At 65.4% G+C, this 56,765-nt stretch carries 55 protein-coding genes (1 of these 55 running past the window's edge); 40 read left to right on the top strand and 15 right to left on the bottom strand.

Going from position 1 to position 56,765, the window contains the following annotated elements:
- From FHT32_RS33365 to FHT32_RS33325, 9 genes are all read left to right on the top strand, one after another.
- Positions 1-1,162, top strand: the 3' portion of a protein-coding gene (locus tag FHT32_RS33365) for a hypothetical protein (RefSeq protein ID WP_176668822.1). 59 nt of this gene lie to the left of the window's left edge; 1,162 of the gene's 1,221 nt are visible here — the last part of the coding sequence; its start codon lies off the left edge, out of view; the stop codon is at positions 1,160-1,162.
- Complete coding sequence (locus FHT32_RS33360) at positions 1,159-2,280, top strand: hypothetical protein (protein ID WP_176668821.1); 1,122 nt, start codon at positions 1,159-1,161, stop codon at positions 2,278-2,280. Before FHT32_RS33365 ends, FHT32_RS33360 begins: the two co-directional genes overlap by 4 nt.
- The gene (locus FHT32_RS33355) at positions 2,277-3,326 is read left to right on the top strand and encodes a hypothetical protein (RefSeq protein WP_176668820.1); all 1,050 of its coding nucleotides are present in this window, start codon (positions 2,277-2,279) and stop codon (positions 3,324-3,326) included. The genes FHT32_RS33360 and FHT32_RS33355 overlap by 4 nt, the downstream gene beginning before the upstream one ends.
- Positions 3,327-3,357: 31 nt before the next feature.
- On the top strand, positions 3,358-3,984 hold the full coding sequence (locus tag FHT32_RS33350) for a hypothetical protein (RefSeq protein ID WP_218088536.1): 627 nt from the start codon (positions 3,358-3,360) through the stop codon (positions 3,982-3,984).
- Positions 3,981-5,627, top strand: a complete 1,647-nt coding sequence (locus tag FHT32_RS33345; protein WP_176668819.1) for a hypothetical protein — start codon at positions 3,981-3,983, stop codon at positions 5,625-5,627. The genes FHT32_RS33350 and FHT32_RS33345 overlap by 4 nt, the downstream gene beginning before the upstream one ends.
- Positions 5,618-6,403, top strand: a complete 786-nt coding sequence (locus FHT32_RS33340; protein WP_176668818.1) for an HAD-IIA family hydrolase — start codon at positions 5,618-5,620, stop codon at positions 6,401-6,403. The genes FHT32_RS33345 and FHT32_RS33340 overlap by 10 nt, the downstream gene beginning before the upstream one ends.
- Before the next feature lie 46 nt (positions 6,404-6,449).
- Positions 6,450-7,583 carry an alanine racemase gene (locus FHT32_RS33335; RefSeq protein ID WP_176668817.1) on the top strand — a complete coding sequence of 378 codons (1,134 nt, stop codon included), beginning with the start codon at positions 6,450-6,452 and terminating at the stop codon, positions 7,581-7,583.
- Between the two features lie 6 nt (positions 7,584-7,589).
- A complete protein-coding gene (locus FHT32_RS33330) occupies positions 7,590-8,411 on the top strand; it encodes a hypothetical protein (RefSeq protein ID WP_176668816.1) in 822 nt (273 codons plus the stop codon).
- A 224-nt stretch (positions 8,412-8,635) separates the two neighbouring features.
- Complete coding sequence (locus FHT32_RS33325; protein ID WP_176668815.1) at positions 8,636-9,067, top strand: VOC family protein; 432 nt, start codon at positions 8,636-8,638, stop codon at positions 9,065-9,067.
- 125 nt (positions 9,068-9,192) lie between these two features.
- Here the strand turns inward: FHT32_RS33325 and FHT32_RS33320 are convergent, their stop codons facing one another.
- Both FHT32_RS33320 and FHT32_RS33315 read right to left on the bottom strand, forming a co-directional pair.
- On the bottom strand, positions 9,193-10,107 hold the full coding sequence (locus FHT32_RS33320) for a LysR substrate-binding domain-containing protein (RefSeq protein ID WP_176668814.1): 915 nt from the start codon (positions 10,105-10,107) through the stop codon (positions 9,193-9,195).
- A 367-nt stretch (positions 10,108-10,474) separates the two neighbouring features.
- The gene (locus tag FHT32_RS33315) at positions 10,475-11,371 is read right to left on the bottom strand and encodes a LysR family transcriptional regulator (RefSeq protein WP_176668813.1); all 897 of its coding nucleotides are present in this window, start codon (positions 11,369-11,371) and stop codon (positions 10,475-10,477) included.
- A gap of 99 nt (positions 11,372-11,470) precedes the next feature.
- Here FHT32_RS33315 and FHT32_RS33310 point away from each other — a divergent pair, with 99 nt between their 5' ends.
- On the top strand, positions 11,471-12,340 hold the full coding sequence (locus FHT32_RS33310; protein ID WP_176668812.1) for an SDR family oxidoreductase: 870 nt from the start codon (positions 11,471-11,473) through the stop codon (positions 12,338-12,340).
- Between the two features lie 41 nt (positions 12,341-12,381).
- Entirely contained in the window at positions 12,382-12,870 is a 489-nt protein-coding gene (locus FHT32_RS33305) for an AtaL-like protein (RefSeq protein WP_176668811.1), read from the top strand.
- Positions 12,871-13,044: 174 nt separating this feature from the next.
- On the opposite strand, the gene FHT32_RS33300 is transcribed toward FHT32_RS33305, so the two are convergent.
- The 10 genes from FHT32_RS33300 to FHT32_RS33255 all read right to left on the bottom strand — a co-directional run bounded on the left by FHT32_RS33300 (position 13,045) and on the right by FHT32_RS33255 (position 23,277).
- Entirely contained in the window at positions 13,045-13,665 is a 621-nt protein-coding gene (locus tag FHT32_RS33300) for a Crp/Fnr family transcriptional regulator (protein ID WP_256099265.1), read from the bottom strand.
- Positions 13,666-13,927: 262 nt separating this feature from the next.
- Positions 13,928-15,469 (bottom strand): amidase, encoded by a 1,542-nt coding sequence (locus FHT32_RS33295; RefSeq protein WP_176668809.1) that lies wholly within the window; start codon positions 15,467-15,469, stop codon positions 13,928-13,930.
- Positions 15,470-15,535: 66 nt separating this feature from the next.
- A complete protein-coding gene (locus FHT32_RS33290; protein ID WP_176668808.1) occupies positions 15,536-16,228 on the bottom strand; it encodes an ATP-binding cassette domain-containing protein in 693 nt (230 codons plus the stop codon).
- Complete coding sequence (gene urtD / locus FHT32_RS33285) at positions 16,222-16,974, bottom strand: urea ABC transporter ATP-binding protein UrtD (RefSeq protein ID WP_176668807.1); 753 nt, start codon at positions 16,972-16,974, stop codon at positions 16,222-16,224. The genes FHT32_RS33290 and urtD overlap by 7 nt, the downstream gene beginning before the upstream one ends.
- The gene (urtC, locus tag FHT32_RS33280; RefSeq protein WP_176668806.1) at positions 16,971-18,095 is read right to left on the bottom strand and encodes an urea ABC transporter permease subunit UrtC; all 1,125 of its coding nucleotides are present in this window, start codon (positions 18,093-18,095) and stop codon (positions 16,971-16,973) included. The genes urtD and urtC overlap by 4 nt, the downstream gene beginning before the upstream one ends.
- A gap of 5 nt (positions 18,096-18,100) precedes the next feature.
- Positions 18,101-18,994 (bottom strand): urea ABC transporter permease subunit UrtB, encoded by an 894-nt coding sequence (gene urtB / locus FHT32_RS33275; protein ID WP_176668805.1) that lies wholly within the window; start codon positions 18,992-18,994, stop codon positions 18,101-18,103.
- Between the two features lie 63 nt (positions 18,995-19,057).
- Entirely contained in the window at positions 19,058-20,305 is a 1,248-nt protein-coding gene (locus tag FHT32_RS33270) for a transporter substrate-binding domain-containing protein (RefSeq protein ID WP_218088535.1), read from the bottom strand.
- Positions 20,306-20,562: 257 nt separating this feature from the next.
- Positions 20,563-21,162, bottom strand: coding sequence for an ANTAR domain-containing response regulator (locus FHT32_RS33265; protein WP_176668804.1), 600 nt, complete (start codon positions 21,160-21,162; stop codon positions 20,563-20,565).
- A gap of 15 nt (positions 21,163-21,177) precedes the next feature.
- Positions 21,178-22,323 carry a transporter substrate-binding domain-containing protein gene (locus FHT32_RS33260; RefSeq protein WP_176668803.1) on the bottom strand — a complete coding sequence of 382 codons (1,146 nt, stop codon included), beginning with the start codon at positions 22,321-22,323 and terminating at the stop codon, positions 21,178-21,180.
- 288 nt (positions 22,324-22,611) lie between these two features.
- Positions 22,612-23,277 (bottom strand): MarR family winged helix-turn-helix transcriptional regulator, encoded by a 666-nt coding sequence (locus FHT32_RS33255; protein ID WP_176668802.1) that lies wholly within the window; start codon positions 23,275-23,277, stop codon positions 22,612-22,614.
- Positions 23,278-23,436: 159 nt separating this feature from the next.
- On the opposite strand from FHT32_RS33255, the gene FHT32_RS33250 reads away from it, so the two are divergent.
- The 12 genes from FHT32_RS33250 to FHT32_RS33195 all read left to right on the top strand — a co-directional run bounded on the left by FHT32_RS33250 (position 23,437) and on the right by FHT32_RS33195 (position 36,400).
- Positions 23,437-24,462 (top strand): ABC transporter substrate-binding protein, encoded by a 1,026-nt coding sequence (locus FHT32_RS33250; protein WP_176668801.1) that lies wholly within the window; start codon positions 23,437-23,439, stop codon positions 24,460-24,462.
- A 43-nt stretch (positions 24,463-24,505) separates the two neighbouring features.
- Complete coding sequence (locus FHT32_RS33245) at positions 24,506-25,612, top strand: ABC transporter ATP-binding protein (RefSeq protein WP_176668800.1); 1,107 nt, start codon at positions 24,506-24,508, stop codon at positions 25,610-25,612.
- Positions 25,609-26,460 carry an ABC transporter permease gene (locus FHT32_RS33240; protein WP_176668799.1) on the top strand — a complete coding sequence of 284 codons (852 nt, stop codon included), beginning with the start codon at positions 25,609-25,611 and terminating at the stop codon, positions 26,458-26,460. The genes FHT32_RS33245 and FHT32_RS33240 overlap by 4 nt, the downstream gene beginning before the upstream one ends.
- Positions 26,457-27,248: an ABC transporter permease gene (locus FHT32_RS33235; protein ID WP_176668798.1), complete on the top strand. Its 792-nt coding sequence runs from the start codon at positions 26,457-26,459 to the stop codon at positions 27,246-27,248. The genes FHT32_RS33240 and FHT32_RS33235 overlap by 4 nt, the downstream gene beginning before the upstream one ends.
- 82 nt (positions 27,249-27,330) lie before the next feature.
- Complete coding sequence (locus FHT32_RS33230; RefSeq protein WP_176668797.1) at positions 27,331-28,164, top strand: polysaccharide deacetylase; 834 nt, start codon at positions 27,331-27,333, stop codon at positions 28,162-28,164.
- On the top strand, positions 28,161-28,922 hold the full coding sequence (locus FHT32_RS33225) for an SDR family NAD(P)-dependent oxidoreductase (protein WP_176668796.1): 762 nt from the start codon (positions 28,161-28,163) through the stop codon (positions 28,920-28,922). The genes FHT32_RS33230 and FHT32_RS33225 overlap by 4 nt, the downstream gene beginning before the upstream one ends.
- Positions 28,923-28,932: 10 nt before the next feature.
- Positions 28,933-29,685 (top strand): SDR family NAD(P)-dependent oxidoreductase, encoded by a 753-nt coding sequence (locus FHT32_RS33220; protein ID WP_176668795.1) that lies wholly within the window; start codon positions 28,933-28,935, stop codon positions 29,683-29,685.
- A 33-nt stretch (positions 29,686-29,718) separates the two neighbouring features.
- Positions 29,719-31,182 carry an amidase gene (locus FHT32_RS33215; protein ID WP_256099264.1) on the top strand — a complete coding sequence of 488 codons (1,464 nt, stop codon included), beginning with the start codon at positions 29,719-29,721 and terminating at the stop codon, positions 31,180-31,182.
- A 198-nt stretch (positions 31,183-31,380) separates the two neighbouring features.
- Positions 31,381-32,415 carry a tyrosine-type recombinase/integrase gene (locus FHT32_RS33210; protein WP_176668794.1) on the top strand — a complete coding sequence of 345 codons (1,035 nt, stop codon included), beginning with the start codon at positions 31,381-31,383 and terminating at the stop codon, positions 32,413-32,415.
- Positions 32,412-34,838 carry an aminodeoxychorismate synthase component I gene (pabB, locus tag FHT32_RS33205; protein ID WP_218088534.1) on the top strand — a complete coding sequence of 809 codons (2,427 nt, stop codon included), beginning with the start codon at positions 32,412-32,414 and terminating at the stop codon, positions 34,836-34,838. The genes FHT32_RS33210 and pabB overlap by 4 nt, the downstream gene beginning before the upstream one ends.
- A complete protein-coding gene (locus tag FHT32_RS33200; protein ID WP_256099263.1) occupies positions 34,831-35,694 on the top strand; it encodes a DMT family transporter in 864 nt (287 codons plus the stop codon). The genes pabB and FHT32_RS33200 overlap by 8 nt, the downstream gene beginning before the upstream one ends.
- A 109-nt stretch (positions 35,695-35,803) precedes the next feature.
- Positions 35,804-36,400 carry an acyl-homoserine-lactone synthase gene (locus FHT32_RS33195; protein WP_176668792.1) on the top strand — a complete coding sequence of 199 codons (597 nt, stop codon included), beginning with the start codon at positions 35,804-35,806 and terminating at the stop codon, positions 36,398-36,400.
- Between the two features lie 35 nt (positions 36,401-36,435).
- Here the strand turns inward: FHT32_RS33195 and FHT32_RS33190 are convergent, their stop codons facing one another.
- Positions 36,436-37,146, bottom strand: coding sequence for a LuxR family transcriptional regulator (locus FHT32_RS33190; RefSeq protein WP_176668791.1), 711 nt, complete (start codon positions 37,144-37,146; stop codon positions 36,436-36,438).
- Positions 37,147-37,469: 323 nt separating this feature from the next.
- Between FHT32_RS33190 and FHT32_RS33185 the strand changes: the two genes are divergently transcribed.
- Entirely contained in the window at positions 37,470-38,456 is a 987-nt protein-coding gene (locus FHT32_RS33185; protein ID WP_176668790.1) for a helix-turn-helix domain-containing protein, read from the top strand.
- A gap of 13 nt (positions 38,457-38,469) precedes the next feature.
- Here the strand turns inward: FHT32_RS33185 and FHT32_RS33180 are convergent, their stop codons facing one another.
- Both FHT32_RS33180 and FHT32_RS33175 read right to left on the bottom strand, forming a co-directional pair.
- Positions 38,470-39,372: a ParB/RepB/Spo0J family partition protein gene (locus FHT32_RS33180; RefSeq protein ID WP_176668789.1), complete on the bottom strand. Its 903-nt coding sequence runs from the start codon at positions 39,370-39,372 to the stop codon at positions 38,470-38,472.
- Entirely contained in the window at positions 39,369-40,160 is a 792-nt protein-coding gene (locus FHT32_RS33175; protein ID WP_176668788.1) for a ParA family protein, read from the bottom strand. The genes FHT32_RS33180 and FHT32_RS33175 overlap by 4 nt, the downstream gene beginning before the upstream one ends.
- 959 nt (positions 40,161-41,119) lie before the next feature.
- Here FHT32_RS33175 and FHT32_RS33170 point away from each other — a divergent pair.
- From FHT32_RS33170 to FHT32_RS33095, 16 genes are all read left to right on the top strand, one after another.
- Entirely contained in the window at positions 41,120-41,386 is a 267-nt protein-coding gene (locus FHT32_RS33170) for a TrbC/VirB2 family protein (RefSeq protein ID WP_371132311.1), read from the top strand.
- An 11-nt stretch (positions 41,387-41,397) separates the two neighbouring features.
- A complete protein-coding gene (locus FHT32_RS33165; RefSeq protein WP_176668787.1) occupies positions 41,398-41,766 on the top strand; it encodes a type IV secretion system protein VirB3 in 369 nt (122 codons plus the stop codon).
- Between the two features lie 15 nt (positions 41,767-41,781).
- On the top strand, positions 41,782-44,289 hold the full coding sequence (locus tag FHT32_RS33160) for a VirB4 family type IV secretion/conjugal transfer ATPase (protein WP_176668786.1): 2,508 nt from the start codon (positions 41,782-41,784) through the stop codon (positions 44,287-44,289).
- Positions 44,282-45,016 carry a type IV secretion system protein gene (locus FHT32_RS33155; RefSeq protein ID WP_176668785.1) on the top strand — a complete coding sequence of 245 codons (735 nt, stop codon included), beginning with the start codon at positions 44,282-44,284 and terminating at the stop codon, positions 45,014-45,016. The genes FHT32_RS33160 and FHT32_RS33155 overlap by 8 nt, the downstream gene beginning before the upstream one ends.
- Positions 45,017-45,022: 6 nt before the next feature.
- The gene (locus tag FHT32_RS33150; protein WP_176668784.1) at positions 45,023-45,232 is read left to right on the top strand and encodes a hypothetical protein; all 210 of its coding nucleotides are present in this window, start codon (positions 45,023-45,025) and stop codon (positions 45,230-45,232) included.
- A gap of 14 nt (positions 45,233-45,246) precedes the next feature.
- Positions 45,247-46,296 (top strand): type IV secretion system protein, encoded by a 1,050-nt coding sequence (locus tag FHT32_RS33145; RefSeq protein WP_176668783.1) that lies wholly within the window; start codon positions 45,247-45,249, stop codon positions 46,294-46,296.
- A gap of 141 nt (positions 46,297-46,437) precedes the next feature.
- Positions 46,438-47,160 carry a virB8 family protein gene (locus FHT32_RS33140; RefSeq protein WP_176668782.1) on the top strand — a complete coding sequence of 241 codons (723 nt, stop codon included), beginning with the start codon at positions 46,438-46,440 and terminating at the stop codon, positions 47,158-47,160.
- Between the two features lie 11 nt (positions 47,161-47,171).
- Positions 47,172-47,999, top strand: coding sequence for a P-type conjugative transfer protein VirB9 (gene virB9, locus FHT32_RS33135; RefSeq protein WP_256099262.1), 828 nt, complete (start codon positions 47,172-47,174; stop codon positions 47,997-47,999).
- A complete protein-coding gene (virB10, locus tag FHT32_RS33130) occupies positions 47,996-49,333 on the top strand; it encodes a type IV secretion system protein VirB10 (RefSeq protein WP_176668780.1) in 1,338 nt (445 codons plus the stop codon). The genes virB9 and virB10 overlap by 4 nt, the downstream gene beginning before the upstream one ends.
- A complete protein-coding gene (gene virB11 / locus FHT32_RS33125; RefSeq protein WP_176668779.1) occupies positions 49,302-50,450 on the top strand; it encodes a P-type DNA transfer ATPase VirB11 in 1,149 nt (382 codons plus the stop codon). The genes virB10 and virB11 overlap by 32 nt, the downstream gene beginning before the upstream one ends.
- A complete protein-coding gene (locus FHT32_RS33120) occupies positions 50,416-52,344 on the top strand; it encodes a type IV secretory system conjugative DNA transfer family protein (protein WP_176668778.1) in 1,929 nt (642 codons plus the stop codon). Before virB11 ends, FHT32_RS33120 begins: the two co-directional genes overlap by 35 nt.
- A 25-nt stretch (positions 52,345-52,369) precedes the next feature.
- The gene (locus FHT32_RS33115; RefSeq protein ID WP_176668777.1) at positions 52,370-53,566 is read left to right on the top strand and encodes an LPD7 domain-containing protein; all 1,197 of its coding nucleotides are present in this window, start codon (positions 52,370-52,372) and stop codon (positions 53,564-53,566) included.
- A gap of 145 nt (positions 53,567-53,711) precedes the next feature.
- Positions 53,712-54,344 (top strand): TraX family protein, encoded by a 633-nt coding sequence (locus FHT32_RS33110; protein WP_256099261.1) that lies wholly within the window; start codon positions 53,712-53,714, stop codon positions 54,342-54,344.
- Between the two features lie 53 nt (positions 54,345-54,397).
- Positions 54,398-54,601 carry a hypothetical protein gene (locus FHT32_RS33105; RefSeq protein WP_176668775.1) on the top strand — a complete coding sequence of 68 codons (204 nt, stop codon included), beginning with the start codon at positions 54,398-54,400 and terminating at the stop codon, positions 54,599-54,601.
- Between the two features lie 268 nt (positions 54,602-54,869).
- A complete protein-coding gene (locus FHT32_RS33100) occupies positions 54,870-55,124 on the top strand; it encodes a hypothetical protein (RefSeq protein ID WP_176668774.1) in 255 nt (84 codons plus the stop codon).
- 190 nt (positions 55,125-55,314) lie between these two features.
- The gene (locus tag FHT32_RS33095) at positions 55,315-55,587 is read left to right on the top strand and encodes a hypothetical protein (RefSeq protein WP_176662685.1); all 273 of its coding nucleotides are present in this window, start codon (positions 55,315-55,317) and stop codon (positions 55,585-55,587) included.
- Positions 55,588-56,765 lie beyond the last annotated feature (1,178 nt).

Here is a 56,765-nt window from a genome sequence, read left to right as displayed (position 1 = left end):
CCTCCTCGCGTGCACCGGCACCGGCCTGCGCAGGGGTGCCAACAGCTTCTACGTGCGAGGCGGCGACCTGCGGCTGCAGTCCGTCTGGCTGCCCGACGCAAGCCGCCACGCCGCGCCGCCGGACGCGCCGGACTTCGAATACCGCAGCTTCAGCGCGACGCAGCGCGCGGCCAGCCGCCGCTTCTGCGCCTGGCTGTGCGAGCGCCACCCCGAACTCGCGCCCGCGCTCGACGCCGGTGCGGGACTCGCACCGCGCCTCGCGCCGTCCATCGCCGCCATCCGCGAAGGCGATTCGCTCGCCTTCCATCATTTCGTCCAGCAAGGCGAGCTCGGCAGTCTCTTCCTGCGCTACCGCGACGAGGCGGCGCCCGATGCGCCGTTGGCCTGGCGCCACTTCGAGGACCTGGTCGCGAGCCATGCCCCGGTGCTCGCCGCCCTGCGCCCCGCGTTCGGCGACGAATGCTGGTACACCAAGTGGCGGCCCGACCTGGAGATGGAGCGCAAGTTCACGTTCCGGGACATTCCCGACACCTGGCGGCTGCTGATGGCATTCCACGACGCCATCGCCGAGGGCGCGCTGCCCGATTTCGTGCCCGAGATCGACCGCGAGATCCAGGTCTGGGACTACGAGCAGCACATCTTCGAGGTGCTCGGCGCGAATGCGGAGAGCGGTTATGTCGCCTACATCCCGCAGGCGGACGGGCGCATGACGGTCAAGCGCAAGTGGTTCATCGAGAACAGCGAGGTACGCCGCGAATCCCTTTGGGGCAACCTGGCGCTGGGCATGGACGACATCGAGGCACACCTGCGAACGCTGACGTCCGAGGCCACGCGGCGGCTGCCTTCGTACCGGCGCAAGCGCTTCGACGCGCAGTTCGAATCGCTGGCCACCGGCAACATCTTCGGCATCTACATGGACGTGTGCCGCACGCTCGACGATGCGCATGTCTTCTCGCAATGCGAGGTCGAGTATTGCCGCACGCGCAGCTTCGGCGAACTGCGCGCGCTCGAGCAGGACTTCGACGCGATCTCGGGCTTCGTGGGCGCGTCGCTTGCGCGATGGGGGCAGGCGCACCAGCAGGACCTGTACTCCAAGCTCGACTTCGTGCGCGAGGTCGCGGACGCCGGCCGGGATCGACCGGCCGAGCGGAGGGCCGCATGAACCGCACATCGATGATCGTGTTCGGCAGCTGGCGGTTGCGCCACGCGGAGCCTTCCACCGAGGCGGCCCGCCGGCTGCGCGTGCAGCGCGTGCCTGCCCGATGGGGCGCGCGGGCGGCGCAGGCAGACTGCCGCGGCGCGCACGCGCTCGTCGCGCATTGCGTGGATGCGGCATGGCAGCCCGTTTCCGGCGGCGTCGCCGCGGTGCCGAGCCACAACGTCGACCCCGACTGGGTGCCCCTGGCCCGCGTGGAGCTCGACGGCGGGTTGATGCATATCAGGCACCTGGTCGATCGCGCGGACCGCCACGTGGCGCACTTCATCGCGCCGCCGGTGCCCGAGCAGCCTTTCGCGCCGTCGTCGCTCTACGAGCAGCTCTGGCGGTCCTTCCAGGCCAACCACCTGCAGACCAACAACTACGAGTGCCACTACGCCGTGCATGCGCAGCCGCAGGATCTGCATCTGATCCTCGACACGTCAGCGCCGCCAGACGTACTGGCGCTCGGCGACGCCTGGCTCGACGCGCTCGACGCCGACCAAGACTCCCCCTTCGTCGCGCAGATCGGCGACGAGCTGCAGCACAGCGACCACGACAACATCCTGTGCCGCGTCCTGCCTCATCTGGAAGGGCGCAGCGGATGGGCCAACGCCGCGCTCTTCAGCCGCAAGCGCCGGGGGACGGTGCTGGAGCCGCTGGCCGAGTTCAGCGCGGTGCTGCGGCGCGACGCCAATGCGCCGTGGACACACGAGCACCACCCCGACCAGATGCACGGCGCGGCCGTCGAGGTCGACCTGGCCCAGCACTTCGACCTGCCGCTGCGGCCGGTGGCACGCTGGCGCCACACGCGGGCGAGCTCGGGCTGCGAATCCCTCGAAACGGGCAATCTCTTCAGCGTGGCGTTCTCCTGTGCGCAGGCCGCGACGCCGATCCTCCTGTGCACGATCGGCTACCTGCGCACGCGCGGGCACGGCAACGCCGCGCTCGTCGCGCAGGATCAGGCCGCGCTGCACGACCAGCTTCTTCAATTTCTCGGGCGGCTGGGGCTCGACGCCCACCCCGCCGCCGAAGGCCTCGCCCACGTGTACGAACGCATTGCCGAAGGAAGCCCCCGCCCATGACGGACAGCCTGTTGACCAACACCGTGTTCAGCCTGCGCCTGCGTGCGCAGCAGAGCTCGAAACCGCTGGCCACGCGCCTGCGAACCTTCCTCGCGCCCTATCTCTGGGCCGGGGCGGGCGACGGCGAGCCGGACCTATGCGTCGACCTGCACGCGGCCGACGAATTCCTGCCCGAATGGCGTGTCCGCTGCATCACGCCGATGACGATCCGCGAGACCTATGCGGTGGGCTTCACGCTCAAGGTGCTGCGCGGCGCGCTCGACGACGACACCCAGCTCGCGTGGGACGCGCAAACGGGCGTGGGCTACCGCTACAGCGTCTCGCGTCGCGAGGTCGCGTTCTATGGGGACGAAGCGACCGCGTTCATCCACCTGATCGAGCTCGTGCGCTATTTCGGCCTGCTGGTCGAACAGGCCAAGGGGACGGCGATCCTGCACAGCTCGGCCGTGCTCGACGAGAAGACCGGTGGTGTCATCGCCATCGCGGGCATCAAGGGTGCGGGCAAGACCACCACCATGCTGGAACTCGTTCTCGGCCAGGGACTTCGCTATTTCTCGGGCGACAAGCTGCTGCTGGACGTGGTGGACGGCCGGCTGCGCGCACGCGGCTGGCCCGACTACCCGCACATCGGCCTGGGCTCGCTGCGGCAGCACCCGGCCTTGATCGAGCGGCTGGGCAGCCAGGCCGACGCTGCGCTGGACCCCGCGCGCGCAGATTCCGACAAGATCCTGCTCACGCCCGAGGCCTTCGCCGGTGCCGTCGGCCGCAGCCCGGTGGGCAGCGGCTGGCTTGAACGCATCGTGCTGCCCGAGGTCGCGGTGGACCGCGCGCTGAGCACCCGGGCGCTGCGCGGCGAGGACATCGACGACCTGCTGCGCGATCCGCGCATCTTCGAGTGGCCGCACACCTTCATCACGTCCACCTGGCACGGCATGCCGCCGGCCGACCGCGCGATGGAGCGGCGGGTGGCCGCACCCGTGGCCGCCGCGCTGGCCACGCTGCCCTGGATCAGCATGCCGGGCCGGGCAGCACTGGCGCACGCCTGAAGAACACGCGCGAAAGGAAGGACACACAGCCATGCCGAATCCCATCGCCACGCAATCGCCCGAACAGCGCCCGGGACTGTGCCTGTGCCTCGTGGCGCCCAGCGGCTCGGGCAAGAGCACGACCGCGGAGTTGATCCGCGAGTGGCTGCTCGCGCGCGGGCATTCGGTCGAGGTCGTGAAGCTGGCCGAGCCGCTGTACCGCATTCAGGCGATGTTCTATGCCGAAGCCGGCATCGCCCTCACGCCGGAGACACAGGACCAGAAGCTGCTGGAAAGCGTGGCGACGCACCTGCGGGCGATCCATGCGCGCGCGCTGGCCGATGGCTTCCTGCGGCGGCTGGCGACTTCGTGCGCCGACGTGGTGATCAATGACGACCTGCGCGACGACCGCGTCGACTGGCCCGCGCTGCGCGAGGCGGGTTTCGTGGTGGTCAAGGTGGCTGCGCGCGCGGAGGTTCGCGCTCAGCGGCTGGCCGTGCGCAACGATCTCAGCGTCGTGAAGGACAGTCCGCTCGACCTGCAGATGGCACGCATCGAGGCCGACTACGTTCTCACCAACAACGGCAGCCTTGCCGCGCTGCAGGCCCAGGTGGACGGCCTGTGCCGGCTGCTGCTCGCGAGCCGGCGTACCGATGCGACCGCCGAGGCTGCGGCATGAGCCTCGCGAAGGGGCTGCTGTGGCTGCTGGTGGACGGCCTGTCGCACACGCTGTGGCAGCAACTCGCGCCAATGCTGCCGCTGCGCGTGGATTGCGCGCTGCCGCTGGAACCGCTGGCGCCCAACTGCCAGACGCCGCCGTCGCTCTTCAGCATCTGGAGCGGGCTGGACGCCAGTGCGCACGGGCTCACGGGCTACGAGATCCCCGACGCCGGTGCGGCAGACCCGCTGGCCGTGGCCGACGCCTTCTCGCGCTGGCCGCGTGCCACGCAGATGGTATGGGACCGCTGGGCCGCGGCGGGTGGGCGCGTGCGCACCAGCGCCGTGCCTTTCGTGCAGCCGCAGCGGCTCGCGGGTGCGCTGCTGTCGCACACCGAGGTCTATGCACGCCTCGTGAGCCCGCCTGCGGTGCTGGCGCCGGGCGAGGTGCTGTCGGTGCCGGCACTGCAGCTGCATTGCCCGCTGTCGGTATCGAGCGACGACGCGGCCATCGTGGTTCACGGCGTGCCGACGGGCGGGGACCTGCGCGTGCCGTTCGGCGGCACCTGCCACGTCGCGCTGTCTCCGGCCCTGCCGGTGGCGCTTGCCGGCGACACCAACCGCGCGGTCGCGGTGCATGCCCAGCGCGTGGAGGGGCAGCCGCGGCTGTGCTTCCTGGGCTTCCAGCCCGTGTTCGTGCATGGCCGCGACGCCGCACTGCGCCGGCTGGCGTTGCGCCATCGCGCCTGCAGCGTGGGCAACCCGGCGAAGCTGCATGCGAGCGGCGCATTGGGGCGGCATGTTGACCAGGGCGGCGACGGTTCGGCCGAGCTGCTGCTGCTGGACCTTCTCGAGGTGATGCACCGCAGCTTTCTCGACGACATCCTCTGGAACCTGCGCGCGGGCGGCGCGGAGGTGGCGGTGGCCTACTACCCCGTGATCGACCTGCTGTCGCACCAGCTGCTGCGCCACCTGGACCCAGCCGCGGCTGCACCGCAACCTGCACTGGCCAGCGCGATCCGGGCGCGGATGGCGCGCTGGCTCTTCGAGTTGTTCGATGGATGTCAGGCGCTGCTTCCCCCAGGCTGGCGCTTCATCGCGCATTCGGACCACGGCATGCAGCCGCTGAGCCACGACCTGGCACCCAACCGATGCTTCGCCTCGCAGGGCTGGCTCGCGACGCAGGACGACGGACGGATCGATACGCAGCGCTCGATGATGTTCTACCACCCCGCGGAGAACGGCTGGCTAGCCCTGCACCCCCAACGCATGGCGGCGGCGGGCGTGACCACCCCGGCGCTCCTCGATGCGCTGAACGACGCCCTGCCACCCGGGCTCTCGGGCGCCTTCCGGTTGATCGAGGGCCCGGTGCTCGACCTGGGCGATGGATGGACCAGCCCCTGGTACCTGCAGCCGCCGACGGCCGCACGCCTGCTGAAGTCACCGCACCTGCCTTTTGCCGCGGCAAGCCGCAAGGGAGGCGACCACACCTGCTGGTCCGACGCGCCCTGGCTCAAGGGCGTGTTCCTGGAGCCGACCCTGCAGCCCGGTGCGCCGGCATGGCAGGCACCGCTGACCCTGATTCAGCTGGCCCCGGCGCTGATGGCCGGCCTGGCGCAGCCCGCGCCGGCCAGGGCGCTGTCAGAGGCGCATGCATGGCACTGAAGGCGCTGCTCATCGACATCGACGGCACGCTGCTTTTCCGGGGCGAAGCGATCACCGGGGCGAACCGGGTGCTGCAGGAAGCCGCGGACGCAGGGCTCGCGGTGCGGCTGCTGACCAACATCAGCGCCAGGCTGCCACAACACATTGCCGCGGAGCTGCGCGCGGGTGGCATCCACGCGGCCGAGGACGCCATTCAGACCGCAGGCTTGGCCTGCAGCGCCTACCTCCGCGGGCAGGCTGAGGCGTCCTGCCACCTGCTGGTGCCCGATGCGATGGTCGAGCTCTTCGAGGGCATCCGCCAGGACGCCAGCAAGCCCGACTTCGTCGTGATCGGCGATGTGGCCGAACGCTTCGACTATGCACTGCTCAACGGGGTCTTTCGCATGCTGCGCGAGGGCGCCCGTCTGGTGGTGCCGCATCGCAACCTTTACTGGTTCGACGGCGCGGGGCCTGCGCGGCTGGACGCGGGCGCGTTCATCGTGGGGCTGGAGGCCGCGGCGGGCCAGCAGGCCATCGTCACCGGCAAGCCCTCTCCGGTGTTCTTCCAGGCCGCGCTCGATGCGGTCGGCGTGACCGCAGCCGAGGCGCTGGTGGTGGGCGACGACCTGCTCACCGACATCGAAGGCGCGAAGGCCTCGGGCATCGCAAGCGTGCTGGTGCGCACCGGCAAGGGCGAGACACCGCGCGCACCGGGAACAGCCGTCCCCGGTGCGCAGCTGCAGAGCATCGCCGGCCTGATGCCCTACCTGCGCGACACGGGTCTTCTCGCACGCTGAACGAGCGGCCGGAAACACATCACAAGATTCACGAGGGGCAAATACCATGGAGTTCGATACGGCGCTGCGCACGACGGAGTTCGATGCGTTCTATACATTCAACCCCGCCCGTTTGATGCGCTCGACCCGAGCCTTTGTCGAAGGCTTTCCCGGTAGCGTGCTGTACGCTGTGAAGGCGAATCCGCTGCCGCAGGTGATTTCGACCGTGCGCACCGCCGGCGTCGCAGGCTTCGACGTGGCCTCGATCGGCGAAGCCCTCCTCGTGCAGGCCGAGGCGCCGGGTGCGCGAAGCTGGTTCATGAACCCCGCGAAGTCGCGCCGCGACATCGAGCGCGCCTGGCGTGAACTGGGCCTTCGGGACTTCGTGATCGACTGCGCCGCGGAGCTCGACAAGCTCATCGAGGTGTTGCCCACCGGAGAGTCCTCGCTGCGCGTCCACGTGCGTTTCCACTCTGGGGCCTCGGACGCGCTCTACGACCTGAACAGCAAGTTCGGCGCCTCACACGAGGAGACGCTGCGCCTGCTCCAGCGCGTCGCGGTGCAGACCGCATGGTCGTGCGGTCTGGCGTTCCACCCTGGCTCGCAGACGATCAGCATCGAGCCCTATCTCACGGCGATGCAGACGGCCGCCCGGCTGATCGAACAGGCCGACGCGCGCGTGGCGTCGCTCGACATCGGCGGCGGCTTTCCTGCGCGCTACGACAACATGCCGATGCCACCACCTTCGGCGCTGCTGCGGCAACTGGGCGAGTTCGTCGCTTCGTCCGCGACGCTCAAGCGGGTGGAACTGCTGTGCGAACCGGGGCGCGTGCTGGCCTACGACTGCATGTCGCTCTTCGCGCGTGTCATCCTGCGCAAGGATCAGGCGCTCTACTGCGGCGCCGGCATCTTCGGGGGGCTGCTGCCGGCGCAGCAGTTCTTCCAGTTGCCCGTGCGGGCGTGGCGCGGCGGCGAGGCCATCGATGCGACCGCCGGTGGCCAGCGCGAGTTCGTGGTGTTCGGGCCGACCTGCGACAGCAACGACCGACTCGCGTTCCCGTACGCGCTGCCCGACCACCTCCGAGAAGGCGACTGGATCGAGTTCCAGCATGTAGGAGCCTATTCGGAGAGCGTGCGCTGCGCATTCAACGGCTTCTCGGTCGACCATCTGGTGACGCTCGACGATCACGAAGCGGGTTGAACCATCATGTCCGCCGTCAGGCTGAACATCGAGGCCGCTGTTCTCCGGAGCCTGGCCAACCTGCTCGAGGAACAGAACATCGCCAGCGAGGCGGAACCGGAGGCACCCCGGGTTCACATCGCCGCCACGCCGCACGACCTGGTGCAGGCGGCCGAGGTGATGGCGCAGGCGTTCGTGCGCAACCGCGACAAGGCTTGGATCGCGTGGCTGCGACCAGCCGACGTCAAGCGCGTCGGGTCGGGCGACTACGCCGATGCCGAGCGCAAGATCGCGCGCGTCATCCATTACCTGTTGCAGGCGGCGTTGCGCGTGGGCGGCGTAGTGGTTCTGGAGACTGCATGCGACGAGCGCCAAGGCGGCCGCACGGTCCGCGGTGCGGCGCTCAGGACCTTGCCGAGCGCTGCCTCCGCCGGGCGAGGGCTCTTCCATGACCTGACGGTGGGTGCACCCGCCGCCTTGCGCGCCTACGGCCTGCGCCGGACCCTGGCGGCCCAGAGCGCCTCCGCCGCCTTGCAGCGCGCAACCCATGCCATGCGAGTGCGCGAGGGTATCCCCGTGCGATGCGTCTACGGCGGGATGGTCTGTGTGCGGCCGGACCATGAGCAAAAGCGCGTGGCCTCGCGGATGTCGCGTCCCTTCCAGCGGCTGGCCGATATCCACGGACTGTTCTACCTGCTGCAGAGCAGCAACCCGGATCGCAACGACGCCCGTGTCTTCAAGGGCTTTGGCTTCAGGCACACGGGCGAATTTCTGTATGGTGCCTCCAAGCTCAACAGTGTCGGTCCCTACGCGGTCAAGCTGATGGTCAGGAGTCCGGCACCTGCGTAGACTGGTAAGAGGGAGGGCGCGTAGTCGCGCGACTCCTGGATGACCTGATCGCCGCCTTCCCGGTGATCACGTTGGGACAAATCATTTCCTGTCGTGACAGTGGCGAGATTCGCCAATTGCTGACTCATCGAAATTCATCGTGCTCAGAAGCGAAACATATCGCTTTTCATCGTTGATATGGTTTCCTACAGTGCCCTGGTTCCCAACCCTCACCAGGATCCACGATGACATCCAACACCACTCGAATCCCCTTTCACCTGGCCTTCCCGGTCCGCGACATCGCGGAGGCACGCGCGTTCTACGGCGAACTGCTCGGCTGCCCCGAGGGCCGCAGCGCTCCCGAGTGGGTCGACTTCGATTTCTATGGCCACCAGATCGTGGCACATCTCGCACCCGACGAGTGCGGCCACCGCAGCAGCAGCGCGGTGGACGGCCATGACGTGCCGGTGCGCCACTTCGGCGCCATCGTGCCGATGGCGCAGTGGCAGGCGATGGCCGACAAGCTGATCGCGCGCGGTACCAAGTTCGTCATCGAACCCTACATCCGCTTCAAGGGAGAAGTGGGCGAACAGGCCACGATGTTCTTCCTCGATCCGTCGGGCAATGCGATCGAGATGAAGTCCTTCGCGGATCTCGGGTCGCTGTTCGCCAAGTGAGCCTGACGGGCCGCTCGAAGCCTGCGAGGTACGCCAACGATTGGCGGCTTCGGACCTGAGCGAAAGATCGCCCACCCTGTGTGCCTGCGGCCTATCGGCTGGCAAGGAACGGGCCGGTTCCACGCTCAGCGCGCGCCGGACGCCTTTTTCCTGCCTGCCTGAGTTCTCTGCGCTCCCTGCGATGCCTCGAGCAGGCACTCCGCGAACTGCGCCACGATGGGCGGTGTCAACCGGGGCTTGCGGCGCAGCAAGCCGATCTCGCGGTAGAAGGTGAACTCCCCGAGTGATACGGCGCGCACGCCCGGCGGCAGCGGCACATGCGCCTCCACCAACGGAACAAGGGCCACGCCAAGTCCTTTCGACGCCAGGTGGATCAGCCCCGCGATCTCGTCGATCTCGACTGCGTCGTTGACAGACAGGCCTTCAAGCCGGAGAAAGCCCTCCACCATCCGTCCGCCGAATGACCCGCGGTCGTAGCGCAGGAAGGGTTGCGTCTGGATGAGCGTGCGCCAGTCCTTGCCGCGGACCGAGTTAGGAACGACTAGCACGAAGGGCTCCTGAACGAGCGGCTGCCATGTCAGGTCAGGCAGCATGCCGAACGGCGGCCGGATGATCAGTGCCGCATCGATCTTGCCCGTGTCGAGGTCGTCCATCAGGTGCATCGACACGCCGGGTGCCACGTGCACGCGAACCCTGGGATGGATCTGGCGCAGCCGCTCGAGCGCACGCGCCAGGAGGGTCGGCTGCGCCGAAGCGATGGCGCCTATGCGCAGCAGGCCGTTCAACGAGGCGTCGTCCGGCGCGTCGCCGAGCTTCTCGTACAGCGCGCAGATCTCCTTCGCGCGCTCCAGCGTTCCTTGGCCGCGCTCGTTGAGCGTGGCGGAACGACCGGTCCTGTCGAAGAGCTCGAAACCCAGTGACTCCTCGAGCCGCCTGATCTGGCTGCTGACGGCCGATTGCGTGAGGCCGATTCTTTCGCCCGCTGCCGCGAACGTACCGTGCTTGCAGACGGCAATGAAGGTCTTGAGTTCGCTGATCAATGGTCTTCCACGTCGAGGATCGAAGTTGGCTCGATTGTCCGTCCACTACTCGCATGACAGGCTCCGGCATCCCGCCGGCCGAGCCGACGGCGCCAATGAACGGCACGGGGGTTGCCTCAGCCTGGTCAGTTGGGCTCCGTGCGCCGCCTGTGCTGCCGTACCTCCGGTTCGCGCGGGCGACCCCCTTGAGGCGCGCGCCTGCGGGCTCTTAACCGAGGGCAGGCGCACGTAGGCCGACCAGGGAAAAGGAAATGCCTGGGCGATCGCCAGCAGTTCGGGCGATGTCTCAGACATCGTCTGAGTTTCCGGGCGGAAGCCGATTCTCCAGGCGGTGTCTGGGGAATCCGGCGCGTGCGCGCCGGGGGCGTCACTCCATGAAGGCCGCGAGCTCGTCGGGCGTTCCCTGAGGAAAGGCTTCCCGCAGGAATTCGAGGAAAGCCGAGACACGGCTGCTGAGCAGCCTGCGCGAGGGATAGAGGGCCCACAGTGCGATCTCGGGGCCCTCGACGTCACCCCAGTGCACGAGCCGCCCTGCCGCCAGATCGTGTGTGACCAGCGATGCCGGCAGGCACGCGACGCCGATGCCCGCGCGCGCGGCATCGCGGATCATGAACAGCGACGAGAGCTGCAGCACCGGCTCGACCGCCAGGGTGCGCGTGCGGCCGCGCGCCGACAGCTCCCATGCAGCGGCGTGGGCCGGTACGTCGCCCGGCCGTACGACGGCCGGCGCGGTCTTGCCCGCCGCGGGCTTCTTCAGGGCAGGGCTTGCCACGGCCACCAGACGGTCCCTGAGGAAGATGCGCCCCACGAGGCGTTCGTCCGGCGCCGGATTGACGCGGATCACGAGGTCGTAGCCCTCCTCCACCATGTCCACTTCGCGGTCTTCCGTGGTGACCTCGAGGCGGACCTCGCGATGCTTCATCGCGAAGCGTGCCGCCAGCGTGCCCATCGCGGCCTGCGAAAAAAGCAGCGGCGCGCTCACCCGCAACCTTCCGCGCGGTGCGCCGCCGCCCGAAGCAATCGCCGCTGCGGCTTCGTCCAGTTCGGTCAACAGGACCGCCGTGCGTTCGAAGAGTGCACGGCCCTCCTCGGTGAGCTTGAGTGCGCGCGGCCCGCGCTCGAACAGACGCAGGGCCAGGCCGCTCTCAAGGTCGGCCACGCGGCGCGAGAGCGTCGCCTTGGGGCGCCCGGACTCGCGCGAGGCGCGGCCGAAGCCGCCATGTCGGGCCACGAGGTTGAAGTCGGCAAGGGCAAGGAGGTCCATGTGTTCCACCAGAGAGACAAAAAGTCCAAATATATCGGCTATCGGCCATAAATTGGAACGAGCACGATGGAGCCTTCTTCAACCCGCAGGAGTATTTCCATGACCATCCTCGTAACCGGCGCAACCGGAAAAGTCGGCCGCCAAGTCGTTCAAAACCTCGTCCAGCACGGCGCCAGCGTGCGTGCCGTCGTGCGCGATCCAGTCAAGGCAAGCCTGCCGGCTTCCGTCGAGATCGTCCGGGGCGACCTGCTCGATGTGGAGGCGCTGCGCGGCGCCTTCGACGGCGTATCCACGCTGTTCCTGCTCAACGCGGTCGTCCCCGACGAGTTCACGCAGGCCCTCGTGGTCCTCAACGCGGCGCGCGACGCGGGCGTTCGCCGTGTCGTGTACCTGTCGGTCATCCACAGCGACAGATACGTGAACGTGCCGCACTTCGCGGGCAAGTTCGGCGTCGAACGGATGCTCGAAGCCATGGGCTTCGAGGCCACGATCCTGCGCCCGGCCTATTTCATGGACAACGATCTCACGGTCAAGGACGTGGTGAGCGGCTACGGCGTCTATCCGATGCCGATCGGCGCCAAGGGCCTCGCGATGATCGATACGGCCGACATCGGCGAGATCGCCGCGATCGAACTGCTGCGCCGCGACCGTGCGGGCGAGCCGCAGCCGCTGGAGCGGATCAACCTCGTGGGGCCAGACACGCTCACCGGCGACGCGGTCGCGGCCATCTGGTCCGAGGTGCTGGGCCGCCAAGTCGCGTACGGTGGCGACGACACGGCGGGCTTCGAAAAGAACCTGCTGAACTTCATGCCGCCGTGGATGGCGTACGACATGCGGCTGATGAGCGAACGCTTCCTGAGCGACGGGATGGTGCCCGAGGCCGGCGATGCCCAGCGTCTCACCGCCTTGCTGGGTCGTCCGCTGCGCTCCTACCGCGATTTCGCCGCAAACATCGCCGCCGCAGCCTGAGCGGCATCCATCGATCGAATCCCACTCACTGAAAGACCATCATGATCTATTCGACAGCAACCGTTCCGGTGAACCCCGAAGGCGAACTGGCGCTGAGCCGCGAGCAGGCCTGGGCCGGCCTCGTCCTCAAGGCGCGCGACGCCCGGCTCTTTCTTCCTCCGAGCCTGTACACCCAATGCGAAGTGGTGCAGGAGAGCGCGACCCACATCGTTCGCGAAGCCACCATCGGCGGCGCGGATCTGCGCGAGATCATCGCGTTCGAGCCGCAAAGCAAGGTGACCTTCTTCCAGGCCGCCGGTCCGCGTGAAGGCGCCATCGTCAACGAACTGTTCGAAGACGCCTCAGGGGCCCTGCAGCTTCGCTTCTACGGCTACCTCGGCCTGCGCGGCAAGACGCCGGGAGGCCCTGAGGAGCAGGCAGAGCAGACGTGGATGGACGGTGAAGGGGGCTATCGGAGCGCGCTGCTGTCGACGCTGAAGCGAACCCGCGAACTGCTCGTGCAGGGCAGGCTCGCAGTACCCGGCCTGTGAGTCTTCGCCATCCGGGCCGTCGCGTGCAGGGGCCGTCACCAGAGCACCGTGGAGGGGTTCGAAGTCCGCTCCGATTCTTGGCTTCACCCCGATTATTTAAGGGCCGGGCATGACGAGCGCCCTCCCCCGAAGAGTGGGCTGACCGGCTCGGTCCAGTCTAGACAAAATCGATTGTCACGAAATCGTGGCGACGTGGACGCTCTCATCGTCGCGGCGCAGCACTCCGCGCAGTTCGAAATCGCGCATGGTCTTGTTGACCACCTCGCGCGAAAGACCCGAATACGAGGCGATCACCGACTGCGTGATCCGCCGGTCATAGCCCCCTTCGCCAGCGGGCGCGAGTCGCGTCAGTTGCTGCAGCACACGCAGCACCGAGTCTTCCGCCGGAAGCACCGAGATGCGATGGAACTGACCGCGCAAGTTGCTCATGCGCTTCATCGCGAGCCCCAGCAGGCCAAGTGCGACTTCCGGATGCCTGGTGCAGAGGCTGCGCATCTCCACGATCGGAACCAGATACACAGACGAAGGCAGTGCAGCAATCAAAGTCTTCTTCGGGCAGTAGCTGTCTTCGTGCATCGACAGATGGAAGAAGAAGTCGTTGGGACCGATGAATTCCGTGGTCATCTCCGTGTGGTCGCGTTGATTCAACGCGACCACACGTAGCAGGCCGCTCGCGACGCAATAGATCTGGTCGGTTGAATCGCCGGCCGCCAACACGACATCGTTGCGCTTGTAGGAATTCAGACGACTGCATTCGCCGAGCTTCGTGCGCTCCGCCAGCGGCAGGGTCGCCATCAGGGGATGTAAATACATCTTCGTATATTGAGGCTCGCTCCGCTGTAGAGGAACACACAAACATGGGAGGATTTGGATCCGTTCAGGCGAACTCCGGAATCATGAGCATCTCCTGTGCAGCACAACGCTGCGACGCACTGTGTTTCGCGTCGCCTTGTTGACCCGCTTGTAGATGTGCTCTTGCCTGCACTGGCCAGCTCCGAATCTCTCTACAAGCGGCAGCAACCATGCTCGAGGCCGCCCTCCGCGCCTCCGAAACGGCTCAAGAACCGCAGAGACGGGGCGGCTTGCGATGCCGGGTTGCGTTCTCGTAGTCGTGCGCCAAGGCGAGCAGCACCGCTTCGCTCCAGAGCGGACCGATGAACAACAGACCAAAAGGAGCACCTGACGCGTAGTAGCCTGCCGGCACCGTGACCGCCGGAAGGCCCGCGATGTTGAGTTCGCCCACCGTGGTTTCCTGAATGGTGCCAGTCTTCACCGCAGGCAACTCCTCTCGCATCTGAGGAAACACCAGCGCATCGAGCTGCTCGCGCTCGAACACCTCGTCCACGATGCGCAGATAGGCCTCCTTCAGCGCGATGAATTCCGAAAGGTCGGGCGGCATGGTTGGCGACTTCAGGGATGCTGAGAACTGCGGCAGGCTGTGCAGATAGCTCAGCACACCCTTCGGTCCGAAGGCGGACTCCCTCTGGGTCGCTTCGGCGAACTCGGCGAAGGACTTGAGCGCCGCATCGGGGCCCAATCGTTCGAGGTACTTCTGCAGGTCATAGGGCACCGATTCCATCCCGCGGGCATCGAAGTTCGCGAGCGGCGGCGTTGGCTGGCGCAGGTCTGCGAATCCGGTGCCAGCGAATGGATCCTCTATCAGCACCGCGCCACGGCCCTTGAGCTCTTCGGCGGCACGCAGGTAAAGGCCGTTCGCCTCACTGGACAGCGGCTGAGTGCGCCAGCCGGGACCATACAGCCCGATGCGTGCTCCCTCCAGGGTGCGGCTGCCGAACTTCGACGTGTAGCCGCCCACCGGCTTCTTGCCGACACCGGCCAAGGTCTTGGGATCTTCTGCGGAGTAACCCGCCAGCACGTCCAGGCATAGCGCCGCATCCTTCACGGTACGGGCGATCGGCCCCACGACGTCCCGATTGCCTGACAGCGGCATTACGCCGGCGTTGGGCACCAGCCCGATCGTCGGCTTGATGCCGACCAGATCCTGAGCCGAAGCCGGATTCTGGATCGAGCCCCCCGTTTCCTCGGCGAGTCCCAGCACCGCCATGCTGGCGCCCACCGCCGTTGCAGTACCGGCGCTGCTTCCTCCAGGCACACGATCTGGCATGACGACGTTGAGCGTAGGGCCCGCCCAGCTGTCGTCCGCATGCGTTCCCGTGTGGCTCAAGATCGGCACGTTGGTCTTGCCGAGGATGACGGCGCCGGCGGCGCGCATGCGCGCCACGACGGGAGCGTCGGTCGCAGGCATCAGGTCGACCCCCCCGGTCTTGCTGTGCAACAGGGCCCAGCCGGCCGTCGTCGGAAAGCCGACCATGTCCATCGGATCCTTGATCACGACAGGAACGCCTGCGAGCGGGCCCAGCACTTCGCCGGCTTCGCGTCGACGATCAATGGCACGCGCGTCGTCGACGGCTTCGTCGTTGAGGAAGATGATGGCGTTGTAGCGCGCGTTCCAGGTCTCGATCTGGGCAAGGCAAGCGCGTGCAAGCGACTCGGCACTGAAGAGGCCGCTACGGAAGCCCTCCTGGACGCTGTCGATGGTCAGGGTCGTGAGGTCGATGTCGGGGGTGATCTGGTTCATGGCGGTGAAGTTCGCGTGGATTTCGTGAAGAAGACGGAAGAAATGAAGGACAGGGCAGCGCCTCGCTCAGAAGGTCATATGGCGGTCGACGATCTCGTCGCTCAGCATCTCGATGGGCCCGCCCTCGACGATCGCTCCCTTCTCAAACATCGCGAAGCTGGTGGCGACCCGGCGCACGAAGTCGATGTTCTGCTCCACCAGCACCATCGTGAGCTCTAATTCGCGATTCATGCGCGAGATCGCAGCCTCGATCTCCTGCACGATCGAAGGCTGGATGCCCTCGTTGGGCTCGTCGAGCAGCATCACGCTTGGCTGGATCGCCAAAGCGCGCGCCAGGGCGAGTTGTTGCTGCTGGCCACCGGACAGCACACCACCTGGCCGTTCCAAATTCGCTGCGAGATACGGAAACAGTTCGAGCGCCAGTGGAGGGATCGTGCGCGGACCGCGCCCTGCGAAGGCGCCCATCAGAATGTTCTGACGGACGGTGAAGTCAGGGATGATCTCGCGCCCCTGCGGCACATAGGCGATACCGGCACGAGCGCGCAGGTGCGTGGGCAGACCATCGATGCGCAGCCCCTCGAGCTCGATGCGGCCGGTCGAGTTCACCATGGTTCCCATCAGCGCGCGCAGCAGGGTCGTCTTGCCCATGCCGTTGCGCCCGAGGATGGCTGTGATCTTTCCTTTGGGAATGACCAGGCTGACGTCGTGCAGCGCATGACTGCGGCCGTAGTAGCTGTCAAGATTCGTGAGTGTCAGCATGGCGATGCAATTCCGTGGGATCCCAGATAGGCCTGTCGCACGCGGGGGTCTCGCTCGATCTCGGCGACGTTTCCCTCGGCTAGCACGCGACCCAGATGCAGCACGGTGATGCGCTCGGCGATGTCGCGCACAAAAGCCATGTCGTGCTCGACCACCAGGATGGTGTGGCGTCCGCGCAGGCTCTTGAGAATCTGCGCGGTCTTGCGCGTTTCGGCGGCCGTCATGCCGGCTGTGGGCTCGTCGAGCAGGATCACCTTGGGGTCCTGCGCGATCAAAAGTCCCAGTTCCAGCCACTGAGTCTGCCCGTGGCTGAGGTCGCCACCGAGTTGACGCTGCTCGGATTCAAGGCCGATCAGGCCGAGGATCTCATCCACCCGGGCATCGATGCCATGCCCGAAGCCCCATCGCAGATTGCGCAAGATGGAAGGCTGCCGGCTCGCAGCCACGCACAGGTTGTGACGCACCGAGAGTTCGCGGAACACGCTGGGAATCTGGAACTTGCGGCCGATGCCCGCACGGGCGATCCGGTATTCAGGCCAATTTGTCAGGTCACGCCCATAAAGCACGACACGGCCCGTCGTACTCGCAGTCTTGCCCGAGATCAGGTCCATCAAGGTCGTCTTCCCCGCACCGTTGGCGCCCAGCAGCACGCGCAATTCGCCGTCGGCCACGCGCAGCGAGACGCCATCCACGGCCTTGAAACCACCAAAGCTCACGCCAAGCGATTGGAGTTCGAGCGCGGTCATGACTTCCCCCCAGCCGTACGACTGCGCGCGCGATGGTCGAAGCGCGCAATCAGCTCGTGAGCCCAGCCACCGATGCCTTTGGGCAGGTAGAGCACCACCAGCACGAAGGTCATGCCCACGATGACACGCCAGGCTTCGACCAACGACTGCGTTTCGCTCGCAGTCGCCTCCAGCATGTTGATCAGGATCGCGCCGACGCACGCGCCCAGCAACGAGCCTCGTCCCCCCACCGCAGCCCATACCACCATCGTGATCGAGAAGCTCAGGTCCATGAAAGTGGGTGACGCGAACTCGGCCACCACCACATAGAGCATGCCGGCCACGGCGGCGACGGCCGCGGACAACGCGAAGAAGAAGGTCTGATAGTGCGCTACGTCAAATCCCAGGTAGCGCGCGCGCTGCGGATCGCCCGAGGTCGCACGCAGGATGACGCCCGCGCGCGTAGCGAGCAAGACACGCGCGCCGATCAGTACGAATGCGAGCGTGAACGCGACCAGGTAGTAGGTCGATACGCTGTAAGGGTCGAATTCGTACGCGCCAACACGCAACCAGGCGAGGTCAGACAGCCCGTTGAACCCATTGGTCAGCGGCTGCGCGTCCACCAGCAGGAGGCGCACCAGCAATACCAGCGCGAGCGTGACGATCGATACGAACACCCCCGCGATGCGCTTGCGGAACAACACGTTCCCCAGAACGAAGGCCACCAGCACCGGTAACACCACGCCCATGAAGATGCCGAATCCCTGCGATCGAAAAGGCAGCCAGAGGAACGAGCCCTGATTGATGCAGCACAGATCCACGGTCGCGCCAGGCTCGGCGTTGGACAACATGAAATCAGGCACGGGATTCGCGCCTCCATGCTGCAGGCTGGTCGGGCTCGCCATCTTCAGCGACATGGCGAGCATGTAGGCTCCCAAGCCGAAGAAGAGGCCCTGCCCCAGGTTGAGGATGCCGGCATAGCCCCAGCACATGGCAACAGCGATGCCGAGCACGCCGAACACCAGATACTTGGCAAGCCGGTTCAATCCGAAGCCGTCGAGCACGAGCGGCGCCAGCAAGACCATGCCCAGGAACAGTACATACGCGGCAACGGTCAGGCGCTTGTCCAGAGAGGTTCCCATGGCCGTCACCGCCCCTTGAACGAGAACAGCCCCTGCGGGCGCACGATGATGAGAAGGATCACCAGGCCGAACACCACCGCACGGGCGAGGATGTCGTTGCTGAACGCCGCGACCACGCCGGTCACCTCTCCGAGTCCGACCGAGGTGACGATCGCCCCGAGCAGGCTGCCGACGCCGCCCGACACCACCACCAGGAAGCTGTCGACCACCAGTGCCGTTCCCATGTCGGGGGATACGGTTTTGAAGCCCGCCACAAGCACACCAGTGACGCCGGCCAGGCCGGCACCGAAGGCAAAGGTCCATGCATTGACCCGCTGCACATCGATGCCGCAAGCGGCGGCCATGCGTGGATTTCGAATGATGGCGCGCACCTGCAGGCCCATGCGCGTGCGATACAGGAGCAGCCACGTTGCGAAGGTCAGCACCACAGTACTGGCCACGATGAACGCGCGATAGGCGTTGATCGGGGTGTTGCCGATCATGACCGCGCCCTGGAGCATCTGTGGAATGGGCATGTTTTGCAGCCCCGGCCCGAGTCCCTCGATATGGATGCCGAAGAAGGCCAAGCCACCTTCGAGGCGCACCGCCTGCTGGATCAGGATGGCCACCCCCCAGGTTGCGAGCAGCGTGTCGCCGAGCCGGCCGTACAGGCGCCTCACCACGCAGCGCTCAATCAGCAGGCCCAGGGCGCCCGACACGATGAACGCGATCGGGATCGCGGCGAAGAGGCCGAAGCCCAGCCATATCTTCGCCATCACGGCGGCATAGGCACCGATCATGATCATCTCGCCATGGGCCATGTTCACCACGCCCATCGCGCCATAGATGATGACCAGTCCCAACGCGGCCAGCAGGAGTATCGAGCCCATGCTGAGCCCGATCAGTATTACATCCAGCATCGGAAGTCTTTCTCTCGAAAAGGCTTGACCTGCAATGCGAGCGCCTTGCAGGTCGGGCGCGCCTCAGGCCTTGACCGGGGCAGCACCCGTTCGCTTGCAGATCAGGTTGGCATCGGTCTCGCCATAGGCGAAGTACGGCAGCGGGCGAACCGGCTGGGGACTGGCATCGACCACCTTGCTCTGGCCGTCGGCCTGCCATTGGCCGATGCGCGGCGTGACCCATGCGTGCAGGCTTTCCGGATCGATGCGAACCTTGCCGCCGGGCGCGTCGTAGCTCTGACCGCCGATGTTGGCGCGGATCGCATCGGCTGTCGTGGCCTTGCCGGCTTCCACGGCCTGCTTCCAAAGGAAGACCTGGAAGTACGCGGCTTCGAGCGAGTGATAGGTGACGGCCTTCGGGTCGTTGACGAACTTGCGGTAGCGCTCGATGAAGGACTTGTTGGCCGGCGTGTCGATGGACATGAAGTAAGGCACCGAGGTGTAGCTGCCGGCCGCATATTCGCCACCCATTGCTGCAATCTCGATCTCGCTGATCACCGTGGCGCAGATCGGCACCGCTGCCTGAGACATCCCCTGATTCTTGTATTCCCGGTAGAAGGCCACGAGCGAGTCCCCGACCACGTGCGAGAGCACCACGTCGGCGCCAGACTCCTTGATCTTTCGCACCACCGAGGCCCATTCGGAATGACCGAGTTCGAGGTACTCGTCCGCCATCCACTTGGCACCGGCCTGCTCGATCAGCTTCTTGCTGACCTTGGACATCTCGCGCGGATAGACGTAGTTCGAGCCGACGATGAAGAACTTCTTCTTGCCCAGCTTCTCCACGATCCAAGGGATGTAGTTGGCCAGCTGCTGATTGGCGACCGCCCCGCTGTAGACGACGTTCTTCGAGCACTCGAAGCCTTCGTAGTGGGTCTGATAGAAAAGCATCGCGTTGCGTCGCTCGAAGACTGGCAGGACCGCTTTGCGGCTCGCCGACGTATGGCAGCCGAAAACGGTCTCGATACGATCGCGCGTGATCAGCTTGGAAGCCTTCTCGTTGAAAGTCTTCGGATCGGAGGCCCCATCCTCGAGCACCACCTCGACCTTGCGGCCCATGACACCGCCTGCGGCATTGATCTCCGCGACGGCCATGCGCACGCCGTTGGCGAGCATCTTCTCGACGATGGAGAGTCCGCCGGTCTGCGAATAGAGCGCGCCGACCTTGATGGTGTCGGCTGCATACGCAGGCCGAATGAGGGCCGGCGATGCAAGCGCGGTCGCGGATGCAGCCGAGGAAAGAAGAAAGTGGCGACGGTTGGTTTGCAACATAGGGGACCTCAGGACGTGACGCAGCGAACCATGCGCTGCCGAATGGTTGATGAGCTCGACTAACGGACCAGCCGACAACACTGTCGGTTTCAGGCGAAAAAAAACCCACAACGCGGTTTACACCGCGGCGTGGGCTTCATTGCCAGGTGGCACGGAGAACACACATGGTTCCCGGAGCCGGTCGCATCGGCGCCTGAATATCAAGGGGATGCGACCACCGAATCGGCACGCCGACTCGGTACGTTCATGCTAACGAGTTAGGGCGGCGGTTGCAACAGGATTTCCATGTTGATGATCGAACTCGCAATCTGTTCCATCGACAGGCGCTTGGCCATTGCCTGTGCCCGAATCGCCTGGTAGGCCTCGACCTCGCTGATTCCCTTGGAGGCCATCAGGATCGTCTTGGCGCGGCTCATGGCCTGGTCGCTCGTGATCTTGCGACGCAGCTTGCGGTTTTCCTTGAGCATGGCCTGACGCTCGGCCCATAGGCTTCGCGCGGTCACAAGATGCGCCAGCAGGCCGAATGGCTTGATTGGCTTTTGCACCACCGCAAATGCGGCACTCTCGAGAACCAGCTGCAAGGTCGTGGGATCCTCGTAGTTCAAGATGGCGATGACCGTCGGCTCAGGTCTGGGCAGCGTCTTGAGCAACGCTTCGGTTGCATGACGCGCCTCCCCCTCCACCAGCAAGAAGAGGACATCGACGTTGGGGGGCACGCTGGCGGGCATGGGCCAGGCCGTCGTGACCATGCAACCGACACGGCGCAAGTGGCTTACCAGCGCATCTCCTTCCTCGTCAGGCGGGTGGACGACGACGATCTTGAGTTCGGGCAGCTCTCGTAGCAACGATATGGTCATGGCGCCCTGCCTCCTTCACGCCGGACGCCCCGCCAGCGGGTCGAAGCGACTCTCGTACATGTACGGATCGGGTTTGACCCGTAATCCCGGGTCGTCAACGACCTGGAACACCCCTTGTGCATCCACGCGCGCGACACGCGGCCATAGATAGGTGTGGTGATTTTCCTGATCGATTCGCACCTTCCCCTGAGGCGCATCAAATTCATGTTCGTGCAGGTGAGGCAGCATCGCTTCAAGCCGATCACTGCCAGCACGCTCAAGGGTCTGCGCATAGAGCATCACTTGGAAGTAGGCCGACTCGGCGCAGGCGGTGATCGGCAAACCTGTGCCAAAGCGCTTGCGCCAGGCCGCGACGAACTTGAGGTTCTCCGGTGTCTGCAGTGTCGAGAAATACGGCGCCGCCGTGATGCTGCCCGCGGCAGCCCGTGGCGACATCTGGGCGATCTCCGCCTCTTGTGTCGACTGACTGGCGATCGGGTGCGTATTCGGGTCAAAGCCTGCCGCACGGTAGGCCTCGTAGAAGCGTGCAATGCCGTCGCCCACGACCGTCGAATAGACGACGTCGGGCTTGGCGACCTCGATCCGCCGGATGACTTTGGCCATATCGATGTCTGCCACCCGCAGCGGGATGTACATCTCGTCCAGCACCTCACCGCCGGCTTGCCTGAACAGGTCCGCGATGATTCGATTGGACTCGTAGGGATATACGTAGTCCGATCCAATCAAGAACAATCTCTTGCCGAAATGGCTTGCCAGGTAGCGCACGAGCTGGACCGAGTTCTGATTCGGTGCCGCGCCCGTGTAAACGCAGTTGGGCGAATACTCGAAGCCTTCGTACAGAGTCGGGTAGAACAGCAGCGCGCGGTGCGCCTCGACCACGGGCAGCACCGCCTTGCGTGTACTCGACATATAGCATCCGAATATCACCGGCACACCCGCTTCGTCACACAGCTGCTTGGCCAACTCGCGGTAGCGCGGAGGGCGTGAAGCCGGATCGTGGACCAGCGGCTCGACCGGCCTGCCGAGCACCCCTCCTGCTGCGTTGATTTCCTCGATCGCCAGCAGGGTGGCGGCCTGCTGGGTTCGTTCCACGGCCGCAGTAACGCCCGTGGAAGAGAAGAGCACCCCGACACGCCAAGGCTGTGCTGTGGATCTGGTCATTTCCGAACTCCAAAAGAAAAAAGCTCCCAGCGGCCACGGCGGCCGCTGGGAGCTTCACTGCTCCATGTCAATGTCGAGGCTTTGCGACCTCGTCCACCCTACTGTAGCAGCCTCGCGCGAATACGGCGCAGGCCGCGGCCAAATCGGAAAGCAATTCCTCGGCGGAGATCACCGGCCTGGACATTGCCAGGAGACCTAGCACGGCCGCGTTCAGGAAGCGGTCAACGACGAAGAGGTCAGAGACCGGCGGAATCGAGAACGCCCTGTCTTCTTTCCCGCGCGATCGTCTCAGTCACGTAAAGGGCTGCTCGTCGAGGGGACCGGGTTGCCCGCTGCGAGGATCGGCCCCGTCTCCGGTGCATTCTCGGTCATCATCCGGCTCAACAGAGCTGCGAGTGCATTGCGCTGAGACACATCGAACATTCGCAGCAGGTGCAATTCCGCGGCCGCATGCCGTGGCATCGCTTCGTCGGCCAGGCGAATTCCCTTGACCGTGAGCTTGACCAATACACCGCGACCATCATTCGGGTCGATGGAGCGCTTGATCCATCCGTCCTTCTCGAGCCGCTTGAGCAGGTTCGACAAGCCGCCCGAAGTGAACAGCAGCGTGCTCTGCAAGCGCGAGGGCGAAAGCCGGTAAGGGGCACCGGCCACGCGCAACGTCGCGAGCACGGCGTACTCCTGGTATTTCAGCTCGAAGGGCTCCAGCACCTGGTTCAGTGTGCGCAGCACCACTTCCTCGAGCCTGAGCAGGCGGCCGACCACGGCCTTGCCGCTGCTGTCGATATCGGGACGCTCGCGTTGCCACTGCCGGATGCCACGCTCCACCAGGTCGACATCTGCATTTGCCTCCGGATCCACGAAGGCGCTCCCGGCGGTTCCCGAGGGGTCGGGTCGGTGCTGCGCATCGGCCTGGGGCGAACGTCGATTCGATGCTTCCTTCTTGTGCGGCATGACGTCTTTCTCTCATGGTTGATGCGACTGCACCGCCATTTTGGTGCAGTGAAACGGCTCGGGTTGGTCCCTATCTTAAATGCCTTGCATTTATCTTTCGTGAAAGATAAAGTGAATTCCAACGCAGCCATCAGGCCCTCGGCCCTACAGGAGCTCTTCATGAAAAGCACGTTCTCGCGTTGTCTCGTTTCCGGCTTTGTCGCCGCCGTGTTCGCCGGTGCAGCACACGCCGAGGAGCTCGTGGTTGGTATCTTCGGCGGTTCGTTCGCCGATGACTCCAAGACCTGCCACATCAGCTCGTTCGAAAAGAAAACCGGCGCGAAGGTCTCGCTCAAGCTCGGCAGCTCTTCGCAGTTTGCGGCCTCGATCCGCGCCACGGGCGGCAAGTCCGACTTCGACATGGTCTACATCGACAACTCGCTCGCAGCGCAGCTCAAGAACGAGAGGCTCCTGGAGACCATCGACAAAGCCAAACTTGCCAACGCCGCTGAGATCTCTCCGCGTGCGCTCGACAAGGACGGGCAGTACGTGGTGTTCATGACCGGTGCGACCGTCATCGTCTACGACACCAAGCAGATCAAGACGCCCCCCTCCTCATGGGCCGATCTCGCCAAGCCCGAGTACGACGGGCGACTTGCCATCGGCGACATCAGTGGCACCTCAGGCTCGCAGTTCCTGATGGCGCTCAACAGGATGAAGGGCGGCACGCTCGCGAACATGGACGCGGGTTTCGCGGCCGTCAAGCCGATCGCGAAGTCCTCGGTCACGCTCTACACGCAGGCCGACCAGATCGTGTCGCTCTTCGAGCGCCAGGAGATCGCCGCGGCCGTCTGGTATCCCGATCGCGCTGGCTCCGCCATCGACAAGGGCTTGCCGTTGGCCATCGTCTACCCGAAGGAAGGTGCTGTGGGCATCCTGCCTGCGTTGGTGATACCCAAGGGTGCGAAATCGCCCGCGCTTGCGCTCAAGTACATCGACGAGGTGCTGTCCAAGGAAGGGCAGACCTGCTTCGCCGAACGCAAGTACGCAGGCCCGGTCAACACACAGGTCAAGCTCAGCGACAAGGCTGCCAAGATCGTTCCGTACAAGGAGACCTTCGACAACTTGTGGCTGCCCGACCCGGAGGTCGTGGCCAAGTCGCTTCCCGACTGGACCAAGCGCTGGCAGCGCGAGGTTGCCCGCTGAAGCTTTCGCGACGCCTTGCACACCAACTCCTGGACCGACTGCCATGCCGGCACTCACGCTCGATCGTCTCGAGAAACACTACCCGGGCCCTACCGCTCATACCGCCGCCAAGTCGGTCTCCCTCAGCGTGCACGACGGCGAATTCATCTCGCTGCTCGGTCCCTCGGGCTGCGGCAAGACGACCGTGCTGCGCATGGTGGCCGGCCTGATCGAGCCCACCAGCGGGCGCATCCTGGTCGACGGCCGCGACATCACGGCGCTGCCCACCAACAAGCGCAACATCGGCCTGGTCTTCCAGTCGTACGCGCTGTTCCCGCACATGAGCGTGTTCGAGAACGTCGCCTTCGGGCTGCGACGCCAGGGCGTGCAGGGCCACGAACTGAAGCGGCGCGTGGACCAGGCGCTGGCCGATGTACGCCTGTCCGCGCTGGGTGACCGCATGCCGCGCCAACTCTCCGGAGGCCAGCAGCAGCGCGTGGCGGTGGCGCGATCGATTGCGCCGCGGCCGAGCATCCTCCTCTTCGACGAGCCGTTGTCCAATCTCGACGCCTCGCTGCGCGACGAGATGCAGATCGAGCTCAAGCGCCTCCAGCGGGAGGTCGGCATCACCACGCTGTTCGTCACGCACGACCAAGGCGAGGCGATGTCGATGTCCGACCGCGTGTGTGTCCTGGCGCACGGCGTTGTGCAGCAATTCGACACACCCGAAGCCATCTACCACCGTCCTGCCACCGGCTTCGTTGCAAGCTTCATCGGCCGACCGAATCGCCTCGCTGGCCGGGTTGCGCGCACGCCGTCGGGCGGTGCCGGCGTGCAGCTCGACGACGGTCCCGTGCTCGCGGCGTCGGGCGCGGACGGCTTGGCGCCCGGCAGCCCCGTGGACGTGGTCATCCGCCAAGAGGACATTTGCTTCGGCGAAACGCCTTCCTCGCACGCGCATGCCCTGTCGGGCCGCGTCGCCATGCGCTCTTTCGTCGGCGCACGGGTGCAGTACCTGCTTTCATTCGACGGCATCGAACTCCTTGCCGAAGCTGCCACCAATGGCCCGCATGCGGGGCTGTCGGTCGACGCGCCTGCACGCGTGAGCATCGACCCGCAGCATGTCTACGTGACGCCTGCCGCTCCCGCCGGCGTACGGGCTGCGCCATGACGGCGCGCAAGGCGAATGGTGCGCTGCTGGCGTCGCCGCTGCTCCTGTTGCTGCTGCTGGCCTTCGTCGCGCCGGTGTTGCTCATGGTGCCGCTGAGCCTGCATCCGTACGAGCCGGGCACGGGCATCTCCTCGGCCTGGACGCTTTCCAACTACACCAGCATCGTCACCGACGAGTACTACCGCGAGGTCGTCGTGCGCACCCTGGTGCTGGGCTTCGGCGTGACGCTGATCTGTCTGCTGATGGGCTATCCGCTGGCCTGCTACATCGCCACCGCGGGGCCGAAGATGCGCCTCGCGCTCACCATGCTCGTGATCTTTCCGATGCTCCTGAACCTGGTGGTTCGCTCCTTCGGATGGATCGCCCTGCTGGCCAACCGCGGCCTGGTGAACAACCTGCTGATCGACATGGGTCTGATCGAGCGGCCGATCAAGATGATGTTCAACCTCTTCGGCCTGCTCGTAGGCATGTCGCACATCTTCCTGCCGTTCATGGTCCTGATGCTGGTGCCTGCCATCCAGGCGATCTCCAAGGACGTGCAGGCTGCCGCGTACACGCTGGCCGCGAGCCGGCTGCGCGTGTTCTGGTCGGTCACGCTGCCGATGAGCGCGCCCGGCATCCTGTCGGGCTCGATCCTGGTGTTCGTACTGACCATCAGCGCATTGGTCACGCCGCGCATGCTGGGAGGCCCCACCTACAAGGTGATGGCGACCCTGATCTACGACGACTTCCTGCAGACCCTCGACTGGCCGGCGGGCGCCGCGATGTCCTTCACCCTGACCCTGCTGACGCTGGCGGTCATCGGCCTTTCGAGCCGCGTGCTCAAGCGCTGGGGAGGTCACGCATGAACCTCGAGAACAGGAAGATGCCGCTGCTCGCGGCCACCGCCATCGCGGTGGTGATGTTCCTCCAGGTGCCGGTGCTGGTGGTGATGCTGGCCGCCTTCAGCAGGACCGCCTATCTCACGATCCCGCCCAAGGGTCTTACCTTCCATTGGTTCGACGTCGTGCTGCGGGATCCGGAATACCTCAGCGCTGCCTGGACCAGCGTGTGGCTGGCAGGCGCCTCGACCGCCGCCGCCCTGGTGCTGGGACTGGTCGCGGCCTACGCCATCCATCGCCGCATGGTGCCAGGTGCAGCGGCGCTCACCTCCCTGTTCATGGCGCCGCTGATCCTGCCATCGGTGGTGCTGGGCGTCGCGCTGCTGCAGTACTACACGATCACCGGCCTGCGTGGCAGTTCGTTCGGGCTCTGGATCGCGCACGTGGTCATCACGGCGCCCTATGTGGTGCGCGCCAGCCTCAGCAGCCTCGCTGCGGTCGACGAGTCGCTCGAAGATGCGGCGCGCGTGCTCGGCGCCGACGGCCTCACGAGCTTTCGCCTGGTGACGCTGCCACTGGTGAAGCCCGGCCTCGTCGCGGGCGGTCTCTTCGCCTTCATCACCTCGCTCGACAACGTGCCGGTCTCGGTGTTCCTGCTGTCGGCGAGCCAGACCACGCTGCCCGTGAAGATATTCACCTCCGTCGAACAGGGGGTGGATCCGAGCGTGGCGGCTGTATCCACCCTGCTGATCGTGGCCACCGGCGTCGCACTGCTGCTGGCCGAGCGATGGACAGGTTTTCACAAGCACGTCTGAGGCGCCCGGACGCTTCCCCCGCCTCGTCGACCCACCCCGCCCTCATGTCGTTCACCTCGACATCCGCCCAAGGAGTTTTCTGATGCCGACCACGAGCAAAGGCTTCCCGCTCATGCTGACCTTCGATCTCGACGCGGAGACCATGTGGACCGGACGCGATCCCGGCAACGCAAAGCGCCCCATCCTCATGTCACAAGGCGCCTATGGCTGGAAGGTGGGCATGCCGCGCATCCTCGCATTGCTGGCGCGTTATGGCATTTCCTGCACTTTCTTCATCCCCGGTGAGGTGGCCGACAAGCATCCCCAGCTGGTGCGCGAGGTGGTCGACAAGGGCCATGAGGTGGCCCATCACAGCTACAGCCATCGCTGGATCGTCAGCCTCAGCCCGGCCGAGGAGCGCGAGGAAATGGAGCGCGGCATGGAGACGCTCACGCGCCTGACAGGCGCCCGCCCGCGGGGCTGGCGCTCCCCGGCGGCGGAGTTCAGCAGCATCACGCTCGATCTCATCAAGGAATACGGCTTCGACTATTCCTCGAACTTCTTCGACGATGACTCGCCCTACCTGCTGGAGATCGGGGGCGAGCGTACCGACATCGTGGAGTTGCCCTTTCGCTGGGTGCTCGACGACGCGCCCTTCTTCCAGTACTCCATCACGCTGCCTGGCCGCACGCTGCAAGCACCCTCTGCCGCGCTGGAGGCGTGGAAGAGCGAGTTCGACATGCTCTACGCCGAGGATCGCATGATGATGGTCGGCATGCACCCGCAGATCATCGGCCAGCCATCGCGGCTGAAAGTGCTCGAAGGATTGATCGAGCACGCGCTGGCCCACTCTGAGGTATGGATCGATCGTTGCGACCGCATCTCCGATGACATGCGCCCGCGCCTGAAGGCGGCCACCCCGGCCGTACCGGCATGAGCACCGCAGCCTCCGCGCCCCGGCGTTTCGTCGTGAGCGGCGGCGCCAGCGGCATCGGGCTCGCAGTGGCCCGCCTGGCCTTGGCGCGGGGCGCTCGCACCGTATTGCTCGACCATGATGCATCGCGGCTGCAGACCAGCGCCCAAGCCCTGGGGGACGCCGCGTTGCCGCTGGTGTGCGATGTCACAGACTCTCAGGCCGTGACGGCCGCAATGAACCATGCCGTCCACTGGCTGGGAGGCCTCGATGCATTGGTGAACTCGGCCGGTGTCGATTCGCTCAAGCCGCTGGAACAGACCGGCGACGACGAATGGGCCCGCACGCTGGCGGTCAATCTCACAGGCCCGATGCTGACGTGCCGCGCCGCCATGCCGCACCTTCGCGCGGCCGGAGGCGGCAGCATCGTCAACATTTCCTCCGGCGCGGGGCTGAGGCCGCTGCCGAACCGCACGGCATACTGCGCGACGAAGGCGGCCGTCATCATGTTCGGCAAGGCGCTGTCCATCGAGGCGGCACCCGACGGCATCCGGGTCAACGCGGTATGTCCCGGCGCCATCGACACGCCGCTGTTCCGCAGCAGCTATGAGCACGCAGAGGATCCACAGGGCGCACTGGAGGAGATCCGGCAGCGCTACGCGCTCGGTCGCGTGGCGGCACCAGAGGAAGTGGCCGAGGCCGTGCTCTACCTGAGCGGCCCCGGCGCCAGCTACATCACCGGCACCGCGCTGGCCGTCGACGGCGGCCGCACCTTCCACTGAGGCGGCAGGCATGGGCTTCGACCAACGCATCGCCGTCGTCACCGGAGGCGGCCAGGGCATCGGCGCAGCCGCCGCGCTCGACCTCCTCGACAAGGGCGCGCGCGTCGCCGTACTGGACCTCGACTGCGCACCGCTCACCCAACAATTGGCTGCGCACCCGGACATGGCGGCGCGCTGCCTGCGCGTGCCAGGGGACTGCACCGACGCCGCGGTGGTCTCTGCCTTTTTCGGCCAGGTCGAGGAAGACATAGGGCCGGTGGACATCCTCTTCAACAACGTCGGCCAGAGCGCGCGCGAGCGCGGCGGCCTGTTCGTCGAATCGCAAGAGACCGTATGGCGATTCGTGCTGGAGGTGTCGCTTCTGACAACAATGCGCGCCTCTCGCCGCATCGCGCCCGGCATGAAGGCCCGCGGCTTCGGGCGCATCGTCAACATGAGCACCGACGCCGCCTTCGCGGGCGACGTGGGCCTCGCCGACTACGCCGCCGCGAAGATGGGCGTGGTCGGTTTCACACGCTCGCTGGCACGTGAGCTCGCCCCGCATGGCGTCACGGTGAATGCCGTGTGCCCCGGTGCCATACGCACGCGCGCACATGACAAGCTCAAGCCCGAAGTCCTGAAGAGGATCGTCGCCGACACCCCGGCGGGCTTCGTCGGTTCGCCCCAGGACGTGGCCGCTGCGGTGCGCTTCCTGGCCAGCGAAGAAGCACGCTTCATCACCGGCCAGACGCTGCTGATCGACGGCGGCCGCTGGATGCTCTGAGCCTTCCATACCTGCTGCTCCAAGGATACGAACATGGACCTGATGGACCACCACGCGCGTGATCTCGCCGCGCTGATCCGCAACAAGGAAGCCTCTCCCGTGGAGGCCGTGCGCTCGGCACTGGATCGCATCGATGGGCGACGCGAACTCAATGCCTTCATCACCGTCACGGGCGAGCAGGCCCTCGAAGCCGCGCGCCAGGCGGAGGCGGCGGTCATGAAGGGCGAGATGCTCGGACCGCTGCATGGCGTACCGTACTCGGTCAAGGACCTCACGCTGACCGCGGGCGTGCGCACGACGATGGGGTCGGCCATCTACGAGGACTTCGTCCCGAAGGAGGATGCCGTCGCCGTGGCACGCGCCAAGGCGGCCGGCGCCATCCTCATCGGGAAGACAACCACGCCGGAGTTCGGCCACAAACAGGTCGCCGCCGCGCCAATCTTCGGACGAACGCTGAGTCCCATCGATCCGCGCTATACCCCGGGCGCCTCTAGCAGCGGCGCGGCCGTGGCCGTGGCTGCAGGCATGGGCTCGCTCGCGCTGGGCACCGACGGCGGTGGGTCGATCCGCATTCCCGCTTCATGCTGCGGCATCGTCGGACTCAAGGCCTCGCTCGGTGTGGTGCCGAACCTCCAGGCGCCCGATCTGTTTTCCGCGAATTCCTTCACTGGTCCGATGGCGCGCGACGTCGCCGACACACAGTTGCTGTTCGACGTGATCAAGGGCTTCGATCTGCGCGACCCCTACGGCCTGGGGGGACCCATGCCGCGGCGTGCGACACCAGTGTCGCTGCGAGGCCTGCGCGTGGCGTGGCTTCCCACGGCGGGTAACCCGGTCGATTCGGAGGTCGAAGCCGTGACCACCGCTGCCGTGCGGGCCATGGAGCGCGAAGGCGCGATCGTGGAGGACGTGCTGCTGAACTTCGTCGCGCTCGAGCGCCATTTCCTGGTGGTGCTGCAGTCGATGCTGGCAGCGCGGGTGGGTGCCAACCTCGAGCGCTTCGGAAACCGGCTCGATGCGACGTTAATCGATGCGGTGCAGAAGGGGCGCCGTCACAGCGCGGTGGATCTGCACGACGCGACCTTCGCCAAGACCCGGTGCTTTGGCGAGTTGCAAGCGCTGCTCGAGCGCTTCGACGTGCTGGTTTCTCCGACGGTATCTGCGCCCCCGCTGCCCATCGACATGGACGTGAGCGGCGAGATCGAGATTGCCGGCCGACCCGCCGGCACTATCCGTGGCGCGTGGTATCCGTACACCTACCCGATGAACCTCACCGGACATCCGGCGCTGTCGATGCCTTGCGGGAGAAGTTCGAGCGGCCTGCCCATTGGACTGCAGCTCGCGGGACGCTGGTACGACGACGATTACCTGCTCGCCATCGCAGGGCTGATAGAGCGCGTGGTCGGCCAAGCACACGTGTTTGGCGGCGGTCTGAAGACGGGAGGTCACGCGGCCAGTGACATCCACGAAGTGCTGGTGCTCGACGACACCCCATGACCTGTGGCCTTCACGGAAGTTGAACCACCGGTACAGGCTCCTCATGCCCCTAGAAGGCCGCCCGAAGAAAACATACTAACGGGATGCCTCGTTAATAAAGCTGGCCTCTCGCTTTGTGTACAGCAATTCATGCATTCCCACATCAAGTAGGAAGCGGATGCCGTTAGTATGTTTATTCCGCCGACGCTCTTTTCCTCGATGGCAGATCTGACCCTCTCCCTTTTCGATGACGCCCCGCCCCCGCAACATGCGGCCATCTTCAAAGAAGCCTTCGAGGCCTGGCTGGCTGACCTGCGTGGCGCCGGACTGCTTCGCCGCGAGGGCTCGGTGGCCGTGTATGAGGACATGTGGGAAGCGTTCTCGGCATGGTGCCTCGGGCAGGTCCCGGTGGTCACCCTGCCCTGCGTAGACCTACCCGATCTGCAGGCCTTCCAGGCAGCCCGGTTCGGCCGCAAGACCTCCGATCTGTCCCTCACGCCCCGATATGCATTGCGCCTGATGCGGTTGATCGATCGGGTCCTGCGCCACCACGCCTCACGCAATGACGCCCAGCCCAACACGGCCGCAGCGGACTGGATCAAGGCGAACCCCGAGATGCGGTACGCCGATGCCGCGCATGCCGATCCGTTGCCCGACTACCTCTCCGTCGGAGAGGCCCGGCAACTCATCGCCTTCCTGTCCGCCGCGCGGCCCAGGCCGGGGACTTCGCGGGACACGCAGGCCGCGATGACGTGGCAGGAAGTGCGCAACAGGACTTCAGTCGGCTTGCAGCTCGGCGCGGGCCTGACGCCAGGGGACGTGCGCGCACTGACGCTGGCGTCCCCGATCTCGCATGCCGGCCGTGTGAGGGAACGCCCATGGAAGCTCTTGGTCCCCGGCAACGGCAACTCACCTGCGCGCGAGACCCCCATCGCGCCCTGGGCCGCAGAGTTGCTTCAGCACTGGCTCACCGTGCGCAAGGACGCCGGCATCGTCGGGCCTTTCCTGTTCCCCTCCACGCGCACCGGCAAGCAGTGGCAGAAACCCTCCCAGTACGAATGCGCGAAACGCGTGCTCGAGGAAGCCGGCACGGATTCGCGCGAAGGCGGCTCGTTCCGCCTGAGGCACACCTTCGCTCTGCGTCAATTGCGACGTGGCACGTCGCCACAGCAGGTGGCGGCCTGGCTGGGCATCGAGGCGGCAAAGATGAAGCGCTATGAGCGGGTGCTGCCGGGCGTGATCGACGTCGTGTGATCGCCGGAGCCCGCGAGCGGCGCGCACGACCGCCTCTGCTCGCGAGCGATCAGGCGCAAGACGCCAGCGCCCGGGAGAAGCGCGGCCCGAAGGCTCCCAGCACGGACTGGCCGCAGCAGGCCTACCTCGCGAATCGGGGCCGAGGCAACTGGCAAATAGCTCAGTGGCGTCGATCACGGCGTTGCCCAACGATGCGAGCTCCGCCAAGTGCCCAGGAGCCGCCGATGCGCACCCTCTTGATCGACAACCACGATTCGTTCACCTACAACCTCTACCAGTACCTTGCAGCATCCAACGCGCAACCGCCCATCGTGGTGCGCAACGACGAGATGCGCTGGGATCAGGTTGAGCGCCTGTCCTTTGACAACATCGTGATCTCGCCCGGTCCCGGGCGGCCGCAGCGTCCTGCAGACCTGGGCATTTCGGCGGATGCGCTGCAACGCTCCAGAAAGCCCGTGCTGGGCGTGTGCCTGGGCCACCAGGCGATCGCCCATCATTGCGGTGCATGCGTCGACCTTGCGATGCGCCCCATGCACGGGCGCCTTGACCGCGTCTCGCACACGCAGCGCGGCCTCTTTCGCGGCATTCCGGATCGTTTCGAGGCGGTGCGCTATCACTCGCTGGCGGTGACACAGCTTCCCTCCAGCCTAGAGCCGCTGGCCTGGACGGCCGACGGCACGTTGATGGCGTTGCGCCACGTCTCGCTTCCGTGGTGGGGCGTCCAGTTCCACCCCGAATCGATCTGCACGGAGTACGGCGCGCGGCTGCTGCGCAACTTCAGGGAATTGAGCGAGGAATGGCTCGCACAGGCGCAGCGGCGCGAATCGCGCGACGGCATCGGTCAGACGCTACGATTCGAAGGCCCTCAGGCGCTGTCGTTGCATGCCGAATGCCTCGACACCGCAGCCGATGCCGAATCGGTGTTCATCAAGGCTTTCGGCGAGAGCGACTGCGCCTTCTGGCTCGACAGCAGCCTTGCCGAAGCGGGACGCGCACGCTTTTCCTTCATGGGCGATGCGAGCGGTCCGCGCAGCCAGGTGCTGGTCTACCGCACGGCTCCGCGCGAATTGCAGGTGCGGCGCGGCGGCACGGTGCAGATGCGCGGCGAGAGCATCTTCGACTACCTGCGCGACCACATCCCCAGGCAGCCGCCTTCGGGCATCGAACTGCCCTTCGAGTTCACCGGAGGATTCGTCGGGTACTTCGGCTACGAGCTCAAGCGGGAACTCGACGGTGCGCGCGCGCACGACGCCGACACGCCCGACGCGACCTGGATCCTTGCCGATCGCTTCCTCGCTTTCGACCATATGGAGCAACAGGTCTGGATCGTCTGCCTGGATCAATCGGCGCTGTGCGACGAGAACCGGCAATGGATCCAGAGGATGCAGGAACTCCTCAGCGCTGCAGGGCCTGGCGCCAAAGACTCTGCCGGCAATTCCTCCCACGATGCCGCCGTCGGATTGCGCTCCGTGGCATGGCGCATCGATCTCGGCGCTTACCGCGACCTGATTCTTCGCAGCCAGCACGAGATCCTGCAAGGCGAAACCTACGAGGTGTGTCTCACGAACCAGCTGGTCGGCGAGGGGCTTACCCATCCGCTGGAGATCTACCGGGTCCTGCGCAAGCGCAACCCCGCACCCTATGCGGCCTATCTGCGCGCGGGCGGCTGCAGCGTCCTGTGCGCGTCCCCCGAACTCTTCCTTCGCATATCGCGCAGCGGAGAGGTCGAATCCAAGCCCATCAAGGGCACAGCCGCGCGCGGCACCACGCCGTCGGAAGATCTCGTGGTCACCGAGGCGATGGTCGCCGACGAGAAGACGCGCGCGGAGAACCTGATGATCGTCGACCTCCTGCGCAACGACCTCAACCGGGTGTGCGAGGTGGACAGCGTCCACGTGCCCAGCCTGTTCGCCGTGGAGACCTACGCCACCGTGCACCAGTTGGTCAGTACGATCCGCGGTCGGCTTCGTGCAGACCTCGGAGCCGTGGATTGCGTGCGCGCCGCGTTCCCGGGCGGCTCCATGACCGGTGCTCCCAAGGTGCGCACGATGAAGATCCTGGACGAGCTCGAGGGTGCCGCGCGCGGCATCTACTCGGGCAGCATCGGCTATCTCTCGTTCGACGGCGCCGCGCAGCTCAACATCGTGATCCGCACGATGGTGATCGCCAACGGCAAGCTCTCGATCGGTGCGGGCGGCGCGATTGTCGCGATGTCGGACCCGGACGCGGAGGTCGAGGAGATCGTGCTCAAGGCACAGGCGCTTTGGGACGTGCTGAGGCGCTGCGGGGCACAGCTGGGGACCCGGCCGGGCACAGCGGCCGCGAAAGAGGCCACCGCGTCCACGCCAGCGCAGCTGCCGCAATCCACTTCCCCCGCGCCAGGAGGCGAAGCAACGGACCACCCGCCGTCCGACAATGGCTAGCGCGGATGCCAACCGCCGAGGGATTGGCCTCATGCTGGTGGCCATGGGCTGCTACGTGCTCAACGATGCCTGCGTCAAACTGACCACGCACAGCCTGCCGCCCGGCCAGGTTCTGGCCGTGCGGGGCGTCTTCGCCAGCGTCCTTCTCCTGGGCATTGCCCGAGGGGCCTGGCGCGGCTGGAAGCCTGCCTTGCGACCGATCGTCGGCGTGCGCTGCGCTCTGGAGGTGACCACCGCGCTGGCGTCCGTGCTCGCCCTGACGTTCGCGCCGCTCGCGACGGTCAGCACGCTCATGATGACCGCTCCACTCATGATTGCGGTGATAACGATGGTGCTGGGCTGGGAGCCCTGGAGCAAAGGCCGGCTGATCGCGACCGCGGCAGGTTTCATCGGCGTCCTGCTGGTGATCCGGCCGGCCATGGGGTTCGACGTCGCCTTCGCCGGTTATGCGTGGGCCCTCGTGTGCGCCGCCTCGCTGGCGGCTCGCGACGTGGTGACGCGGCGCATTCCCGCCGCGGTCCCTTCGGCGACCATCGCGGTCGCGACCACGATCGCAGTGTGCATCGCCGGAGGGCTGCTGGGTGTTTCGGAGCAGTGGGCCTCACCCGGAGCAAGTGAACTCGCTGCACTGGCGGCCGCAGCCGGCTGCGCAGCGCTCGGCAACTACGCACTCATCGCTGCGTGCCGAGGCGTCGACCTGTCCGTGGTCACTCCCTTCCGCTACAGCCTCATCCTCTGGGCCATGCTGCTGGGGTACGCGATCTGGGGCGACGTGCCGCAGCCGATCGCGGCCGTCGGCGTCGTCATGATCCTCGTGGCCGGCGCCTTCACCATCCAGTCCGCGCGTAGAGCGTAGACACAGGACCGAACAACTGCACGGGCGGGCCGCGCCCTATCAACTCTGTCAGTGTCCCTGCGTGCGTCATCAGGCTGTAATTGAACCCCGAGCAACAAGAGGTGGTGCCATGGAGATCATCGCAGGAACCGTCGATTCATTCTCCGCAGGAGTGCTGCTCGACATGGCGCGCTACCGCCACCAGGTCTTTGTCGAGAAGCTGGGCTGGAAGCTCGATACGCGCGGCCGGTTCGAACTCGACGAGTTCGATCGGAAAGACACGATCTATCTGATCGCGCGAGATCCGCAGGGACTGATCGTCGGCACGAGCCGCCTGCTGCCCACGCACCGTCCCTACCTGCTCGCCAGCGTCTTCCCGCAACTGCTGGGCGATCTTCCCGCACCATGTTCCCCGCACATTTGGGAGCTGTCGAGGTTCGCCGCCGTCGACGTCGCCCGGCTCGGGCCGAGCGAAGATCCCCACGGATCGTCGCTGGCACTGGACATGCTGAGCGTGGCGATGCAGGCGGTCGCGGGACATGGCGGACAGCGGTTGATCTCCGTCTCGCCCTTGGGCGTCGAGCGCATCCTGCGCCGCGCGGGTTTGAGGGCCCACCGCGCAGCGCCGCCCGTACTGATCGACGGCACGTACCTGTTCGCCTGCTACATCGACGTCGACAAGGCCTGGCGTCCACGCCCCGACCGCTGCGTCGACACCACCCGATGAGCGCACGCACAGCCAAGCAGGCGCCGCAGCAATCGTCAGTTCAGGATCCCGAGACGCGAAGCGAGCGCCACGGCAGAGTTCTTGTTGTTCACACGCAAGGCAATCATGATATTCCTGATGTGATAGTTCACGGTCGTCTTGGAAAGGCCAAGAATCTCCGCGGTCTCGTCACTCGTCTTGCCATCGGCAGTCCAGCGCAGTATCTCGATCTGGCGGCTCGTGAGCGGTTCGAGTCCCGCAAGCGGACTCGAACCGCAGCAGCGGCAGAAAGCGCGATGGGCCGCGCTCACCAGCCACTGGAGCATCGGGTCCTTGGTCCGCATCTCCGCGGAAGTCAGAGGCTCGCTCGACCTCGCGAGCGACAACATGCCCACGCGCCCATCGGCCTCGAAGACGGATTGCGCCAACCCCACCCGCAGGCCGAACGAGCGCGCTTCATCCCACATCCTCGCCGCGCCCCGGAACAGCTCATCGCTCCACACCAGAGGCTCGCGGCTGCGCACCCCGTGGACAACGGTGGGGTCGATCTCGAGATACCCCGCATCCATGTAGCGCCTGCTCCAGCGTTCGTCGTAGGTGCTGAGCATCCAGGTCTCGGGGCGGGTGAATGGCACAAAGACGCGCAGGCCGTAAGCGCAGTGCTCGAAGCCGAGCGACCTAGCTGCCGCGCTGATCTGCGCGAGCACCTGGGCCGGCTCGCGCGCCTCGGCCAATCGGCCGACAACATCCTGTGTCCAATCATTCATGGTGCTCTTCCTGGGTCGACGGCACCTCCCTTGCGCGTGCGCGCGCGGTCGACATCGCATCGGGGTCGACCTGCGCCACGAGCGGCAGGCGGGCGCACGCGCCGGCGGCGGAACCAACCGCGCCGGCACCGGTCTGTGCATGTACATGGCGCCCGGTGCGGCGCGTCAGCGGCGCAGCGCTCGAAAGTCTAGAAGCTGCGCGCCGCCCGTGTGAGCAAAATTGACCACCAATCCTGCCAATCACGCGGGCCCCGGGGGCCCACAAGGATTTGCGTAGGTCAAGGCGCGGATCGATTCCAACATGGAGACGGTGGCCCTGAACAATGCACAAAGTCTGGTTCCTGCTGCTTCCCGGGTTCCTGCTCGCCGACGTGCTCGGCATCATGGCCGTGTTCAAGGCCGCCAATGCCCTGCGAAAAAGGCGTCACCACCGGCTCGCCGCTTACGGCGTCCGGTTGACCTCGCTCCAGGGCGGTCATGTCGTGGGTTCGGGCGGGGTGGGACTCTCGACCAGACTGCCGCCGCCGCAGCTGGCGGGCCCGTCGAACTCGCTCGTTCTCAGCGGCATGCCCGATGAGGCCCCCGTGGAGGATGGTTCTACAAGCATGCAGCGCCTGCGCGCGTGGCTGTCGAACGGCCGACGCCGCTTGAGGCGCTGCGCCCTGCTCGGGAGCAAGACATTGCTGCCGCTGATGCCCCGGATCCGCCTGGGACGACCCCGCACGTCCGCGCTCCCGACGACACCGGTCGCCGACGTGCAGTCTCCCGCTCACTTCACGATCCGTGCGGCCGCGCGCGGCTGGCAGAACTTCGATGCGAACCAGGGCGTGGATCTGGCCCTGTCGTGGATCGAGCAGGACTGCGGCAGGCAGTTCGCGGACACCGTCGCGTTGCGACTGCGCGGACGACACAGCCACCGTTACGGCAAGAAGCGCTACCGCCGCATGCGGCACGAATGCCTTTCTCTCGCCCCGCGCATCGTCACGCTGCACGCATGGATCGAGGCGCACCTGAGCGAAAAGATCAGTGTCGCCGCCATGGCGCGGCAAGTCCACATGTCTTCGCGCTCCTTTGCCCGCTTCTACCGACGCGAGACCGGCGTCACGCCGGCGCAAGGGGTGATCCGGCTGCGCCTCGAGGCGGCTCGGCGTCTCATCGAGACCAGCGAGCTCCCGCTCAAGACCATTGCCGCGCAATGCGGCTATGGGTCGCAGGAAGTGATGCGCAGGGCGTTCCTGCGCAGCCTGCAGATGACGCCGCTGGAGTACCGGCAGCGCCACGGGCCGCCAGGCGATCCGCCGCGCTCGTAGCCCAGGTCCCGCCTCATTCCTCGGTCGCCCAGCACACGGGCTGCAATTGCGACAGTGGCAGCAAAGCTTGGGTTCCATCGCCGAAGCGGACCTCTCCCACATTGCCGTCGCACGCCTTGATGCGCAGCGATCCGCGGCGCCCGCCGTGTTCCACGATCAGCACCGTGCGCCCGCCGCTGGCCCGCCTGCCCGTGGCATTCACTGCTGGTGCTGTCGGGATCTTCGGCCCGGAAGATCCCGAGCGCCCGGCCATTTCGTCGACACGTGCCCGTCCAATCGGGCCACCGCGTGCCAGCAACGCCTGTAATTCCTCAGGCCGTTCGCGTGCAACAGTCACCAGCTGATACAGCGCCCGGACGTCCGCCCCCACGCGCCCTTGCTCGACTGCCTGGCGCAGCGCTTCAGGTGCATCGTTGAGCCTGGCCGCCTCCGTGATGAAGGAGCGGGGCTTGCCCAGACGGCGCGCGATCTCCGCGCGCGAATAGCCGGCGCTTTCCCGTTCGGCGATGAAAGCGGCCAGGTCGAAGGGCGACATGTCCTCGCGGTGCAGGTTTTCCGCCGCCTGGGCAAACGGATCGCAGCGCTCGTCCATGAAGGCGGGTATGGCGGCAAGGCCTGCCCGCCGCGCCGCCCGCACCCTGCGTTCCCCGCGATTGACGATGTAGCGGTCTTCGTGCCGGGGATGGCGCCGCAGGGAAACAGGTTCCAGGACGCCGTACAGTCGGATCGACTCCGCCAGTTCCTCCAGGCTATCGTCGCGCAGGCATCGGCGCGGCTGGGAAGGATCCAGCTCAATGCGATGCAGCGCCACCGCCTTCGGCTCGCCCAGGGCAGGATGCGCGGGCTCGACTGCCAGCAGGTCGGCGGCCCGGAACTGGGACAGCACGCTCAGATCCAGGCTGCCCTGCCCCTTCATGCCCACACCTCGCGCTCAGGTGCCGGGCCGCAGGAGCAGTCGATGCGCTGCTGCAGCAGCTCGAAAACCCTCATCAGCTCGGCACTTGCCTCGCGCGCCGCGGTCTTGGGCAGGCGCCATACGGGCATCTCCTCGGCCAATGCCTCGGGAATCGCGGAGCGGATCGAGATCCTCGCCGGAATCACGAACTCCCGAAAGTTCTCCGCCAGCTCCTGCATCGCCGCCTTCTGTCGCAGCGAACGCGGATTGAACCGGTTCAGAACGATGCCGGCCAGCCGCAGTTGCGGATTGTGGCGCTGCCTGAGGCCGAAGATCGTCTTGAGCATGTCGGTGACCCCGTCGATGCTGTACTCCTCCAGCTCAATGGGACAGACCGCCGCTGTCGCCGCGATCAAGGCCGCGCTCATGCGCAGGCCCAGCGCCGGCGGCGTATCGATCACGACGGCGTCGAAGTCCTGCGCCATGCGCGTCACGCTCCGACGAAACGCGGGGATCACCAGCTCGGGCCGCGCAAGCTCGACATCGGCCATGCACCTGCTGCTCGCCACGAGCGAGACGGCCTGGCCGCCCGCTGGCAATGGGGTTGGCGCAGCCTGATCGAAGAGCCGCGACGCCTCGAGACCGGTCGTGAACTGGCGCAACGACTTCGAACTGTTCGCCTGCGTGTCGAGGTCGATCACGCACACGGACCGACGCTGGATCTCGGCGAGCCACCACGCATACAGCACCGCCAGCGTGGATTTGCCGACTCCGCCTTTCTGATTGCCAAAGACGACCACGTTGCCCACGGCTTGTTCCTCGCGCATCGACTGGAGAAACCTGGCCTGTCACGCCAGGGCAAAGCTCGCACTGTGCGTCTGATGCGCGCGCCAGGGGCCTGACGCGCCTCGCGGCGGCTCGCCCGCCGTGATCGCTGGGATTCGCGCAAGTGGAGCCCGCGCGATTTGGCGCCTCGAATTCCTGCAGTTCCACTGTCATAAGTGATAGTCGACAGGCGCGCCGCTCAAGGTGAACAGTTCGCCCATGCGAGCAAGGTTTGTCTCCCACGACCAGGCCACCGGCGAAAGCCGGCCAGCCCCCCTGCCTCGCCTGCGAACAGTCGTTGCCCTCGCCTTGCAGGCCGGCCTCTTGTGCGCACATGCGCTGCCATCCTCGCCCCACCGCGTCGCTCCGGCCGTGCAGGCCGGCCGCGACAGCGAGCGTGTCGAGATCCTGCGTGAGGAACTGAGGAAGGCCGAGGCGCAGTTGCAAAGCCTCACGCGTCGCCCGGAGGAACGCACGGCGGCATCCGCCCCCCTTGCAGCGAGCGAAGCCGATGCACAACGCCTGCGCACTCTTCAGGACATCACGGCCCTCCGGAGAGAGATCGCCTCCGCGACCTTCGAGGCACCCGGTTCCGCGGCCGCCAGACCGACGACCGCGCGGCCCGACGGCCATCGCGTCGGTGCTGACAAACGCCCGGCATCGACACCCTGGTGGGACGTCTACCGCAGCCGCCGGCCGGGGGCGTCTGCAGCCAACCTGAGCGCGTCGGGCCAAGACGCCCGTGGCGCCCGCCCAGACCCGCAGGAGTAATGCCATGGTCCTCCGTTCGATCCCACCCGTCGTTTCGCCAAGGCGCCGCGCGATCGGTCGCCCGGCTCCGAATGCGCGGCATGCGGCTCGGCCCGATCCCACTGCAGCGGGCAGGCCGACCGGAATGCGAGCCCTGGGGGCCAGGTGCGATCAGCCTCTTGCGTGCGGGATCGTGCCCTGGCTCCTCCCCCTCCTCGCGATTGCCGTTCCCGATGCCGCGCTGGCGGGCAGTCCGTTCGCAACCGGCGCAAACGCCACGCAGCAGCAGCTCGTGGCGATCCTGACGCCACTGGCGGCCGTCGCCGTCATGGTCTCGGGCGCCATGGCCTGGTTCGGACGCCTGAGCTGGTGGTGGATGGTCGCCGTGGTCATCGGCACGGTGCTGGTCTTCGGCGGCCCGCAGATCGTGTCCTGGATCCGGGGTCTTTTCGGGGTCTGAGGGCAGGCACCATGAGTCGCAACCAAGGCATCGTTGCCGACCCGCTGTTCGTGGGCATGACCCGGCCATCGATGGTCTGGGGCGTCACCTATTCGGCCATGATGTTCAACATCGTCGTCACGACGGAGTCGTTCATCGTGACGAAGAACCTTGCCTGGCTTATGGCCTTCGTCCCGATCCACGGGATGCTCTACCTGGTCTGCCTGTGCGAGCCGCGCTTCTTCGATCTGCTGCAGCTCTGGGGGCGCACGCGTCTGCCGGCCATGGTCGCCGGCAACCAGCGGTACTGGCGCGCCAATTCATACAGCCCGCTGGCGCTGGACCTGCCCGGTGGACGGGGTCGCCGCCGCGGCCGGGCAGCGCCGGCAACGGTGATCTGACATCCGGACGGCACCATGCGCCTGCTCACCCGCTCGGAAAACACGCTTCGCCGCGAGATCGCAGCAGCGGCCATGATCCCGTTCACCGCGCATGTCGACGAACACGTGATCCGCACTCGCGCAGGCGACTACGTCCAGACCCTGCGCCTGGGCGGCGCGAGCTTCGAGAGTGCCGATGACGATGACATCAACAGCTGGCACGAACGCCTCAATGTCCTGCTTCGCAACATCGCCTCGCCGAATCTCGCCCTCTGGAGCCACGTGATCCGGCGCCGGGAAATTGGCTATCCGGCCGGACGCACGGTTCCCGGCTTCGCGGGCGAGGTCGAACACCGCTACCGACAGCAGATGGCCGGTGAGCGGCTGATGGTCAACGAGCTGTATCTCTCGCTGGTCTTTCGCCCGCAGCCCACGCGGATCGGCAACGCCACGCTGCGGCTGCTCCGGCAGACGGATCCGGCCAGCATCCAGGCCGAGCTGCGCGACTCGCTGGACGCCTGCGCCAAGCTGCGCCAGGAACTGATCGCCGCCCTGGAGCGCTACGATCCCATCGCACTTGGCATCTACCGCCTCGATGGCAAGGACGCCCTCTTCTCCTCTCTGGCGGAGTTTCAAGGGCTTCTGATCAATGGCGAGCGGCAGCGCATGCCGCTGACCCGTTCGCCGCTGAACGAGGTTCTGGCCACCACTCGACCGTTCTTCGGCAACGAGGCCATGGAATACCGCACCGGCACCCAGACCCGGGTCGGCGCATTCCTGGGAATCAAGGAATACCCGACGCCTACGGCGCCGGGCATGTTCAGCGCGCTGCTGAGCGCCTCCTTCAGCTTCGTACTGACGCAGAGCTTCACCTTCCTGGCCAAGGGGACCGCCACGGACATGATGGGCCGCCAGCACCACCGAATGGCGGCCGCGGGCGATCTGGCCATCTCCCAAGCCGAGGAGCTCAAGGACGCACTCGACGACCTCATGAGCAATCGATTCGTGGTGGGAGACCACCACTTCAGCCTGCATGTGCTGGCAGACGCCGTCGATGCCTGCGCCGACAGCGAGAGCCGGAACCGCCTGAAGCAGCTCAACGACCACATCGCGCACGCCCGCTACCTCCTCGGCGACACCGGCATGGTCGTGGCGAGGGAGGATCTGGCGCTCGAGGCCGCCTTCTGGGCACAGTTGCCCGGCAACTTCGGTTACCGCAGTCGCAAGGCACCGATCACGAGCCGCAACTTCGCGGCCATGTCCCCTTTCCACAACTACCCGACAGGCCGGCCGACGGGCAACCACTGGGGCAATGCGCTGACGATGTTCACGACACGTGCGGGCTCGCCGTACTACTTCTCCCTGCACGCGAGCGATCCGCGCAGCCCCGACGGCGGCAGCCGCAAGGACGTGGGCCACATCACGGGCGTGGGCCCAGTCGGCACGGGCAAGACCACGCTGCTCGGATTCTGCATGGCTGCGATATGCAATCGCCTCGACGCGACCCAGGTGATCTTCGACAAGGACGAAGGCCTGCACATCCTGGTACGCGCGCTCGGCGGCCAGTACCTGCCGCTCAGGAACGCAACGCCGACCCACTGCAATCCCCTGCAGCTGGACGACCGCATCCCCGACAACGTCGAGTTCATGCGGCACTGGCTTCGGCGCCTCGTCCTGCGAAGACCCGACGACACCCTGAGTGTTCGCGAGGAAGACGACCTCGACCAGGCCCTGCGCGGCACGCTCAAGCTCGATCCTCCATTCAGACGTCTTTCGCGTCTCAGCGCGTTCCTCGACGTCACTGCGCCCGAGGGCATGCATGCGCGCCTTCGCAAGTGGTGCGCATCGGACCACGGCGACTACGCCTGGGTCTTCGACAACGACCGCGACGAAGTGGCGCCGCTGCTCAAGCAGCATGCGCTGGTCGGCTTCGACGTGACGGACTTCCTGGACAACGAGGTCGTCAGGGCACCGCTGACCATGTACCTCTTCCACCTCGTGAACCGGATGGTGGATGGGCGGCCTCTCGTCTGCTGGATGGATGAGTTCGCCAAGCTGTTGAGCGATCCGGCGTTCGCGCGGTTCGCCAAGAACGGGCTCGAGACCTGGCGAAAGAAGAACGCGAACATCGCCACCTTCACTCAGAGCACCAGCCATGTCCTCGGTTCGAGCATCGCGCGTGCGATCGTGGAACAGACGCCGACCAAGATCCTGTTTCCCAATCCCGAAGCGGATTACGCCGAGTACACCCAGGGCTTCAACCTGACCGACCGGGAGTTCGCACTCATCAAGCAGGAACTGCAGCCCGGCTCGCGGCAGTTCCTCATCAAGCAGAACCACGTCAGCGTGGTTGCCCAGCTCGATCTGCGCGGCTTCGACGACGCCCTTCACGTCATCTCCGGACGCATCGACAACGTCCGCCTCATGCGCGAGCTCATCGAAGCACGAGGACCGCGGCCCGATCAATGGCTGCCTGCGTTCCGCGCGCTCCTGGCCGCGCGTTTCTCCCCTTCATCCCCACCTCAGGAGGCCCCCCATGCATAGACATGCCATCGCCCTGTTGCTCGCCATCGCCACCTTCGCGGTCCCTCTGCACGCGAAGGCTGGCATCCCGGTGATCGATGTGACGGCAATCGCCAACCTGATTCAACAGGTGATGTACTGGCAGCAGCAGATCTCGGGCATGCAAAAGCAGCTCGACCAGGTGAAGGCCACAAAGGAGCAACTGGCCCAGACCCACGGTGCCATGACAGGAACCCGCGGCATGGAACAGCTGCTTCCGACCTCCAACAGCGCCCGGAATTACCTTCCCGCCAGCTACGACGAACTGCTGCGCACGCAGGAAGGTTCGTCAGGCAGCTACGCCGGCCTGTCCACCCAGGTGCAGTCGATCTTGAAGGCCAACAGCATCCTCACGGGAACACAGATGGAAGCGCTCGGCCCCGAGTTGCGCCAGATCGTCGATCAAGGCCGGCAATCGGCGGCGTTGCTCCACGGAATGACCCAGAGCGCCTACCAAAACACGAGCCAGCGCTTTGCCGCCCTGCAGCAGCTTGTCAACGGCATCGCTACGGCCCAGGACCCCAAGGCCATCCAGGACTTGCAGGCGCGGATCCAGGCCGAGCAGACCATGCTGACCAATGAGCAAACGAAGTTGCAGAGCCTTTATCACATGGCGATGGCCGAAGAGGCCACCCAGCGGCAACGTACGCGAGAGCAGGTGATCGCCGGCCATGGCAGGTTCAGTACCCGGTTTCTTCCGAGGCCCTGATTCGCCATGGCCTCGTCCGTCACCATTGTCCCTACCGCGATCTTCGCCGCTGTTGCCGCGGGATTCGCCTACCTGTTTGTGCCGCATTGCCCCGTCACGACCATGCCCAGCGACAGCTCCAACGCGCCGCGGACACAGAAGATGGCTCCCGAACATGGAAGCTTTTCAAAGCGCTTCCAGCCAGAGCTGCCGCCGCCCCATGGTGCGATCAGGTGACTGCGAGGGCGGCGATGTTCTTCCAACAATTCTGGACGTGGCTGAACGCTCAGCTGACTGAATATGTTTCAGCAAAAACAGCCGCTGTGGCGAGTGCGATCGAGCCTGCGGCGATAACGCTCGCGACGATCTACGTGATGATTTGGGGCTTTCTCAGCATCACCGGGAAAATCCAGGAGCCGATCTGGGAGGGCATCAAGCGCATCCTCTTCATAGCGATCACTCTGGGTCTGGGCCTGAGGTTGTGGCTCTTCAACGCCGTTATCGTTGACACGTTCTTCAACGCACCGAGCCAACTCGCAGCAGCAGTCATCGGGGCGGCCAGTCCGGTGTCGCTGATCGACTCCATCTGGGACAACGGCGGCACCGTCGCGTTCAACCTTTGGAACAAAGGGGGTGTACTGAACGGAGATTTCGGCTTCTATCTGGCCGGCGCCGTCGTCTACCTCATCATGGGCGCAGTGACCGTCTACACGTTTTTTCTGCTCGCGCTCTCGCGAATTGCCCTCGTACTCATCCTTGCCTTGGGACCGATCTTCATCTGTCTGCTCTTCTTCGAGGCCACCCGAAGGTTCTTCGAAGCTTGGATCGCTCAGCTGTCCAACTACGCACTTGTGGTCGTTCTGGCCACTCTGGCCACAAGCCTGATGCTCCAGACACTTTCAGCCTACGCCATCCAGACAGCCGCTCACGGCGCTGCGATTGTCACGGTCGACGCGCTGAACATGGTTCTTTGCGCATCATTGGTCTTGCTGATCATGACGCAGGTCATGCCAATGGCCGCCGGTCTCGCAAGCGGTGTCGCCCTCAGTTCACAGGGAGCCATCGGCGGGCTGGCGAGATGGTCCATGGGAGGCGCCAAGCGCACGAGCTACGAGTTCGGTCGAGGCGTCCTCGATGGCGTCCGGCGCCAACCGGGTGGTCGCTGGGACTCCCTCACCCGCCTTGCGGGCAACCGCGCCGCCACCGCTGCAACGTCCTTGGCAAGTCTCGGAACCCCTCGCCGAGGCGGCACGGTGATTCCCAGGGAACGGGCGATGCCGAGTACCTCCCGCAATCGATGAAGGCAGCACGCATGAAGCCGGCCGCCACCCTCCTGTTGCTCACCTTGCTGCTCTCGGCATGTGCCACCCGCCCACCCCTGCCCCCGGGTTGCGATGGCCCGCTGACACCGATCAACGCTTCCTCAGACACCGGAGAATCAGATGCCCAAGGACGCCGCCCTTGAGCAATACCTTCGCGAGGCCCAGAGTTGGGAGATCGACCGTGCGCGCCGGGCGGAACGGTCCGCAAGTGTTGCCTGGACCGTCGCAGCGGCAGCGACGGCCCTCGCGACGCTCGCAGTGGTTGCGGTCAGCGGTCTCACGCCATTGAAGCAACCCGTTCCTGTTCTGATCCGGGTCGACAGCAGCACCGGGATCGTCGACATCGTGCCCACGTACGAGGGCACGACCGATATCGAACAGGTGGTGACGCGCAACCTGCTTCAAAGCTACGTGATCGCACGCGAACGCTACTTCTACGGGACGGCGGAGGCCGACTACGAACTCGTCGCCTCGCAGAATTCGCCGCGGCTCAACCAGAACTGGGCGGCCCTGTGGGCCAGCGACAACCCGGCGTCGCCTCTCAACGTCTACAAGGACGGGACGTCCATTCGCGTTCAGGTGCGTTCAGTGACCTTCCTGCGACTCGAAAGTGGCAGGGACAAGCTCGCGCAGGTTCGCTTCACCAGTTTTGCACGCGCTGGCGGCACCGGGGAAGAACAGGCGAGCCACTGGGTCGCCACGATCGAGTTCGCCTATGTGCCGCCATCGAAAGACAACAAGATGCGCTCGCTCAATCCTCTGGGCTTTCGGGTCATGGAATATCGCCGGGAGCCCGAGGTGGTTCCCGCCGACACCTCGCCCGTCAGGTTGGATCTGCGATGAAGGCTCGAGGCATGCAACCGATGTCCGTGCTGGTCGTGGGATGGGCGACAGGCCTGCTGCTGGCGACCCAGGCCGTCCATTCCGCCACCGTGCCACCGATCGGCAAGGTTGACGCACGCGTTCGGGTGGTCGCCTACAACCCCGATGACGTCATCACCCTGCAGGGCTTCGTGGGTTACCAGATCCATCTGCAGTTCGCCGAAGGCGAGGAGTTCGTGAATCTCGGCTCCGGCGACAACGGAGCTTTCGATGTCGGTGCTGAGCGCAATCACTTCTTCATCAAGCCCAAAGAGGCCCGTGCTTCGACCAACCTCACTGTCCTCACCAACAGACGCTCCTACCATTTCGACTACATCGTTTCGGCCAGCGTGGCCAACGGCGCGGCCGCCCGGCGCATGATCTACTCGATACGCTTCACCTATCCGGAAGATCAGGCACAAGCCGCCGCCGCTGAGTTGCAGCGTCGGGAGACCGAAGCGCGGATGAGGGAAGCGGCAACCCGTCGACCGCGCAACATGGACTACTGGTTCTGTGGCAGCGAATCGCTCAAACCCGAGAGTGCTTATGACGATGGAATCCAAACCCGGCTGCGTTTCCATGCCCGCGCCGAGTTTCCGGCCATGTTCGTGCAAAACGACGACGGTTCCGAATCGCTTCTGAACTTCAACATCGAGGACGACGAGGTCGTCATCCATCGCGTGGCGCGGCGCCTCGTCCTGCGCCGCGGTGAGCTCGCCGGCTGCGTCGTCAACCGGTCCTTCACGGGAGGCGGCATACGTGCCCCGAACAACACCAGCGTACCGGGTGTGCACCGCATCAACGCAGGAGAGGGACCATGAACTGGCGAGGCGGCCCCGGCCAGAAGGTCCAGCCAGATCGACCCGGGCGTCCAGGCGCAACGGAAATCGACCTCGATACCGGTGAGTTGCTTTCCGGCGACCGATCAATGGCAAACCCTCCCGACGCGTCGCGATCGGACATCGATGACATCGGGGTGGACGGAGAGAGAACCATCCCCTCGGTCAATCGCGAACGCACCATCCAGTCACGCGTCAGCGGTGCCCTGGCATTGACCTTGATGGTGCTGCTGGGAGCGGCATTCCTGTTCTGGTACTACAACACGCAGTACGCCCGCGCCCGGCAGGCGGATGAGGCCGCGAGGAAGGCCGCTGCCGAACGCGCCGGCGGCGAGATGAAAGTGCCGCCGCTGGGCCCCGTTGCGCCGCCGAAGGTCCGTTCGCCGGACCCGGCACCGGTTGCAGCCAATGCGCCGCCTGCGCCAATGCCGACACAAACGGGCACGACCGGATCGCCGCCGAAGACTCCCGAGCAAATCGCATTGGAGCGGCAGTTGGGATTTCCTGTGCTTCGGCACGCGCAATCCGCGCAGGCCCCTGGCGCGCGGACGCCCGCTGCATTCGGTGAGCAGATGACGTTGCCCGGTGCCGTCCCCGACATGGCGCAGATCGTCGGCGCCCTGCGGGCATCCAATGCCGCCTCGCCCAGCTTCGGTAGTGGCGGCCTCGCCGCCAGCCTTCGACCGACGTCCACCCCGGCGGTCACCGCCCAGATCCTGCCCACGCGGCGCATGCTCCTGCCCAAAGGTGCGTTCATCGATTGCACCCTGGAGACGGCGCTCGATTCCACCTACGAAGGCATGGTCACCTGCATCGGCGCGGGCGACGTCTATGGCGCCGACGGCAAGGTCGTGCTGCTGGAGCGCGGCACCAAATACGTTGGCGAGCAGCGCGGCACACCGCGTCAGGGACAAGGCCGCGTCTTCATCCTTTGGAACGAAGCCCGCACGCCCGCCGGCGTGGTGGTCCAGCTCGCTTCCCCGGGCACCGACGAGCTCGGGCGCAGCGGATTGCCAGGATTCGTCGATACCCATTTCTGGGACCGCTTCGGATCGGCCATCCTCATTTCGGTCGTCGATGGCACGATGCAGGCCCTTGCCGCCCAGCAGCAAGGCAGCGCCGGTGTAGGACGAAACGGCGGTGTGGTCCTAGCGCCCTCCGGCGGACGCGACGTCATCACCGAGGTGCTGCGCGGGACAGTGTCGATCCCTCCCACGGTCATCAAGAACCAGGGCGAACGCATCCAGATCCTGGTCGCACGCGACGTGGATTTCAGGAACGTCTATGCACTTCGAACCGACCCCAACGCACCCTGACCACGCGCCCGAAACCGACGCGGACGATGCACGGGCGCCTCAGGCAGCAGAGCCCATTGCCGTACCGCGAGAGCAACCCTCTTCCCTCGCGCTCTTTCTGGCACCGCTTCGCCATCTGTTGGATGACCCCGAGGTCACGGAGATCTGCATCAACGAGCCGGGTGCCGCGTTCGTGGAGCGGCGGTCCGGCTGGGCGCGCGAGGCGCTGCCTTTCGCGAGCTTCGACTGGTGCATCGCCATCGCCAAACTGGTCGCCAACTTCACGCACCAGCGAATCTCCGCCAACGAGCCGCTGCTGTCCGCTGTCCTGCCCGGTGGAGAACGGATCCAGATCGTGCTGCCACCCGCCACATCGGAGCGGACCGTCTCGATCACGATCCGGCGCCCGTCCAATGTCCTTTGGACCCTGGAAGACCTGGAGAGCCTGCAAATCTTCGAGACCACGCGCAGCATTCCCGCGTTGCCCGTCGCGCAGTCCGATGCCGCCAGCCTGCTACCGGAAGAACGCGAGCTGACGAGGCTTCTCGGAAAGCGCCAGTTCGTGTCCTTCTTGCAACGCGCCGTCCAACTGCGAAAGAACATCCTTCTGTCCGGCGCGACCAGCTCCGGCAAGACCACGGTCGCCAAGGCACTGATCCTGGAAGTGCCTGCTGGGGACCGGCTGATCACCATCGAGGACGTCAGGGAGCTCTCCCTGCGCAACCAGCCCAATCATGTGCGCCTCTTCTATTCCCAGGGGGCCCAGGGGCAAGCGGATGTGACGCCAGGACAGCTGTTGGCCAGTGCCAAGCGACAGCGCCCGGATCGGGTGTTCGTCTCGGAGCTGCGCACTGGCGATGAGGTTTACGACTACCTGGTTTCGGTGAACACGGGCCATCCCGGCTCCATCACCAGCGTACATGCCAACAGCGCCGAGATGGCTTTCGTAGCACTGGCGCAGTTGATGAAGCGCAGCCAGGCGGGCCAGGGCATGAGCACACGCGAGGGCGTGGAGCTGGCGCAGATGAGTGTCGACATAGTGGTGCAATGCGCCCGAGACGGCACGCACGGCCGGCAGCGACGCATCGTGCAGGAGATCTGGTATGACCCGGGCGCGAGGCACCGAAGGCCTGCCTAGTGCCTTCAGGGTTGCGGTCGCGCTGCTCGTGGCGGCGATGGTCGGCCTGTACGTTGGCGGCCATGCATTCCTGATGGCCATGAGGCTGCCACCCCAGCATGCAACTTTTCTCACGCTTCTTCACTATTGGAAGGCCTATGGCGACAGGCCGGAGGTGCGCCGCCCCCTGATCACCGCACTGATCGGATCCCAGAGCGTGACCCTGGGCCTGGTCGGCTTCGCGATGCTGCCTCGGCGACGCCCCTTGCACGGCGAAGCACGGTTCGCCAGGAGGCGCGAGGTTGCAGAGGCGGGCCTCCTCGCGGATCAGGGCATCATCTTGGGGCGCCTTCGCAACCGTTATCTGATGCTGCCGGGCCAGCAGGGTGTGGAACTTGAAGCGCCGCCGCGCAGCGGCAAGGGCGTCGGCGTCGTCATTCCGAACCTGCTGAACTGGCCCGGCTCGGCCATCGTCAGCGACATCAAGGGTGAGAACTTCATGCGCACCGCCGGCTACCGCGCGGCGCATGGACAGGAAGTTCACCTGTTCGACCCCCTGTCGGAGCGCGAATGCTCCGCGCGCTGGAACCCCTTGGGCTACGTTTCAGAGGTGCCCTACCGTTGCATCGACGATCTGCAGCGCATCGGCACCATGCTCTTCCCGGACCCGCAGGTCGGCGATCCGTTCTGGACCTCCTCGGCGCGTTCGCTGTTCCTGGGTATCGCGCTGTACCTCTTCGAGACCCAGGGCACTACGCGGACGCTGGGCGAAGTCCTGCGCCAGGGCATGGCGAGTGACGCAGAGGGATTCCAAAAGCACTGGAAGCGCGTGATCGACGCGTGCGAACGCGCCGGCTATCCCTTGTCTCAGGAAGCGGTGCAGAGCCTGTACGACGTGATCGATCTGGCGCCGAGCACGGCCTCCAGCATCCGCAAGACCTTCACCAGCCGCCTGGATCTGTGGCTCAACCCGATGATCGATGCCGCGACTTCGGCCAACGACTTCGATCTGCGCGATCTGCGCAAGCGGGCGATCTCCATCTACGTGCAGATCAACCCCGACAACATCACGCGGCTGCAGCCTCTTCTGAACCTGTTCTTCCAGCAGGCGATCGGCCTGCAGACGCGCGAGCTGCCCGAGAACAACCCGCAGCTTCGCCATCAACTGCTGTTGATGCTCGACGAGTTCCCGGCCCTGGGTCGCATTCCGGTGATCGCCGACGCCACCGCCTTCCTGCCCGGCTACAACGTGCGCGCCGTGATCATCGTCCAGTCCAACTCCCAACTGGTCGAGAAGTACGGCGTCGAGGGTGCCAGATCGATACGCAAGATGCTCGCCGCACGCATCGTCTTTCCTCCCAAGGAGTACGAGGACGCCGAGGCCATCTCGCGGGAGCTGGGCACCTACACCGTCCAGCAGAAAAGCGTCAGCCGGCCTTTGTGGGGTGCCGTCGGCGGCGCGAACAGGACGTCAACCGTCAGCATCAGCGAGCAGCCCCGCCGCCTGCTCCTTGCCCAGGAGGTCAAGGAGCTGGGCCGGCAGCGGATGCTGCTCTTCCACGAAGGCCTGCGCCCGGTGCTGGCGCACCGCATCCTCTATTTCCGCGACAGGTTCTTCGCGAGCCGCGAACTGCCACCCCCACCGGTTCCGCGGCTTGTGGTGACCCGGTCAGCCTCCCCCCGCACGGCCAGCGATGCCACGTCACGCTCTGCTTCGAGCGATGCGCCCCTGCCAAACGGCAGGAGCTCCGCGTCGGCCGCACAGGGTGCCGTTGCTGAAGGCCTATCGAACGACGACCTGAACCTCGAAGACTTCTCCTTCGATTTCGACGACGTGGAGATTCCGGCCGAAAAGCTCGACGAGAACGAACTGAAGCAACGTATGGACGAGTTCATGGCACAGGTCCTGGATTGACGTCGCCACGCGAAAGGAGCCTCCAATGGCCACGGATTCATCGCCCAGCAACCCCTCCGGAAATGGCGCCAAGAGCTCCGCCGGAGGCTTCTACGGCTTCGTACAGGGGAACGCATTCGACGGGGATCGCCGTCGACATCAGGTGCCCGCCTTCATCGCCAGCCGGTACCAGCGCAGCCGGAATCACTACCTGTTCCCCGACCGCACGTTGGCATTCATCGACGAGGGCGACCGCCTTCGCGTGAAGACGGAGAACGAACAGGCGTTGCGCGACATCGTGGCAATTGCGCAGGCGCGAGGATGGAAGCTGCTTGAACTTCATGGCACCAAGACCTTTCGCCGCCGCGTCTGGCGCGAGGCTGCGCAGCGGGACATCGCCGTTCACGGCTACACCCCCACGCAGGCCGAGATCCTCCTGGTCCAGCGCGCATTGAAGACGGGCCATTCCACGCCGCAAGCAGGTGACGAGCCTCCGCCACCAGCAGCATCCGCACGCCGGGAACGGAGCGCGCCGGATGTTTCCGTACAGAGCAGCTCCAACGCCGAGCCCCCGCCCACAGGCAGCACCGTGCACGATGCGGCCCAAAGACGAGTGGACTCAAAACCGCCCATCAGAGGAATCCTCGTGGAGGCGGCGGCTGCGCCGTACCAGTTCGATCGGACGCAGCGCATGTCCTTCTACGTGACCGTCCGCACCGAGGCCGGCAAGCGCACCATCTGGGGTGCCGACCTCGAACGCGCCCTCGCCGAATCGGCATCTCGAGCGCGCGTCGGCGACAGGGTGGAGGTCCATCAACTGGGCTCGCGCGCGGTCACCGTCCGCGTGCCAACCCGGAATGCGCAAGGTGATCTGACCGGAGAAAAGAAGATCGCTGCACAGCAGACGCGCTGGAGCATCGAGACGGCCGAACACTTCCGCACACTCGAAAGCCACGCCGAACGTGTGCGCACGGGCGCAGGTTTCTCCGACGAGGAGCTCTCACGACACCGCGAACTGGCCTCGGCGGCGGCAGTCCTCAAGCTGGCCGAGCAGTTCGCCCACCGAGTCACCGCCGACCCTGCGTCCCAGCTGCGCCTGGTGCAGATGATCCGGGAGCGGACGGCCGATGCGCTCGCCCGAGGCAAGTTCGTTCGCCTCCCCGCCCGCCGTACAGCCGACCTGCCTGCGCGGGTGCGTCAAACGATCCACCACCGCCGGGAGGAAGGCCATGAGCGCGTCTAGGCCCGTGGGCAGACGTCGGTCCGTTACTGCACGACGCACGGACTCGCTGCGGCCACCTCGCGCGCGTGCCGCCAGGGATTTGCCTGACCCCTCCTGCACGCAATCCCCGGTCCCGCCTCATGTCCCGCTCGTTTCAGCCGGCACGATGGAGATGCTCAAGTGGGTCGGCCTCCTGCTCATGGCGGGCGATCACATCAACAAGTACCTGCTGCACGAAGGCAGTCTCACGCTCTATGCGCTGGGACGCATGGCGATGCCGCTGTTCGGATTCGTCCTCATGGCCCATCTGGCGCGCCCGGGGGCACTTGCAGCCGGAGTCCACCTGCGTGCCATGAAACGACTGGCCTTCTTCGCAGCGCTGGCGACGCCGGCATATGCGCATCTGGTCGGCTGGTGGCCACTGAACATCATGGCCACACTCTTCCTCGCCACGCTGATCGTCGTGCTACTGGAACGCGGCCGATGGCGCAGCCGTAGTGCCGCCTGTTTTGCGTTTCTCATCGGCGGGGCCCTGGTGGAGTTCTGGTGGCCGGCGCTCCTCTTCTGTCTCGGTGCCTGGGCATTCCTGCGCCGCCCCGGGAGACTTCGCCTGCTGCTGTGGATCTTGGCGACCGCGTCGCTCGTTGCCGTCAACGACAATTTCGCTGCCATGGCTGCCTTGCCGCTCGTGTGGGGCGCCTCGCGGCTCGAGATGCCGATGGTACGCAGCCGATGGGTTTTCTATGTTTTCTATCCGGCCCATCTGTCGGGGATCGCGCTGGTGCAAGGGCTGGCTTGAAGCGTTGCGGCTGCCGAAGTCCGAAAGGGCATCACTGTGCGCATCCCGGGCTGATGCAGAAAGCATTCGGCCGCGATGAATTTGATTCGGCCTACGACGAGATTCAGGCTGCTGCACGCACCGCTTCCTGTGCTCCGCAGCAAATTTACAGCTTCTCTATGGAGTGCGGACACCCCAACCCGTGGTATCACGCAGTGGCCGTCTCGGTCGAAGGCATGCAAGATCAAGAATATGATCAATTTTTCGGCGCTCGCTAGCGCTCGGCCTAGTCGAAGCACCACAGCCCGACAGCCCGTAGTTGGCCAGGAGCCGACGGTCATCAGCGGTGCTAAGTTCTCCCTAAAGCAATCGATTGGGCTGAAAGAATCTCTGGAGCGGGACTCGGCAGAATGCCCACGCAAGCGGCGTGAGGGATGTCCATCAATGAACGATTTGGCAATCTCAGGCTAAAGGTTCAAACCCCTATTTATGACAAGTATCCGCTTTTTCAGCGCGAACGCGTCGCAGCGAACACAAAGTATCCCCTTGCGCTTGATCGAGCAAGCATTCGGCCGCGATGAATTTGATTCGGCCTGCGACGAGATTCAGGCTGCTGCACGCACCGCTTCCTGTGCTCCGCAGCTAATTTGCAGATTCTCTATCGAGTGCGGACACCCAAACCCCTGGTATCACGCAGTGGCCGTCTCGGTCGAAGGCATGCAAGATCAAGAATATGAACAATTTTTGGTGGCGCTTGCTGGGCTTGGCCTAGTCGAAGCGCCTCAGTCCGACAGGCCATAGTCGGCCACAACCGGTCTGCCGTCACGATTGGTCATTTATGTGAAACGCAGCGCTCGCTCGTCGAGCCCCTAATCGCTACAGACGATAGAAACGCCAGTTCAGTCGACCTATCGCCACTCTCATGCAATTGATCTTCGGTCCATCGAACTCTCGATATACATATACCGGGTCGCCAGTCCCACACAACGACTTGGCCCATGAGATTGCGGTCAACACGCTTGGCGAAGCGTTGGCTGCTTATGAACTCCGTTTCAACGCAAAAATCGTTCCGTTCGCTGGTAACCCCGATGACCTGCATCTGGCCGAGCCGAAGTACTTCACTTTCCAAGGCAGTGGCCAAGATACAAGCATCTTGGTCGACATCCATATACACCGTGACGGGAAGGAGATCTGCCCAAGGCAGGATCTCAACTTTCGGCTTCTCGCCGGAGATCTTGTCGAACTTGGGCCGCTCATTTGCTGATACGGTCGCAGCCGGCCAAAACCGGTTGCTCAACCTTGTGGCACGATTCATCAAATGAACTGCCGGATTTGTGGTCGTGAACTCGGTCGAGAAGATGACCTGCTGTCCTTGGACTGCGGTGGGGACTGCTGGGGCTGCATCGGTGAAATCGAGGCGGAGATGGGTTTGGAATCCTCGCGTGCACGGGTTCACGAGGAAGCGGTCCAGGGGCTCCGGCCAAGCCGGAAGAGCGCGGCTCAGTAGCCGCCGTCGGCGGCGGTCATTCGAGACTTGAACGCAATTTCAAATATGAGGGGCAGTACGGGCGGATATGGGGGAGTCAGAACTGCAAGCGCGGCTCGATGCGATTCCTTGGGCTGGCTTTCTTACGTGTATCGGTAGCGCTGATGACGTGCCGGAAACGCTGCGGCGCATTTTCGATTCAGATGAGGCTGTTGCGTTAGATGCAACGCATCACCTTTGGTGCCACTTGGTCTCTGGCGGAGTTACACCAGCGGTCGCGAGCTTGGCTTTTCCCTTCCTTCTCGAGGCGCTGCCCAATGCGACTGAGAGTGTGGCGATTGAACTCATGGATATCGTTGCGAGTTGCATGCGACATAGCGACTTGAGCGATGAGCCGTTGTGTGAGAGCCTTCGCCAATTAGCGAGGGGCCAACGCCCCTATTGGGCTCAATGGGCCAGCAGTCAGAACGAAGAAGCTGCCTTCTTGGCCAGAGAAGTTCTGGCGTGCACGAGCTGACCGCAGCTCGCTGGTTGGTGGCCAGTGTGCACGGACTCGATGGATTGGCTCCGATCCCCTTTGTGCCAGCCGCTCCTGCGGCTACAGTCGGCCAAGACCAGCCACTCGAGCCCACCGACCATTTCGCCGAGAAGCTGCCGTTCGGCACAGGCCGCTGGGCGATACTGCCGGCCAACTTCGACACTTCGACCGACGAAATAGATGAAGCTACGTGCAACCGTGAGCGCCTCGGCGAACAGCGATGCCTACGACGGAATGGCATACATCTACTGCCACGACCCAAGGCAGAACTATTGCTTCTCGCTCACCCGTGCAGTCGGGTCCGACGACATTGAGGTCATGGTTGTTGATTTCCATGCAATCCTGACCCGCGATTTCCATCGAATATTGACCCACCCTCTTTGCGAACCAGCCGGCTCACGGTGTGGATAAGTTTTTG

Origin of the sequence: Variovorax sp. SG517, from assembly GCF_013376045.1 — a bacterium.
In the GTDB taxonomy this organism is placed as follows: Bacteria; Pseudomonadota; Gammaproteobacteria; order Burkholderiales; family Burkholderiaceae_C; genus Variovorax.
This window is presented reverse-complemented; position numbering and strand designations above follow the sequence as displayed.

Coding starts and splice junctions, on each gene's coding strand:
- FHT32_RS33360 (WP_176668821.1), top strand. CDS start 1,159: ATGAACCGCACATCGATGATCGTGTTCGGCAGCTGGCGGTTGCGCCAC.
- FHT32_RS33355 (WP_176668820.1), top strand. CDS start 2,277: ATGACGGACAGCCTGTTGACCAACACCGTGTTCAGCCTGCGCCTGCGT.
- FHT32_RS33350 (WP_218088536.1), top strand. CDS start 3,358: ATGCCGAATCCCATCGCCACGCAATCGCCCGAACAGCGCCCGGGACTG.
- FHT32_RS33345 (WP_176668819.1), top strand. CDS start 3,981: ATGAGCCTCGCGAAGGGGCTGCTGTGGCTGCTGGTGGACGGCCTGTCG.
- FHT32_RS33340 (WP_176668818.1), top strand. CDS start 5,618: ATGGCACTGAAGGCGCTGCTCATCGACATCGACGGCACGCTGCTTTTC.
- FHT32_RS33335 (WP_176668817.1), top strand. CDS start 6,450: ATGGAGTTCGATACGGCGCTGCGCACGACGGAGTTCGATGCGTTCTAT.
- FHT32_RS33330 (WP_176668816.1), top strand. CDS start 7,590: ATGTCCGCCGTCAGGCTGAACATCGAGGCCGCTGTTCTCCGGAGCCTG.
- FHT32_RS33325 (WP_176668815.1), top strand. CDS start 8,636: ATGACATCCAACACCACTCGAATCCCCTTTCACCTGGCCTTCCCGGTC.
- FHT32_RS33315 (WP_176668813.1), bottom strand. CDS start 11,371: ATGGACCTCCTTGCCCTTGCCGACTTCAACCTCGTGGCCCGACATGGC.
- FHT32_RS33310 (WP_176668812.1), top strand. CDS start 11,471: ATGACCATCCTCGTAACCGGCGCAACCGGAAAAGTCGGCCGCCAAGTC.
- FHT32_RS33305 (WP_176668811.1), top strand. CDS start 12,382: ATGATCTATTCGACAGCAACCGTTCCGGTGAACCCCGAAGGCGAACTG.
- FHT32_RS33300 (WP_256099265.1), bottom strand. CDS start 13,665: ATGGCGACCCTGCCGCTGGCGGAGCGCACGAAGCTCGGCGAATGCAGT.
- FHT32_RS33295 (WP_176668809.1), bottom strand. CDS start 15,469: ATGAACCAGATCACCCCCGACATCGACCTCACGACCCTGACCATCGAC.
- FHT32_RS33290 (WP_176668808.1), bottom strand. CDS start 16,228: ATGCTGACACTCACGAATCTTGACAGCTACTACGGCCGCAGTCATGCG.
- urtD (WP_176668807.1), bottom strand. CDS start 16,974: ATGACCGCGCTCGAACTCCAATCGCTTGGCGTGAGCTTTGGTGGTTTC.
- urtC (WP_176668806.1), bottom strand. CDS start 18,095: ATGGGAACCTCTCTGGACAAGCGCCTGACCGTTGCCGCGTATGTACTG.
- urtB (WP_176668805.1), bottom strand. CDS start 18,994: ATGCTGGATGTAATACTGATCGGGCTCAGCATGGGCTCGATACTCCTG.
- FHT32_RS33270 (WP_218088535.1), bottom strand. CDS start 20,305: ATGTTGCAAACCAACCGTCGCCACTTTCTTCTTTCCTCGGCTGCATCC.
- FHT32_RS33265 (WP_176668804.1), bottom strand. CDS start 21,162: ATGACCATATCGTTGCTACGAGAGCTGCCCGAACTCAAGATCGTCGTC.
- FHT32_RS33260 (WP_176668803.1), bottom strand. CDS start 22,323: ATGACCAGATCCACAGCACAGCCTTGGCGTGTCGGGGTGCTCTTCTCT.
- FHT32_RS33255 (WP_176668802.1), bottom strand. CDS start 23,277: ATGCCGCACAAGAAGGAAGCATCGAATCGACGTTCGCCCCAGGCCGAT.
- FHT32_RS33250 (WP_176668801.1), top strand. CDS start 23,437: ATGAAAAGCACGTTCTCGCGTTGTCTCGTTTCCGGCTTTGTCGCCGCC.
- FHT32_RS33245 (WP_176668800.1), top strand. CDS start 24,506: ATGCCGGCACTCACGCTCGATCGTCTCGAGAAACACTACCCGGGCCCT.
- FHT32_RS33240 (WP_176668799.1), top strand. CDS start 25,609: ATGACGGCGCGCAAGGCGAATGGTGCGCTGCTGGCGTCGCCGCTGCTC.
- FHT32_RS33235 (WP_176668798.1), top strand. CDS start 26,457: ATGAACCTCGAGAACAGGAAGATGCCGCTGCTCGCGGCCACCGCCATC.
- FHT32_RS33230 (WP_176668797.1), top strand. CDS start 27,331: ATGCCGACCACGAGCAAAGGCTTCCCGCTCATGCTGACCTTCGATCTC.
- FHT32_RS33225 (WP_176668796.1), top strand. CDS start 28,161: ATGAGCACCGCAGCCTCCGCGCCCCGGCGTTTCGTCGTGAGCGGCGGC.
- FHT32_RS33220 (WP_176668795.1), top strand. CDS start 28,933: ATGGGCTTCGACCAACGCATCGCCGTCGTCACCGGAGGCGGCCAGGGC.
- FHT32_RS33215 (WP_256099264.1), top strand. CDS start 29,719: ATGGACCTGATGGACCACCACGCGCGTGATCTCGCCGCGCTGATCCGC.
- FHT32_RS33210 (WP_176668794.1), top strand. CDS start 31,381: ATGGCAGATCTGACCCTCTCCCTTTTCGATGACGCCCCGCCCCCGCAA.
- FHT32_RS33200 (WP_256099263.1), top strand. CDS start 34,831: ATGGCTAGCGCGGATGCCAACCGCCGAGGGATTGGCCTCATGCTGGTG.
- FHT32_RS33195 (WP_176668792.1), top strand. CDS start 35,804: ATGGAGATCATCGCAGGAACCGTCGATTCATTCTCCGCAGGAGTGCTG.
- FHT32_RS33190 (WP_176668791.1), bottom strand. CDS start 37,146: ATGAATGATTGGACACAGGATGTTGTCGGCCGATTGGCCGAGGCGCGC.
- FHT32_RS33185 (WP_176668790.1), top strand. CDS start 37,470: ATGCACAAAGTCTGGTTCCTGCTGCTTCCCGGGTTCCTGCTCGCCGAC.
- FHT32_RS33180 (WP_176668789.1), bottom strand. CDS start 39,372: ATGAAGGGGCAGGGCAGCCTGGATCTGAGCGTGCTGTCCCAGTTCCGG.
- FHT32_RS33165 (WP_176668787.1), top strand. CDS start 41,398: ATGAGTCGCAACCAAGGCATCGTTGCCGACCCGCTGTTCGTGGGCATG.
- FHT32_RS33160 (WP_176668786.1), top strand. CDS start 41,782: ATGCGCCTGCTCACCCGCTCGGAAAACACGCTTCGCCGCGAGATCGCA.
- FHT32_RS33155 (WP_176668785.1), top strand. CDS start 44,282: ATGCATAGACATGCCATCGCCCTGTTGCTCGCCATCGCCACCTTCGCG.
- FHT32_RS33150 (WP_176668784.1), top strand. CDS start 45,023: ATGGCCTCGTCCGTCACCATTGTCCCTACCGCGATCTTCGCCGCTGTT.
- FHT32_RS33145 (WP_176668783.1), top strand. CDS start 45,247: ATGTTCTTCCAACAATTCTGGACGTGGCTGAACGCTCAGCTGACTGAA.
- FHT32_RS33140 (WP_176668782.1), top strand. CDS start 46,438: ATGCCCAAGGACGCCGCCCTTGAGCAATACCTTCGCGAGGCCCAGAGT.
- virB9 (WP_256099262.1), top strand. CDS start 47,172: ATGCAACCGATGTCCGTGCTGGTCGTGGGATGGGCGACAGGCCTGCTG.
- virB10 (WP_176668780.1), top strand. CDS start 47,996: ATGAACTGGCGAGGCGGCCCCGGCCAGAAGGTCCAGCCAGATCGACCC.
- virB11 (WP_176668779.1), top strand. CDS start 49,302: ATGCACTTCGAACCGACCCCAACGCACCCTGACCACGCGCCCGAAACC.
- FHT32_RS33120 (WP_176668778.1), top strand. CDS start 50,416: ATGACCCGGGCGCGAGGCACCGAAGGCCTGCCTAGTGCCTTCAGGGTT.
- FHT32_RS33115 (WP_176668777.1), top strand. CDS start 52,370: ATGGCCACGGATTCATCGCCCAGCAACCCCTCCGGAAATGGCGCCAAG.
- FHT32_RS33110 (WP_256099261.1), top strand. CDS start 53,712: ATGGAGATGCTCAAGTGGGTCGGCCTCCTGCTCATGGCGGGCGATCAC.
- FHT32_RS33105 (WP_176668775.1), top strand. CDS start 54,398: ATGCAGAAAGCATTCGGCCGCGATGAATTTGATTCGGCCTACGACGAG.